The organism is Selenomonas sp. oral taxon 478 (assembly GCF_001189555.1).
GTDB lineage: Bacteria > Bacillota > Negativicutes > Selenomonadales > Selenomonadaceae > Centipeda > Centipeda felix.
On sequence record NZ_CP012071.1, the window covers coordinates 402,764 to 460,434 of the forward strand.

Genomic DNA, 57,671 nt, shown 5'->3' on the forward strand with positions numbered 1-57,671 from the left:
TCCCAATGACAAAACCGCCGCCGATGTTAATCATCATGATGACAATGGCGGCGATGGCATCGCCCTTGACAAACTTCGATGCACCGTCCATTGCGCCGAAGAAGTCCGACTCGCGCTGCACCTTCTCGCGGCGGCGCTTCGCCTCCGCATCTGTAATTGCCCCTTGATTGAGATCCGCGTCGATCGCCATCTGTTTGCCTGGCATCGCATCGAGGGTGAAGCGCGCCGACACCTCAGCAACGCGTTCCGAGCCCTTCGTGATAACGATGAAGTTCACAATGACGAGGATAACGAACACGATAAAGCCGACGACCGCATTGCCGCCGACAACAAAATTTCCGAATGCCGTAATGACCTCGCCGGCGTTCGCATTGAGCAGAATCAGACGCGTTGACGAGATATTCAGCGCCAGCCGAAAGAGCGTCGTAATGAGGAGGAGCGATGGAAAGACGGATAGATCCAGTGCCTCCACATTGTAGATCGCCGACATGACGACGAGCAATGCAATGGTGATATTGAGACAGATCAGGACATCCAATAAGACCGTCGGCAGTGGAATGATCATCATAATGACGATCGTCACGATGGCGACGGCGATCAGAACATCGCTGTATCGCTGTATGAAACTGCCGGACGAAAGAGGATTTACACTGCCGGTCTGCGGTGCTGCCATGCTCTTACTCACTCCCCTTGTTCCCGTTTCTCTTACGTGGATATATGATCCACCATATAACATTATATCAAATATTGAAATCTCGTCAAATAATAAATGTGTTCTTAGAGCACCGATTGTACAGGTGTATCAAAGTCTGTCCGAGTGGCATAGAAGTTCGTTCTGCTTCCACTGTTTTCCTTATGCTCCGCGTCGTGCATGCTTCAGGCGGTAGACGTATGCCAGCACTTCAGCGACCGCTTGGTAGAGCTCCTGCGGAATCGCATCACCGATCTGCACGGCCGCATAGATGGCACGCGCGAGCGGTTTGTTCTCGATGATCGGGACACGCGCCTCACGTGCGATCTCCTTGATGCGCTGCGCAACGAGATCCTGTCCCTTCGCAACGACCAGCGGCGCCGACATCCCCTGCTGATAGGAGAGTGCAATCGCATAGTGGGTCGGGTTTGTGACGATGACATCCGCCTTTGGCACTTCCTTCATCATACGCGCCATCGCCATCTGCCGCTGTTTCTGGCGAATCTTTCCCTTGATCTGCGGGTCGCCTTCAGACTGCTTCATCTCATCCTTGACTTCCTGTTTGGTCATCTTGAGATCCTGCGTCGTCTGCCACTTCTGGTAGCCATAGTCCATGAGCGCCATAATCATGATGACACCGATAACGATGAACGCCATCTGGAAGATGATCTCCGCCACAAGTGCAAGGCTCGTTGTCAGGTCGAAGAACATGAACTGCGGCATCGCGAGAATCTGTTCATGGATGAATCGGTAGAGAAAAAAACCAATGACGAGAATCTTGAAGAATGACTTCGCCAGCTCGACGAGCGAACGCTTGGAGAAGATGCGCCCGAAGCCGTTGATTGGATTCAACTTGTCCAGTTTGAACTCAATGGACTCGGTGTTGAACGTGAGCCCGACCTGAAAGAAATTGATCGCCAAGCCGATCAGCATGATCGCAAACATGACGGGAAAAGCGGTCTTGGCGAGCACAACAATCATGCCGATAAAGATGTGAATAATGTTCTCAGTGTCGACGCTCTGGTTCAGATTTGTGAACACATACGTGGTATAGGATGCAATCGAAAGATAGATCGAGTCCCACAGGAGCTTCAGTGTAAAGAACCCCACGAGCAGTACGAATGCCGTGTTCAGCTCCTGGCTGCGTCCGACCTGCCCCTTCTTTCGCGCGTCGGCGCGTTTCTTTGCCGTCGGCTCTTCCGTCTTTTCCCCGCCTGCGAAACGCTGGAGGTCAAAGACGAACGTCGCCCTATTGGAGGGCGCGTATCGCAAGTGATATATTTCCATACATTTCATTGAACAGCACATCCAGGAATAAGACATAGAACGGAATGATCATTGAGAGCACGGTGATGCCGATCATCAGCTGCATTGGAATGCCGACAACAAAGATGTTCATCTGCGGCATCGTACGCGAGAGGATACCAAGCCCCACATTCGTGAGAAGAATGGCGAAGGTGATCGGCATGGCGATCTTCATGCCCGTGAGAAAGATCGTGCCCGTGAAGTTTGCTATGAGCATCGCCAGCGACAGATTCCCCTCCATCCCTGCAATGGGAACGACGCGAAAGCTCTCAACGAGTGCCGCCAGAATCATGTGATGTCCGTTCGTCGCAAGGAGAACGATCACCGCCAAATTATAAAGAAAACTTCCGATAAGCGGTATCTGCTGACCGGAAGTCGGGTCGACAACATTGACGATGGCAAACCCCACCTGCATATCCATGACCTTACCCGCCATCGTGATGGCGGCAAAGGAGATATACGCCACGAAGCCGATCAGCCAACCGATAAAGAGTTCACCGAGGGCAGTCACGCCGAACATGATGACATTCTCCGGGACATAGGGCGTTCCCAGCCCATCCACCACCGGAAAGAGCAGGATCGTGATGGCGAGTGCCGTACCTATGCGAAAATAGATGGAGATGTTCATACTGCCAAAGAACGGCGAGATGAGGAAAATTCCGCTGACCCGCACAAGCATCAGCAGGAATACGGCAATATGTCCCTGAAGCAGCTCATACAGATCCATGTGCTGCCCTCCTCATCGCAGGTACATGGGGAGGTTGATAAAGACGTTCGATACGTACTCCACCATGATGCGCAGCATCCAAGGGCCGAAGATCAGAATGGCGACAAACACTGCAATAATCTTCGGAATGAACGCCAGCGTCTGCTCCTGAATCGACGTCGTCGCCTGGAACACCGCGACCAAGAGGCCGACGATCAGACCGAGCCCGAGCATCGGAGCGGAGACCAGGAGGACGATCATGAGAGCTTCCTGTGCGAGCTGAATGACCAAATCTCCGGACATATCAGCGCCTCCCCATCAGCGGAAACTCATGATGAGCGACTGAATCAAGAGATGCCACCCATCGACCATAACGAACAGCAGAATCTTAAACGGCAGGGAGATCATGACCGGCGGCAGCATCATCATACCCATGGACATGAGGGTACTCGCGACGATCATATCGATGACGATAAACGGAATATAGATCATAAAGCCGATCTGGAATGCTGTCTTAAGCTCACTGATGATGAACGCGGGGATGAGCGTAAACGTCGACACATCCTCCGGACCATCAGGACGCGGCGCATCCGACAAGTTGACAAAGAGTGCGAGATCAGACTCCCGCGTCTGACGCAGCATGAATTCACGCATTGGGTCTACGATGTTCTCCAGCGCCTGCTCCTGTGTAATCTGTCCCTCAAGATAGGGCTGTATGCCGTTCTCGTTTGCCTGCCCCCAGTAGGGTGCCATGATGTAGAACGTCAGAAACAGCGATAGTGCAATAACCACCTGATTCGGCGGCACATTCTGTGTCGAGAGTGCGTTGCGCAGGAAGCCGATGACCACAACGATGCGGACAAAGGACGTCGTCATGACAAAGATTGCGGGCGCAAGCGACATGACCGTGAGCACGGCAAGCACCTGCATGCTGGTCGCAACATCCTGCGGATTGTTGGACGTTCCGACCCCGACGTTGACCGTCGGGATCAGCGGGGCAGCAGACGCCTGCCCCACACCGAGGAGCAGGAACGCCGCAGCACCCAAGATCGGAAAAATGCGCCCCAATTCCCTTCCCCCATTCCTCTCCGTCCGCCTACTTTCGGAAAAGCGGCGGGATTTTCTGCACGAAATCCGAAAGAGATCCGAACTGCTCGCTGAATACGCCGCCCTCCATCGGAGCGGCACTGCGGATCTCCTCAAGTGTCTCGGGGTCGTCGATCTCCGTGATCAGACGAATGTTGGCATCCGTCACACCGAGCACGAAGACACGCCCGAAAAGCTCCACCACGCAGACCGACCGATTCGGACCAAGTGGCAGCTGTAAGTAGACCTGTCCGCCACGCGCCGCAAGCGTGCGCATGGAGCTCTTGCCAAAGGCGCGTGCAACGAGGTAGGCGAGGATGACCACGAATGCAAAGACAGCAAAAAGGCTGACCACATAGGCGACCGTCGACCACCATGATACGGCCGACGGGCGCGGGTCAGCCTCTTGATATCCGGCTAAATATCCACCGCCCGTCTCACCTGCGGCAGACACATCCCCTATACACAGAGCAAAGAGCACGCATCCGAGCAGCAAGGACAGAGTCAATATCCACGCACGCATCAGCCGACGGCTTTGCGGATTGCCTCCAGAACGCGGTCTGCCTGGAACGGCTTCACGATGAAGTCGCGTGCCCCCGCCTGGATGGCCTCAATAACCATGGCCTGCTGTCCCATCGCGCTGCACATAACAACCTTGGCGCCCGGATCGACCTTCTTGATCTCCTTGACTGCTGTGATGCCATCCATCTCCGGCATCGTAATATCCATTGTCACGAGATCCGGCTTGAGTTCCTGGTACTTCTCCAGTGCCTTCATGCCGTTCTCTGCCTCACCAACGATCTCATAACCGTTCTTCGACAGGATGTCCTTCACCATCATTCGCATAAAAGCTGCATCATCAACGACCAGAACGCGAGTTGCCATTTTCTCATCTCTCCTTAATCCGACAGAACATCCCCTATTCCCAAGGGCATTACCTGCACACAGCGGTGCTTCCTAAATCGCTCTCATTATAGCGAAATATGCCTTCGGTGACAAGGATTTTCTACACTTCTCTTTCCGGCAAATTGCATAACTATGCCGCAACTCCCCGGGAAATACGGATCAGCACAGCCGTCCATACTTCTTCAAGACATTCTTTCCGTCACTGGAGACGTGCCGCACGCTCAAGCGGGCTGACGATCTCCGTAATGCGGACGCCGAAGTTCTCGTCGATGACAACAACTTCCCCCTTTGCCAGATACTTTCCGTTGACCATGATGTCCACGGGTTCTCCGGCAAGTTTATCAAGCTCCACGATCGACCCTTTCGTCAGATCGAGGATCTCCTTGATGGACTTCTTTGTACGGCCGAGTTCGACATTGACCTGCAGAGGTACGTCGAGAATTAGGCCGATATTGGCATCATTGACCTGCACCGGTACCGTGCTGAGCGGCGTAAACTGCGCAGACTGTACGGGGACATTCGATGCGACATGTGGCTGCATAGGCTGTGCTCCATATCCATTACTTGCTGGCGCCGCAGCAGCTGCTGCCGGTGCCGAAGCGGGTGCTGCGGCAGGTGCCGCCGGCGGCGGTGCCGCAGCGGCTGCGATGGCTTCTTCCTCATCGTCAACATCGGGCTGCTGGTTCATCAGTGCATCGACCATCCCACGTGCAACATCGAGCGGCAGCAGCTGCATGATCTCGCTGTCGATGAGGCCATCCACCTCCATGCGAAACGATGCCTGCACGATGGGGTCCGCCTTGTCGAGCAGCTTTGAGACGACTTCCTCCGTCCCGAGATCGACGAGCGTCACAACGGGCGGAGTGATATCCACCTTCTTGTTGAACATCGAGGAGAGCGCGGTCGCAACGCTGCCCATCATCTGATTCATGGACTCGCTGACCGCACTCATGTGAATCTCGCTGAGTTCCTCGTCGGGGTTTGTCCCGTCGTTGCCCATCATCAGATCGGCAATGATCGCCGCGTCCTTTGCCTGGATACAGAGGACATTGTTCCCCTCGATGCCAATGCTGTAGCCAACCTCGACCACGAGGAACGGGACGGGGTACTTTTCCTTCAGCTGGCGCATGTTGGAGATGGAGACCGTCGGCGTTGTGATCGACACCTTGCGCCCAAGGAGGACGGAGAGTGTCGTCGCCGCGCCGCCCATGGAGATATTGCCGATCTCACCGAGGGCATCCCGCTCCATATCCGTTATCGTATCTCCGGTGGGAGACGCACCTGCAGCAGATGCGTCGTCCGAGGCTGCCGCGTCATCCGCAGGTGCATCATCGCCGCCTCCACCGCTCAGGAGGGCGTCTATCTCCTCCTGTGAGATCATATCGTCACTCATTCGCGTCGTCCTCCCCTTCTATAATCCCGGAAATCTGTACGGCCATGCGCTTTCCGGCCGTACCCGGACGCGCGAGGAACTTTGGATTCGACCCGACGTAGCAGACCAGCTCATCCTTTGTCATGGTATCGAGCTGGAGAACATCACCGAACCCAAGAGTCAGGAACTCGTTGATCGTCACGTGGATCTCACCGAGCTGTACGGTGAACGGCACGGAGGTGCGCTCAATCTTGCGCTGCAGTTCCGCGACCTGCTCCGGCGAGCTCTCACGGTCCATGGAGGACGCCACCCAGAACGATGTCGTCAGCTTTGGCATCACCGGCTCGAGCACCAGATATGGGATACAGATGTTCATCATGCCCTCAATCTCGCCCATCTTGATATGGATCGTGATGAGCACGACCATATCGCTCGGCGGAACAATCTGGGCAAACTGTGGGTTCGTCTCCATCGTCTCGAAGTTCGGACGGAACTCTACGACGTTGCTCCACGCTTCACGGAAATAGTTTGTCACCGTATCGATGAACCGGCGCATCACCGCCGCCTCAATATCCGTCAGTACACGGGGCTTCACGCCCGGCCTGCCCTCACCACCGAAGATGCGGTCGATGTAGGCAAGCGAAATGTCCGTACTGAGCTCGATGATGATGTTTCCTTTCAGCGGCGGCAGTGCAAGGATACCGATCACGGACGGATTCGCCATGGATTGAACGAATTCCTGATACGTCATCTGCTCGACGGACAGCACCTCGATGTCGATCATCGTGCGCAGGCTCGCCGACAGATAGGTATTCAGTAGACGCGAAAAGCTCTCATGCAGCATGAACAGCGTCCGCATCTGATCCTTGGAGAACTTGTCCGGCCGTTTGAAGTCGTAGACCTTGACCTTGCGTTCCTCTTCCTCCGCCTTGACTTCCTCGGCGGAAACCGAGCCATCCGAAAGTGCCGAAAGAAGCTTGTCTATTTCGGATTGAGACAGTACGTCCTCAGCCAAGACTCTTCCCCCTTCCCTTTGTGCAGCACTTCATCGAACTTACTGCAGCAGGAAGCTCGTGATGTAAACATCGTAGACAGATCCCTGTCCAAGGCGGTCATTCAGGGCATCTTTCAGCTGCTTCTTCAGCGCGTCCTGCTTGGTTGCGTCGAACTCCTCAAGCGGCGCAGCACGCAGGAACTGCATCGTCGTATCGAGAATTTTCGTCTCCGCGACGGGGTTGACCTTGCCGTCCTTCACCACATCGGACTTGCCGGGATTGAGCTCCATGACAATGCCCGCCTTGAGATACTTGCCGGCACGACCACCGCCAACATTGACCAGGATGCCTTCCTTCGGATCGCCGAGCTTGTAGAACACGCCCGGATCATGGCTCGCCTTGCTGCTGCCTCCATCCTCCGCATGAGATGGGGACTCCGCCTGTGAGAAGATGTAGTATGAGATCCCTCCGGCTGCTGCCACTGCAACGAGAACCGCCACAACCACCACGACGATCATCATCAACATCGGTGATTTCTGCTTCGGCTGTTCTGCTACCTGCTCTTCCTTTTCCTCCGCCATGAGTAAATTCCCTCCCTAAAAATGACTACGAAGCCGCAGCGGCTCCACACCGGGGCACTCCCTTGCCGCATAGAAGAACACTGTTCTTTCATTATAGCAAAGGAATAGAAATTCGCCAACTAATTTTGATAGAGCGCACGCCGATACTTTACCGTGCGGCGCACGATTTCCTCCATCGGCTCCTCGACGATCAGCTTTTTTCCGTTGGTGAGTGTGATGACCGTGTCCGGTGTCTCCTCGATGCTTTCGATGATCTCTGCATTGAGGACAAACTCGCCCTTCTTGTTCGTCTTGGAGTTGAACTTCGTCAGCATGATCATGACAGGCTTCCCCTCCATTCCCTTTTTTCAGTCTTCCCTACGTACAGAAAAAGCATTGAAAACTCTACCTGATATACTTTCGCCGTCGTCTTCACTTTTCCTTTTTTTTTACGACGTTTTTTTCATCACAGCTTAAATTTTTAACAAAAAAAATATATCGCCAAAAAAATCATCCGAGCTGCGCGAGAAATGCCAATGAGCGAAGCGGTCGGCCGACGAGTTCCTGCACATGGGCGAGCACCAGACTCTCCGCCGCCATCAGTGTGCCCCCGCGCACACGCAGCGGCGCGGGATGCTTCCAGTCAATCTGCCGTAGTTCCGTGAGCAGCGTGCGCAGCTCTGCGGAAAACGGCATGGCTCCCTCCCCCGCACAGTCCGCGCAGAGCGCGCCGCCCTCCGCTGCGTGAAAGAACGCATCGCCTGAGATTTTAGTGCCGCAGTGAAGGCAGTGATCATAGGTCTGCTGCAGCCCTGCCGCATCCAGCGTGCGCAGCACGGCAGCAAGCGCGGTAACACGCGGCTGCCGCGTCTCAAACGCCGTCATGATCTGCGCGAGTACATCGAAAAACGTCTCATCTTCTACGCCCTCGGGCATGAACGCACAGACGACCTCCGCTGTAAAGGTCGCATAGGCGAGCGCCGCGAGATCATCCGCGATCCGATGGTGAGAAGCGCGTACGGAGGCCGTCTTGACTGTCTCAAGCCGCGTCCCCTCCGCGAGCTGCAGATCCGCATGGACGAACAGCTGCATTGCCCCGGCCAGTGGGCTGCGCGGGCGGCGGCAGCCGAATGCCGCCGCGCGCACGAGCCCATGTTCCTTCGTATATAGCGTCACGACCTTGTCCGCCTCGCCCCAGCTGCGTGTACCGAGGACGATCCCCTCCGCTCCGTAGATTGCCATCTACGCGTGCCTCTCCGGTCCGTCGTCCATCGCAGCAGGCGTCTTGCGGACATTCTTCTGTGTGATGTCCTTTTTTCGCTCCGCCATCGGCATCACTGCCCCCGCCGTCAGCATATACTGGAGCGCCTCCTCCTTCGATATGTTGATCGTCACGGCATCCTCCTCACGCACGAGGAGCGTCGTCCCCGAGGTCATATTGAGGCTCCACGGGATAAAGACGCAGAGATAGCCGCCGCCCAGTGCCTCCTGAAAGCGCGGCGGCAGATCCGCCATAACGAAGCCGAGGGCGCGCCCGCCCATGTACGGCACATGAACGACATGCGTAAAATTACTGCTCGAGTCGAGCACCGCCTCGGAGAGCCGCTTGACACTCGTATAGATAAATTTGACGAACGGGATCGTCCCGATCATCGTCTCGCCGAGAGAGATCAGCTTCGCGAGCGCCCAATTCGTCGAGCCCCAACCGACGAGATAGATCACTGCCATGAGCGTGATGATCCCCATGCCCGGAAAGTAGAACGGCAAATACTGCCCAAGTACCCCCTCGGTGAATCGCAGCGTCCACTCGATGACGAACGCCGTGATGACAACAGGGACGAGCACGAGCAGCCCGTTGACAAAGCGGCGCGAGATACGCCGCATCGCGCGCCGATAGATATGCCCCAGCTGGCCTCTCATCGCTTCCGCCCCCCTTTCCTTCTCATGCGGCGCGGCGGTCAGTCCTCCTCGGCAAAGCCGAAGTCGCGCAGCGCTCCCGTCTTGCTGCGCCAGTCCTTGCGCACCTTGACCCAGAGATCGAGATAGGCCTTCGCACCAAGCAGCGTCTCGACATCCGCACGTGCCCGCTGCCCGATCGTCCGCAGCAGTGCGCCGCGCGCCCCGATGATAATCCCCTTCTGTGAGCTGCGCTCGACGTAGATCACGGCACGGATGTAGACATCCCCCTTAGGGCGCGTCGTCATCTCCTCGATGTCCACGGCGACGGCATGGGGCACCTCGTCCCGCGTCAGTTCAAGCACCTTTTCACGCACGAGTTCCGCAATAATCAGCCGCTCGGGCTGATCGGTCACCATGTCCTCGGGGTAGTACTGCGGCCCCTCGGGAAGTTTTGCCTTGATCTCATCGACCAGCCCTGTGAGATTCTCCTCCTCGCGCGCCGAGATCGGGACAATCGCTGCAAAATCATACGCCTTCGCATAGGAGGCGATCACGGGCAAGCTCTCCTCACGTGGGATGCGGTCGATCTTGTTTACGGCGAGAAGAACGGGCGCGTGTACCTGTGCAAGCTGTACGAGGATATAGCGCTCGCCTGCCCCCATCTTCTCCGTCACATCCACGACGAAGACGACGACATCCACGCCGCGCAGAGCTCCCTCCGTCGCCTTCGCCATATAGCTGCCAAGCGCATCCTGCGGCTTGTGGATGCCGGGCGTATCGAGGAAGATGATCTGTGCGTCCTTCTCCGTCAGGATGCAGAGGATGCGGCTGCGCGTCGTCTGCGGCTTATCGCTCATGATCGCGATCTTCTGCCCGATCAGTGCGTTGATCAGCGTGGACTTCCCGACATTCGGCCGTCCGACGACGGCGACAAATCCCGATTTATGTGTGCTCATCGTGCAATCCCCAGTACATCCATCACATGCCTCTGCTCCTCTTCCATTTCCACCCGATCTTCCTCCTCGATATGGTCATAGCCGAGAAGGTGCAGCATCCCGTGCACCGTGAGAAAGGACAGCTCCCGCAGAACGCTGTGCCCATACTCCTCCGCCTGTGTCGCCGCACGCTCAAGCGAGATCACGAGATCGCCGAGCACTACGCCGCACGGCGCGTCGATGATCGCGGGTTCCTCGCTCTCCGTGAGGGCAAAGGAGAGGACATCCGTCGGACGATCCACGCCGCGATAGTCACGGTTGAGTACGTGGATGTGCGCATCATCCGTCAGCGTCACACTGACCTCCGCGTCCATTACGCCGTACAGCTCTCCGACCGTCAGCACGGCACGACGCACAGCGTCCACATCTTCCTGCGGTACGTCAAGATTTTTCGGCTCTCGTCCGATCGTGATCTCCATCGTACTTCTCCCGTCTCTTTTCCCATGCACCATACGCCTCAACGATCCGCGTGACGACCTCGTGGCGGATGATGTCGACCGGCTCAAGGCGCACGACACTGACCCCCTTCACGCCCCGCAGGATCTGACACGCCTGCCGCAGCCCGGAGACCGTACCGCGCGGCAGATCAACCTGCTCGAGGTCACCCGTCACGACCATGCGCGAGCCGAAGCCGAGGCGCGTGAGAAACATCTTCATCTGCGCGCCCGTCGTATTCTGCGCCTCGTCGAGGATGACGAATGCGTCCTCAAGGGTGCGCCCGCGCATGTAGGCAAGCGGTGCGACCTCGATCAGCTGGCGGCTCATCATCTTCTGATAGCCCTCCGCCCCGAGGATGTCCTGCAGGGCATCGTAGAGCGGACGCAGGTAGGGGTTGATCTTCTCCGTCAGATCCCCCGGCAGAAAGCCGAGGTGCTCCCCCGCCTCCACCGCAGGGCGCGTGAGGATGATGCGGCTGACCTCGCGGTTGCGGAGCGCCGCCACTGCCATGACGACGGCGAGATAGGTTTTTCCCGTTCCCGCCGGTCCCACGCCGAGCGTCACAGCATTTCGGCGGATCGCCGCGAGATAGTCGCGCTGGCCAATGGTCTTCGCACGCACCTCTCGCCCCTTTGCCGTCACAAGCAGCACCTCGGAGTGGAGTCCGTGCAGCTCCTCCGTGCGTCCTGTCCGCACCATGCGTGCCCCGTAGTGCACCTCATGCGTCGTCAGGCGCATCCCCTGCCGATGGCAGAAAAGCAGTTCGCTGATAAGCGTCCGCACCGCGGCGACATCCGCTTCTGCACCCGTCACCGCAATGCTGTTGCCGCGGCTCACCATACGGCAGGAGAAGTCCTCCTGCATGATTTGAAGGAACGCGTCGCGATCGCCGAGAATCGCATACGCTTCCTGCTGATCCTTAAATTCGATGCTATCTATCGTCTCCGCCAAAGGCAGTCTCTCCTATATAAAATACTCGATGGTCGCGTCCGCCGTGCGTCTTGTCCGCAGGTCAAAGAGCAGCACCGCCTCACGCGATGCCACGGGACCGAGCGCGTACAGTTCCTTCGTCTCGCGGTTGAAGCAGGAAAAGGGCACGACGCGGTTGTACTCATGCGGATGTTCGCACGTCACCTCGATGCCCTCGCGCGCAAAGGCAGGCTCTGTCTCCTTCACATAGTACGGGTCAAAAAGACGGATGCGATCCCCCGTCACGCCCGTGAGAAGCGCATAGTGCTCGACCTCGTAAAAGAGGCGCACGACCGCGACGCCACCGCGCACGAGCGCATCGTTGACGTGGCCGTGCGCGTCGATGCGCACGCTGTGCCCCGCAATATACTGGCAGGTCAGGGGGAACTGTGTAGCACGCGAGAACCCTTCAAGCCAGTTCGCGAGGTACATCATCGCCATACGCGAGGTCCCCTCCTTGCATGCCGTGCCATCCATCCCGTAGCAATCGAGGGAGTAGAGCATGACGCTGCGGATGACCTCGGGCGGGATCTCAGCACGCGGAAAGAGATAGCTCATCGCGTCGAGTAGCGCTGTCGGGCCGCAGTCGTACTCCGACATTTGATAGCGCAGAGGAATCTTCATGTATACCCCCCTTTCCGCAGGAGATTCGGCGTCAGGATTGCGAGGATGACGAGCACAATCCCGCCCGCCTGCACGGGGGAAAAATGCGTGCCAAAGATCAGCCATGCAAAGAAAACGCTCGCAACCGGCTCGATTGTCGCCGTGATCGCCGTCTCCGCTGGGCTGAGCCAGCGCAGCCCCAAGGCGAACGCAAAGAAGGCGACCACCGTTCCAAGTCCGATGATCACAAAGAGATCAAACCATGTCTGCGCCGTAAAGAACGCGCCGACATCTGCGATCGCCTGCGTCGCGGGCAGCAGGGCAATCCCCCCGAAAAGCATGCAGACAGCAAGCAGGAAGAAGCGGTCAAAGCGCCGCAGAAGATGTACGGGATAGATCATCGCAAAGACAAACGTCGCCCCTGAGATGAGACTCCAAACGACGCAGTCCGAGGGGACAGAGAGCCGCGTGAGATCGCCGCCCGTCACGAGGAGGAACACCCCCGCCACGGCGGCGGCCACGGTCAGCATCTCTGCCATACGCGGCAGCCGCCGATGGCGCGCGGCGAGATAGAGGATCATCAGTGCGGGGCTCGTCGAGCAAATCACCGTCGTCGCCGCCGCATCCCCCGCCGCAATCCCCTTGAAATACGAGAACTGCACGATCATGATGCCCAGGATGCCGTGCACCGCCATGCGCAGGAGCAGACGCGGGCTGTGGCGCAGGGTACGTACGCCGCGCTGCAGTCCGCCGCTCCACCACGCGAGCAGGAAGAACAGCCCGCTCGAAAGGAAGAGTCGCACCTGCGTCAGCTCCACAGGGAGATGATGTGACTGGGCATAAAAATCCTGTGCCGCCGTCCCGCTCGCCGCCCACATCGTCCCGGCAAGCAGGACGAGAAGCACCGCCGAGACGTGCGACATCGCGCTCAGGCCTCCCCCTGCTCCCGCTTCACCACATCGGCAATCGCCGTACAGACTTCCTCCAACTGCTTCTGGTCACTGCCCTCCGCCATCACGCGGATGAGCGGCTCTGTGCCCGAGGGGCGCACGAGAACGCGACCCTCACTGCCGAGAATGCGTTTCCCTTCGGCAATTGCATCACAGATGGCAGGATTTTTCTCCCATCCCTCCTTGCTCTTAACGTGCACATTAACGAGGAGCTGCGGATAGGTTGTCATCATGGCGTTCAGTTCGGACGCCTTTTCCCCGCTGCGGTGCAGTGCTGAGAGCACCTGCAGTGCCGTGACGAGGCCGTCGCCCGTTGTCGCATGTTCCGCAAAGATGATATGCCCCGACTGCTCACCGCCGATCGCATAGCCGCTGCGGCGCATTGCCTCAAGCACGTAGCGGTCTCCGACCGCCGTCACCTCAACGCGTCCGCCGAGTGCCGCAATCGCCTTGTGGAAGCCGATGTTTGCCATCACTGTCGTCACCACTGTCTTGTGCGGCAGATGCCCCGTGCGCATCATCTCTGCTGCACAGGCGACAAGAATGTGGTCTCCATCGATCAGCGTGCCTGTCTCATCAATACAGAGGCAGCGGTCAGCGTCGCCGTCATGGGCAATGCCGATATCTGCACCGCATTCGAGTACCGTGCGGCACAGCGAGTCCAGATGCGTTGATCCGCATCCGTCATTGATGTTCACACCATTGGGGAGCGCGTGGATCACTTTGACGTCGGCACCGAGGCGGCGCAGGACCTTCGGCATTGCCTCATACGCCGCACCGTTCGCACAGTCGAGGACGATTTTCATCCCATCAAAACGCTCTGTGCACGTACTCACAACATAGTCGATGTACTGATTCAGCAGATCGTCACGGTACTCCACCACGCCGACATCCTTCCCCGTCGGACGTGCCTCATGGTCGCCGCTCTGAAGACCGCGGACGAGTGATTCCAGTTCATCTTCCACTGCATCGGGCAGTTTGTAACCATCCCCGCCAAAGAACTTGATTCCGTTATCGTGAAACGGGTTATGCGATGCCGAGATGACAATGCCTGCACTGGTCTTGTGTTCCCGCGCAAGGTAGGCAATCGCAGGAGTTGGCATAACCCCCGCAAGAAGAGCGACTCCTCCTGCCGAGCAGATGCCTGCCGTCAGTGCCGCCTCGAACATCTCACCCGAGACACGCGTATCGCGCCCGATCAGAATGCGCGGACGCGCCTTGGAATGTGCACCGAAATAAAGTGTCGCCGCGCGTCCGAGCTGATATGCCAGCTCCGGTGTAAGCTCTGTATTTGCGACGCCTCGCACACCATCCGTCCCAAAAAGTCTCACAATAACAGCCTCCTGTGTATCTTCAGCATCATCTGCTGTGCATCGGAATGTGCGGATCCCCACACAGTCACATTCCCTTTATCCTCACCATAATCTACTGTATTCGCTCCAAAAAAGCAAGTGCGGCTTTCATGCCGTCAAGTGCGGCACTCATGATGCCGCCCGCATAGCCTGCGCCCTCGCCGATTGGGTAGAGCCCCGCTGCGCTGATCGACTGCATCGTCACTGCGTCGCGTAGAATGCGGCAGGGCGCAGAGGAGCGTGCCTCCACGCCCGTCAGCGGCACATCCGCCGCACCAAAGCCCGGCACGCGCTGCTCCCAGTGGCGCAGGGCACGTGACAGGGATGCGCTGCACGCATCGGGCAGGATCGTACCCAAGGCAGCAGGGCGCACCCCCGGCATGTACGTCGGAGCAACCGCAAAATCCATCGTCCCCGTCCGCCCGCTCAGGAAATCGCCCACCGCCTGCACGGGCGCACGGTAGTCTCCGCCGCCCGCAGAGAAAGCGCGCCGCTCCAGCTCTCGCTGAAAAGCGATCCCGCCGAGCACCGCCCCGCCGAAATCGGCGGGGGTGACCTGCACCAGGAGGGCACTGTTCGCCGTCCCTGCGTCGCGACGGTAGTTGCTCATCCCATTCGTCACGAGATGCCCCTCCTCCGACGCCGCTGCGACCACCAGACCGCCGGGACACATGCAGAAGGAGTAGACCCCGCGGCCGCCCTCCTCATCCCGATAGGTCAACGCATAGTCCGCCGTCGGCAGGAACGGGCTCCCCGCCGCTGCGCCGTACTGCATCCGATCCACGAAGTTCTGTGGATGCTCGATGCGCACTCCGACGGCAAACGCCTTCGCCTCCATGCGCACACCCGCTCCATGGAGCATCGCATACGTGTCGCGTGCCGAGTGCCCGATACCGAGAAACACCGCGCGTGCGGGGATCTGCTCTGCCCCATTCACCGTGAGTGCTGTGATATGCCCCGCAGTCATCGTGATGTCCGTCACCTGTGCGCCAAAGCGTACCTCGCCGCCCATCGCGATGATCTTCTCGCGCAGGCGCTTCACCACCGTGCGCAGCACATCCGTCCCGATATGCGGCTTTTGCAGATACCGTATCTCCTCGGGCGCACCTGCCGCGACAAACGCCTCGATGATCTCGTTCATCCGTGGATCGCGATTGCGCGCCGTCAGCTTCCCGTCGGAGAACGTTCCCGCACCGCCCTCGCCGAACTGGACATTTGACGTGGGATCGAGCCGCCCCGTCCGCCAAAACTGCGCCACATCACGCGTACGCCGATCCACATCCTGCCCACGCTCGAGGACGAGCGGTGCCGCCCCCGCACGCGCAAGCAGCCACGCGGCAAAGATCCCCGCGGGGCCGAACCCCACGACGACGGGGCGCTCACGTCCCTCTTGCGGCGTATAGGGTGGAACACGGAGTGGACCGTGCTCCTCTGCTCGCCCGACCTGCGCGTCGCGACGCAGACGCGTGAGGATGCCGCGCGCGCCGTCTGCCGTCACATCGAGCGTATAGTTCCACCGAATCGGCGCCCCATTCCTGCGCCGTGCATCCAGCGCCTTATGAACGACAATCACCCCGTGCACTGCACAGGGTGATACACCGAGTCGCTCTGCGGCAAGCTCTGTGAGGATGCGTGTCTCATCATACGGCACAGAGAGATTCTTAATGCGTATCATTGCATCGGCCCAACCTTGATCTCCACCGTCACCGTCGGATTCGTCGCCGTCACGCCGGCGGGCAGACGCAGCTTTACCTGCTGCGTACCGCTCTCCTTCACATCCGCGAGGGAGAACTCCTCCGTTTCGATGCCCGTCACCTTATCGAGTGCCTCCTTCGTTCCCGTGATCTCGATGCGCGCCGGCTGCACCGTCACGCTCTCGAGCTTCAGCTGCGGCGGCAGATCACTGCGCGGCTTTGCCTGCACCTCCACCACCTTATGCTGGAGACCGCGCGTCAGCTTGACCGAGATCTCCATCGTGTCCGGATGCATCGTCAGCCCCTGCACTTCTTTTCCGTCCGTATTCAACGCGGCCAATGGAATCCCCATCGTCACGTCCTCCTTGCGCCCATTCATATTGAAATAGGCGGCGACGGAGGCGACCTGATCGACGAGGGAGCGCGGTCCCTCGATCGTCGCCTTTTCGACGGACTGGCGGACGCGATCCACCATGAAGCCCTCCGCCGGCGTGCCGTTGACCGTCAACAGCACCGAGAACACGCGCTGAATGATGCGGTCTAGCGTCACGTCGATCCGGTCAGGAGACACACTGATCAGCTCAAATCCGTACGGGATCGACGTCTCCACTGCGTAGAGCCGATCGCCCTCCGCAAAGTCGGACAAATTCACACGCGCATGGAAATCACTGTTATCCGCTGTCACAAAAGCTGAACGTGCCCCACGCACACGCAGCGTCACCGTATCGGCTGCGGCATGCATCTGATAGCCATCCGGCACATGCTCCATCACCACGGGGACGGTATAGGACGCCTCCATGGATGGATTCTGATCGTTCATCACATAGAGCCAGAGAATAACGGCCACAATCAGTGCCGCGATCCTGGCGAGCAAATTATGCTGCACAAGGCTGCGAAGTCTGCTCATGATTTCTCCCTCCAGCTCCGAATCGTATCCAGAATCGACGAACGCGAACTGTAGGCAAACGCAGGTGTCAGGATATGTGTCAGCTGTTCACCGTCCAGATGGCGGTGGAGATGCCCGTTCTCCGCGATCGAGATCGTCCCCGTCTCCTCACTCACCACGACGATAAGGGCATCGCACTGCTCCGAGAGTCCGATGGCCGCACGATGGCGCGTGCCGAGCTCCGTCGAGAGCGAGCGATTCTCTGTCAGCGGCAGGAGGCAGCCCGCCGCGATCAGCCGCTTGCCGCGAATGACCGCCGCACCGTCATGCAGCGGCGTATTCGGAATGAACACATTCATCAGAAAATCCGACGTGATGAGACCGTCGATCTGGATGCCCGTCGCACTGATATCATTCAGCCCCATGTCGCGCTCGATGACGAGCAGTGCGCCGATCTTATTCGCCGAGAGAATCTTTACCGCGCTGCGAATCTCGCGGATCGTGCTCTGCGCCTCCTCATCGTCGAGGAGCGTACCTGGGCGGAAAAACTTGCCCTGACCGAGATGCTCCAGCGCGCGGCGCAGCTCCGGCTGAAAGACAATCGGGAGCGCGACAAAGAGCAGCGTCACCGCCTTTTGCAGCAGCCACGAGATCACGTGCAGATTCAGATAATTCGCCACAACCGTTACACCGAGCAGGACGAGAATGCCCTTGCCGAGCGTAATGGCGCGCGTATCCTTCAGCATCACATAAACACGATAGAGAATGACCGCCACGATCAGGATGTCCAGTACATCCAGCGGCGTGATGGTCGAAAGGATGCCGCGAAACTGCGTCGGCATCGTAAAATCAAGTGGCATAGCAACCCCCCACGTTCCAAGCATCCCATTCCATTTGCATCCCATTTCTGTATATATTAACACTTCTAGCCGAATGGGAAAAATCCTTGTGACCTGAGGGGCCCTCAAAAAAAAATTTCGGGACGGTGCGTGTAGAATTGCCTCCACATACATCCGTCCCGAAACATATTCAAGGAAATGCTGATAAAATAAAATCCGTCAGATTGGTGCTGAATTTATCCGTGCTTCCTAAAATTAGCAGATCTTGCGGATCCACCCCTCCGGTGCCTCCACCGTACCGAGCTGAATGCCGCGCAGCGTATCGTAGAGCTTCTGTAGCACAGGGCCCATGTGCTCCATGCCGCTCGGGAACGCAATCACCTTGTCGCCGTGCGTCACCGAGCCGACGGGCGAGATCACTGCCGCCGTACCGCAGAGGCCGCACTCTGCAAAGTCATTCAGTTCCTCGAACGCCACGGGGCGATGCTCCACCTTCAGCCCGAGCACGTGCTCTGCGATGTAGACGAGCGAGCGGCGCGTCACAGACGGCAGGATCGACGGTGACTTCGGCGTCACCACTGTGCCGTCCTTCTTGATGAAGAGGAAGTTTGCTCCGCCCGTCTCCTCGACATGCGTGCGTGTCGCCGCATCGAGGAACATATTCTCGTCGAACCCTGCCGCATGTGCGGCCATATAGGCGTGCAGGCTCATCGCATAGTTCAGCCCCGCCTTGATATGGCCCGTGCCATGAGGAGCCGCACGGTCAAACGCACTCACGCAGAGGCGGATCGGCTTGATGCCGCCCTTGAAGTACGAGCCCACGGGCGTCGCGAAAAGGCGGAACTGATATTCATCGGCGGGCTTTACACCGATGACCTCGCCCGACGCGAAGATAAAGGGGCGCAGGTAGAGCGACGCGTCCGTACCGTAGGGCGGAACGTAGTCACGGTTCGCCTTGACCACCGCATCGACCGCCTCCAGGAAGCGCTCCTTCGGAAAGGACGGCATCTCCAGATACGCTGCCGAGTCATACATGCGCGCTGCATTGAGGTCAGGACGGAACGTCACAATATGCCCGTCCACCGTCTCATAGGCCTTTAGCCCCTCAAAGACCTCCTGGCAGTACTGCAGAATCCCCGCACACTCGCTGATTGCGACCGTTGCGTCGGAGGTCAGACCTCCCTCGTCCCATGTCCCATTCGCATAGTTCGACACATAACGCTGCGGCAGAGAACGATAGGCAAACTCCAAATTCTCCCAGTCCAAATCCGCCTTTGCCATAAAAAGTGCCCCCTTCTTTCAAAATGTACGTCCTATCATAGTACCATCATCCGTCCTTGTCAAATGGATTTACCGCGCCGCCGCATCCAGCTCCCTGCGTGCACGCGGCAGACGCTTTAGAATATCGCCCGCGATCAGACCGTTTCCGCGCTTCTCGTAGGCGCGATCTCCCGCATATCCGTGCAGCCACACGCCCACAATCGGCGTCATCCCGCTCTCCATCTGGCGCATCAGCCCGACAATCGCGCCCGCGAGCACATCACCTGCGCCCGCCGTCGCCATGCCCGCATTGCCGCAGGTCGTAAAGAACGCATCGCCATCGGGATAGACCACAATGGTGCACGCCCCCTTGACCACAAACACCGCCTGATGATCACGTGCCGCGTCCCGTGCCATGCGGAGCAGATCCTCTGACGCCTCCTCCGTCTTCACGCCGAGGAGCGCGGAAAACTCACCGAGATGCGGCGTCAGAATCGGCACCTGCGGCAGATCGCGCAGTGCATCGAGATGCCCCGTGAACGCTGCAATCGCATCCGCATCCATCACAAGCGGAGCCTTGACCTCCGCGGCAAAGAGCCGCACAAACTCACCCGTCTCCGCCGCACGCCCAATGCCGGGACCGATGAGCACGGCATCCGCACGCGCCGCGAGCGAGAGCGCCTTCTGCCGCGCATCCTCTCCACCGAAATAGCCCATGCCCTCATCGGGCAGCGGAACGACCATCACCTCGGTCAGCTTCGCAGCCAGAACAGGATAGATGCGCTCGGGCACGGCGAGCGTCACGAGCCCCGCGCCGACGCGCAGTGCCGCCTCTGCTGCGAGTGCCGCCGCCCCCGTCATGCCGAGCGAACCGGCGAGCACGAGAATACGTCCGCACGTCCCCTTGTGCGCGTCACGCGCACGCGGCGGCAGCAGCTTTGCCGCTGCATCCTGTGTGATGAGCGACTGCCGCATCCCCTCACCGGCAAGAAGGGCATGGGGGATGCCGATGTCATCGACGAGCAGCTCGCCCGCCGCATTCGCTCCCTGACCGAGGAAGTGCCCCACCTTCGGCAGGCCGAGGGCGAGCGTCCGATCGGCGCGGACGGCGATGGAGGCAATCCGCCCCGTATCCGCCTCCACTCCGCTCGGAATATCGATGGCAAGCGTCGGTTTGCCCGCTGCATTGATCTCCTCGATCAGGCGCAGTGCCGTCTTGCGGAGCTCTCCCTTGACGCCCGTGCCGAGGATACCATCCACCACCGCATCGGCAAAGCGCAGCGAAACGCGCAGACGATCCCAATCGCGGTCACCCGCGAGAGGACGAATCTCTATGCCCATCGCCCGCAGCGCGCTGTGCATCGCGTGAGCCGCAGGACTGAGACGCTCCTCTGCCCCAATGAAGAACATCTTCACGCGCGCGCCCATATTGATGAGATGTCGCGCCGCAGCAAAGGCGTCACCGCCGTTATTGCCGCCGCCCGCAAAGACAGCGAACACCTTGCCTGCCGCGCCGCCGATCAACTGCGCTGCCTCCTCGGCCGAGCGCCGCCCCGCATTCTCCATCAGGGCAACAGCAGGCAGCCCGTAGCTCTCCTCCACTGCGCCGTCGATCCGACGCATATCCTCTGCAAACGATACGTTCATCACTGACCCTCCAATATACAGTAAGCCGTCGCATATTCCTTCTCGTGACTGAGCGTAACCCAGACGCGCGTCACGCCCATCTCCGCCGCACGCGCCGCGAAGAATCCGTGAAGATGCACCTTGGGCGCACCGAGCGCATCGGGCAGAATCTCCACATCGTGGAGCGTACCACCGCGCAGCCCCGTGCCAAACGCCTTCAGCACCGCCTCCTTGCCCGCAAATCGCGCGGCGAGACTTGCAGCGCACCCTGCGCCGCGCTGCATGGCGTAGGCACGTTCAGCGGGCGTATAGACGCGCGTGAGGAAATGCTCCTTCTCTGCCGCACGCGCCACGCGTGCCACGCGGACAATATCACAGCCGACCCCCAGAATCATGACATCTCCTCTATCATAACAGAAAAGGGATTATTGCGCCACGCAATAATCCCTTCAAAATTCATGGATACATCCCTGCCGTGCCTGTCAGTGCCGCAGCGGCTCGGGCACGACGCCGGGCGACTGCGGTGCCGGGCGCATATCCGTCGACAGCTTGTACGCGTCGCCGGACGCTCCCGCGCTGCCCGCTGCAGGCGCAGCCGTTGTCGGTGCCGTCGTCCCCGTCTTTGGCTCATTGTCGCTGCCATCGGTCGATGCACCGGAGAAGCGCATACTGCGCGCGATGAACACCTCAACGCGGCGGTTCTGCGCACGCCCCTCCTCCGTATCGTTCGACGCAATCGGACGATACTCGCTGTAGCCGAGCGCACTGAACCGCGCCGGGTTCAGCGAGGGCTGCACTGCCATCACGCCGCGCATCAGGCTGACGGCACGCGCCGAGCTCAGCTCCCAGTTCGACGGATACTGTGCCGTTGCAATCGGCACATTGTCCGTGTGACCGGAGATCGTTACGCGCTCGGGAAGCGAGGCGAGCACCCCGGCAATGACGGGAACAATCTTTTCCGCGTCTCCTTGAAGGACAGCAGACCCGGAGGAGAAGAGCGCCTTCTCCTTCAAGCGAACCATTAATCCTTCTTCGGTTAGTTCCGTGCTCACCTGATCCTGCAGATTATTGTCCTTAATATATTGGTCCAGCTTCTTTTGTGCCTCTGAGAGATCCTGATTCTCCTTCATGTAGGCGGCGTCTGCCGTATTGGCACCGTTCGTCGTCGTTGGAGGACTGGGCGCTGTCGATGGCCCCATCCCACTGAAGAACGACGGACCGCCCATATTGAACGCCGCCGTGAACGCCTGCGCGAGTGCCTGCATCTTCGATGCATCCGTCTGCGACATCGCGAAGAGTGCAATGAAGAGCGCCAGGAGGAGTGTCATGAGGTCGGAATACGGCAGGAGCCAAGCCTCGCCCACTTCCTCTTCATGGGGCTTTGCATGCTTTTTACGTGCCATATCAGCCCTCTCCCTTCAGTGCCTCACGCTCCGTCTGCGGGATGAACACCATGAGCTTCGCCTCGATGGCCGTCGGCGAGTCGCCTGCCTGGAGTGAGAGAATCCCTTCGATGATCATGCGTTTCTGGCTGACTTCCTGCTCCGACATAATCTTCAGCTTATTCGCGAACGGCATCCAGAGAACGTATCCCGTAAAGATACCCAGAATCGTTGCAACGAACGCCGCTGCGATCGAATGTCCGAGCTTGTCGATATCATTCAGGTTGCCGAGTGCCGCGATCAGACCGACAACCGCGCCCAGAACGCCCAGCGTCGGTGCGTATGTACCGGCCTGCGTGAACATCGAGCGCCCCTCTGCATGACGCTCCTGCATGATCGCCAGCTCCGCATCGAGAACATCGCCGACGAAGTCCGGATCCATGCCGTCGATGACCATGCCGAGACCCGTGCGAAAGAACGGATCCTGGATCTCCTGCGCCTTGCTCTCGAGGGCGAGGATACCCTCACGGCGCGCAATCTGTGACAGCTCGATGAACTGCTGTACGAGCTGCCCCTTCTCTTGGAGCTGCGGGACTTGACATGTTTTCTTGATCAGTTTGGTAAAGTTCCCCAGCTGTTCCATCCGAAATCCGATGAACAAACACGAAAACGTACCGCCGATGATGATCAGGAACGCCGCAGGGTTGTTGAGTGCCGTCAGCGGTGCTCCCTTCAAAATCATACCAACAAAGATCGAGATCACGCCCATGACAAGCCCGATGACTGTTGATTTTTCCAAAACAAAGGCCCCCATTCCATTTCTCGCCGTCGCCGAACGCATACCCGTCTGATCCGTCAGACACACGTCAACATCTTCCTATATTATTCCATAACGTAAGGAAAAATCCTACCTCCTTTTTAAAAAATCTTAAAAAAAACAAAGAAAAATTTTTCAATAAATTTTTCTTATCCTATCATATATTGGTTGAAAGTATGATATAATGTAGCACGTATAAAGAAAGTTTATTGGAGGGTGATCTCATGGAACTGCGACAGCTCGAGTACTTCCAAATGGCGAGCCGTCTGAAAAACATCACGCGTGCCGCCGAACGCCTGCGCGTCTCCCAGCCGAACATCACCGTCGCGATCAAAAAACTCGAGAGCGAGCTCGGCATCCAGCTCTTTGACCGCAGCCAGAAGCAGCTCTCGCTGACCCCCGAGGGCGCAGTCTTTTTAGAGCGCGTCGAAGTGGCGCTGCGCAACATACAGGATGCCGTCCTCGAGATCAACGACTACAAGCAGCTGCTGAAGGGAACGATCAAAATCGGCATCCCGCCGATGATGGGCGCATATCTGTTTCCCGAGATCTTCTCCAGCTTTCAGCGGCGCTACCCGCATCTCGACGTCTACCTCCACGAGGAGGGTTCGGTCGCCATCCGCGAACAGCTGGAGCGCGACGAGCTGGACTTCGGCATCATCATCATCCCCGAGGCCGCACCCAATCTGCAGCTCCTGCCGATGGCACGCCGTCAGATCGTCTGCTGCGTGCCCGAGCACGGCGATCTTGCTGCACGCAAGGCGATCACCCTGCAGGACGTCGCGGACCACAACCTCATCATGCTGAAGGAGGGCTCCTTCCTGCGGCAGACCATGCTGCAAAAGATGGCTGCGGCAGGCATCACACCGAATATCGTGCTCGAGTCGAATCAGGTGGTCACCATTATGGGGCTCGTCGCGAGCGGTGTCGGCAACGCCTTCCTGCTCGACATGATTGCCAGCAGCGCGCACGGCATCCGCGCCCTTCCGCTCGCCAATCCCGTCTACGTCGACGTGGGACTTGCGTGGAAGCGCGACCGCTACATCTCAAACGCCGCGCAGTCCTTCATCGACTTCAGTAAGGACATTCTCCGCCACAGGGACGACGCATCACATACGGAGTAACATCATATTCAAAGAAAAGGGGCGTTGTACGAAGCTAAAAGCTTCGTACAACGCCCTCTTTGTGCCCCTTCCACCGCTTACGCGGTTCCCCTTGCTGACCTGTCCAAGAAGCAAGTCCACAGGACGAAGCTGATTGGGTAACAGGTCGTATGGGAAAACGTCCCAAGAACACGAGCGACAGCGATGTGTGATTGGCTGACGTTGACCGCTCCCCGTGATAACGGGAAAGGCTTGGGGAATACCGGCATAGCAGCTTCGAGGATATGCAGCAGCTCCTGTTAAAAGAGCAGATGTGCGATCACATAGCCGACGCAGCATCCCGAGGAGACACCGATCAGTCCCGGAATCATGAACGAGTGGTTCAGGATATACTTGCCGATGCGCGTCGTGCCCGAGCGGTCAAACCCAATGCACGCGAGATCGGATGGATAGGTCGGCAGAAAGAAATAGCCGTAACATGCCGAGATGAACGAAAGGATGAGGATCGGATCGACACCCACGTTGATCGCCATCGGTACGACAATCGCAATCGCCGCCCCCTGCGAGTTCACCAATTTCGACGTGAGGAACGCCAGCACAGCGTACGCCCACGGATAAGACTGCACCGCAGCGCCGAGGAACTGCTTGAGGAAGGCAATGTGATTCATGAAATAGGTATCTGCCATCCATGCGACGCCGTAAACCGAGACGAGAGCAACGACACCCGAACGGAAGACCTGCGAGTTGCCGACATCCTTTGCCTTGACCTTGCAGGAAACGAGGATGACTGCACCGACGAGCAGCATGACCATCTGAATGACGACAACCATCGAGATCGCCTTCGGCGCGGCATCCGGTTTCGGCGGGAATTTCGGCAGAAGCTCCGGGAAGTTGCCGAGCACAGCAATCGCAATGATGCCGATGAAGAAGATAATCATCGCACGGTAGTATTCCTTCGGCAGCTCCTTATCGAGGAGGCTCTCCGAGTCACCGTAGACATACTGCTTGTTCTCCGGATCACGGATGAACTCCTGGAAGCGCTCATCCTGGTCAAGATCCTTGCCGCGGCGATAGCTCCAAAGCGCCGCAAAGAACACACCAAGCCCCGTGGCAGGGATGGACACCGAGAGCACCTGGAACACGGTAAAGTCGTGTCCCGACACGGAGAGAAACGCCACCATCGAGACAACAGCGACCGAGACCGGCGATGCGCAGATCCCCATCTGCGATGCAACGGACGAAACCGCCATCGGACGCTCGGGGCGGATGCCCTGCTTGATGGCAATATCATAGATGATCGGAAACATCGTATAGACGACGTGCCCCGTGCCGCAGAGCACCGTCAAGAACCACGTCGTCAGCGGCGCAAGAATCGTGACGTGCTTTGGGTTATTGCGCAGGAACTTCTCTGCGTACTTCAGCATGACCGTCAGTCCGCCCGAGGTCTGCAGGAAGCCTGCGCAGGTGACCACCGCAAGGATGATCAGCATCACATCGATCGGCGGCTTCCCCGGCTGATAGCCGAAGATAAACGTGTAGATCACGAGGCCGAAGCCACTGATCACCGCCAGCCCAAGTCCGCCGTGCCGTACACCGACAATCAGACAGACGAGGAGGACTATAAAGCCCAGCAGCATTTCCATGAGAATAATTCCCCCATTCTACACAAAGCCCCTGCTCTGCACAGATAAAATAACAACGTGATTCATTATACATCTGTATCCTTCATTAGTAAAGCCTAAGAGACATAAATCAAGTCTATATCGCAAAATAAAAAATTTCCACGAAAACATTCCTGTCCTCGTGGAAACTTTATCATTATTCTTCTCCGTGAGTACAGAGAAGATTCTTTCAGAAATTCATAAAAATAGGTCTGCTGCTTCACGTTCCCGTCGGCATCAGGGGAAAGTTCACCTTGGGATATTTTTCCTTGACCGCTGCCCGTTTTTTTGAATAATCCAGTATCGTCAGTCCGACAATCTCATCGCTGTCCTCATCACGATTCACATAGACCCCGGGTGCCTCCTCATCGGCAAAAGCATTTTGTTGGCTTCCCAAGAATATGTGGAGCACATCATGGCGCTCATCGTATTTATTGACCTGCTTTTCTCCCATCGTAGACAACCTCCTCTGCAAGACAATTCATTTTCAATTTGTTGATCGGATTCCACGTAACGACTTCACGGGGCATCGTATCTTTCTCCACAATGACCGTCAGTCCTCGAAGCTTTATTCGCCCATCTTTCGGCACTAAAACAAAGTCGAGATACATAAGACGTTCGCGTCCGCCTTTTGTGCCCAAGAGGATGATAAACCGCGGTCGTTCAATTACAGACTTTGCCTGTCCCCCGTAGAGTTTTCGTTCAGCCCCATCCTCTTCACTGTGATCTCCGATAATATGGGCATCATAAGTCGATTTTTTGAGTACGACTTCGTATTTCAATGGGTCAACTGCCCGCCAAAGCACATCTTCAGCATCTGTGTCCATAACGTCACCGCCTCATTCTCCATGCTATTTTATTATACCAGCAAACACCGAACACAGCAACAAAAAAAGCCGCCCCGCAGGGCGACCCTTTCAAATGATGATTCGATTTAACGCTTCATATTGATCAGTGTCTCGAGCATCTCATCGGAGACGGTAATCATCTTCGAGTTCGACTGGAAGCCGCGCTGCGTGATGATCATGTCGGAGAACTGATCGGCAAGATCCACGTTCGACATCTCGAGTGCCGAAGTCGTCAGCTCCGTGCCGATATCCGACGCGCCGCTGATCGTACGCGTACCGGAGTTGTTCGATTCCTGATAGAGGTTCCCGCCCATCTTCGTGAGACCGGACGGGTTGTTGAACTGCGCCATCGCGATCTGGGCTTCCTTCTGACGGACGCCGTTCGTGTACGTGCCCGTAATCACGCCCGTACTGTCAATATCGACACTCGCGAGCGTACCTGCCGCATGTCCGTCGGAATCCGCCGCAATCGTCGAGGTGCCCGAGTACTGCGTGATGGCAGCGAGGTTCATCGCCACCTGCTGAGGTGCCGCACCGTTCTCATACGTGAGGCTCAGCGAGGCCGTACCGCTGACGTATGAGCCTGACGTATCAAACTTCAGATCCGTCTTGGTCAGCGCAACTGTCGTCGTTGTACCATCCGCCTCGGTGATGTTAAACGTATCGCCACCGCTGCCGAGTGAGAGCGTCCACTTGTTATTCGATGCCTTCGTAAAGACGACGGGAACGCTATGCTTCGCCCCAAGCGAGTCGTAGACCGTAATCGTCGTCGCCACCGAGGGATAGAAGGTATCGTTCCGCGCGTAGTCCTTCCCCACCAGACCGTCGATTGAACTGCCACTCTTCGTGTTCAGCACCACGCTGGACACGGTCTTTCCGCCGAACTGATAGACGGACTCACGCGTGATCGACTGGATCGTTCCATCTGTAGCGCTGCCCGTATGTGCATACGTAGCGGCCGCACTTGTAATGGCGGGAATTGGCGCCGCAAGCTTGACACTGTTGCCGTCCGCCGTGGTCACCGTAGCCCCTGTCTGCGGTGTGAGGCTCGTAATCTTGAGCTGTCCCGTATAGGTATCGCCGACCGCATAGGTGAAGCTGTTCGGGTTTGGAACTTTGACGGTAACGGCTGTTCCCGGCGTAATCGTATTGTTCGCGTCCAGCGTCAGAACAACATCGGAGGGCGGCGAGCTGACAACATTCGTAATCTTGCCGCTGATGTTGAACACATCCCCAAAGGCATAGGTTCCGCTTGTCAGGGAAGTTGCGCCCGTACGCGTGATGGTCGCCGTTGCCGAGCCATTGATCTCCTTCGGGCTGGAGGGATTGCCGCTGTCCATCGCAAGCACCGCATCCACATGTCCCGTTGTACTTGCGGTAACATTGGAGATTGTGGAACTATAGAGAGTACCCGTCGGAGCGCTGCCGACGGTCTGGGCAGGAGCACTGGAATCAAGGTAGATCTTTCTGCCGTTGTCCATGGTCAGAACGAGCTTTCCTACCTCGCCTGGTGCATAGGAATTGGTCGTCTGTGTCGTGCCGTCTGCATAGCGCACAAGCACGTTCGCCACCTCATAGCCCGGTGTCGTCGCGTTGAGGTTCTTCGTATAGGACGCTGTTGCGGTTGTCTGTGCCTCCATGGACTTTCCTGCGGGGATGCGGATATTCGTCGTGTTGTCGCCCGCGACTGAGACAACGCCGTTGTTTGCCATGTACCCCTGCACATAGAGTCCCGTGCTGGGAATCGTGAGGTTTCCCTCTGCGTCAAACGAGAACGCACCGTTGCGCGTATAAAACTTCTGCTGCCCTTTCGAAACGACGAAGAGACCGTCGCCGCGCGAGATGGCAATGTCCGTATTCTTGCCCGTCTGTTGGACGGAGCCGTTGGTATAGAGGAGGTCGGTCGACGCGACGGACATACCAAGACCAATCTGTTTCGGGTTCACGCCGCCGATTGTTCCGTTTGGAGCGGATGCACCCGAGAGGTTCTGTGAAATCATATCTGCAAATGTGACACGACTTGCCTTAAACCCGGTCGTATTGACATTTGCAATGTTGTTGCCGACAACATCCATGCGGGTCTGGTGGCCTTTGAGGCCGGAAACAGCCGAAAACATGGAACGGATCATAATGAATCTCTCCTTTGCCAGTCTGACAGTGCAAAGGAAGAGCCACCTCTGTGATATGCGTACACTCCTCCCTGAGGAAATGCACGGATGGGGATGCCCCCGCATCCCGCTGACCGCACCAGTCGCGCGCGGTCAAAAGCCTCCCGTAGGTCCGGCTTCGTCAGATGATGGCTGCACTGTCAATGTTCGTGAAAATACTGTCTGCCGCCGTCACGTCGTCAAGCGCCGTGATGACGGTGCGGTTTGTCACGGAGACGACCATTGCCGTACTGTCCTTCATGTAGATGAGCGCTTCGCGCGCCCCCTTTTCCCTCATGCGGTCAATCGTACTGCCCAGTTTCTCGAGCTCCGTGTTCGTGAGCGTCACACCGCGCCGCTGCAGCCGCTCCTCCGCATGCTGCGAAAAGCGAACGCGTTCTTTCGCCCCTTCCAGTACCTGTGCAAACGATGCGCCGCTGCTGCCCATCGCTCTTCGTCCATGGTCGGTCCCCCTGCTTCCCTGCCCGACCAGCGCCATCGAATCGTCTGCAATTCTCATTGTCTCACCTCCTTTTTTGCACAAAAATAAAATGTTCCACCTTGTATATCGGCAGAACATAAAAGAAACTTAAGTACAACTTATGAAATTGTTTGACGGAGTTTAAGGAAGCACTGATAAATTCGGTACAACCATCTTGACGCATCTTTTTTGCCCGCACTTCGGCGGAAAATCCTCCACAGAGCACCACTCTGCGTCCGGTTTTCCACCTCGTTCGGACGAAAAAATCTACGCCAATCTGGCAGACCTCATTTTATCAGTGATTCCTTAAGGAATCATACCTCCATCACGCCGTAGGCGACGCGGCTGTACCTGCCGCCCGCGAGGTCAGTGAATCCAAGGCGGGCGAACTCCCTGCTCCCCTGCCGCTCCTTCATGACGACGCGGCGGCGTGCGACGCGCCGCGCCTCGGCGATCACTTCCTCGGTGAGGGCACGCGCATCCGCGAGGACGCGCAGGGCGTTCATCCCCTCGCTCTCATGAACGGGGCGGCGGAACATCGGATCAAAGTAGACGGCGTCATAGCTCCCGTCCGCCTGTGCGCACAGGTAGTCCAGCGCATCTGCCGCATGGACGCTGATGCGCCGCATCGCCGCGTGCATCTCGTAATTATCCCCTGTCGCATGTGCGAGTCCGTCGCCGATCACCGCCGCGATGATGGGATTCGCCTCGAGCGCCGTCACACTGCCCGTCGCCCCGACGGCAAAGCTCTCGATGATGGCATCCGCCCCCGTGCCGAGCGTGCAGTCGAGGACGTACATCCCCTCCGTGAGGCCGAGTGCATGGACGAGATGGTCGCCCTGCCCGCTCCGCAGATTCTTGATGCGCAGATGTGCCATCCCAGGATGAAAGAAGAGCTCGCCCTCCGCCGTCACCGCCGTCAAAAGGCCGCGCCGTGCAACGAGCACGGCATCCACGCCGTACGCCGTACGCATCTCGTCGAGTGAGTCACTGCCGCGTGGGACGTTCGGGATGCCGAGCTCTGTTGCCGTCCGCGCCGCGAGTGCACGATTTGCTTCGGCAAATTTCTGCCCGCGCCGCACGGTCGTCACGACGGCACTGACCGTCCCGCGCGTCACAGCCCGAACCCCGTGCGCTTGAACATCTTCGCGAGATCATGCGTGCCGAACTTCAGGATCGTCGGGCGCCCATGCGGACAGGTAAAGGGAAACGGTGTCGCACGCAGCTCCTCCAAGAGGATCTCCATCTGGCGAATGCTCAGCTCCTCGCCCGCCTTGATCGCCGCACGGCACGCCATCGTCGCAATCCCCGCCTCGCGCAGATTTGCAGGGGTCGCTGCGTGCAGGTCGCCGAGGGATGCGAGAATCTCACGGATGATGCCCTCCGCCTCCTCCGTCGGGACGTCAGCGGGCGTCTCCGTCAGGCGATAGGTGCGCTCCCCCGCCGCCTCCAGATGAAAGCCGAGCCGGTCAAAGAGCTCCGCATTTTCTTCAATATATTGTGCCTCGTGTGCATCAAACGCGAGAATGGCATGCACGAGCATCTGCTGGGAGGGAATCCCATCCGTCTGCGCCGAAAAGCGGTCAAAGAGGATACGCTCATGCGCCGCATGCTGATCGATGATGTAGAGCGTCGCCGCGCTCTGGGCGATGATGTAGGTGAGGTCGACCTGCCCGATGGGGAGCATCCGCTCCTCCATGGAGATGTCACCCCCCTGTGCCGCCTGCGGGGCAGACGGTACATCCGCGAACGCCGCGCGCTCCTGTGTGCGTACCTCCTGCACGGCATCCTGTGCCGTACGCAGATCGACGCGCGTTCCTCTCCACTGCACTGCCTCGTGGACGGTCTGCGGGTGCGGCGGCGGGGCGGCATAGCCGCGTAGAGGCGCGGCAAAGGGCGCCGACGCAGGCGACACGCTCACATCGAGCGGCATCGCCTCATAGTGGAACTTCGGCTTTTCTACGGCGGCGGCGATCCCCGTCGTCTCTCCCGCCGCGCTGCGAATGGCATCAAGCACGGTCTTGTAGACCGCCTTAAAAATACGCCCCTCGTCCTCGAACTTCATCTCCGTTTTCTGCGGATGCACGTTCACATCAATCGTGCGCTGCGGTACGGTGATGACGAGGACGGCGAGCGGGAAGCCCATCTTCGGCACGAGGGAGCGGTACACATTGTCGATCGCCTTCGCAATCGCACGGTTCTGGATCGTCCGACCGTTGACGATGTAGGTCTGCCACGCGCGGCTGCTGCGAATCAGCGACGGCTTTGAGATATACCCCGTGATGCGGATGTCCGCCGCATCGTCGTAGAAGTCCAGCGGAATCAGTGCGCCCGCCGCGTCGCTGCCGTAGATGCTCCCAATCGCGCGTGCGAGGTCGCCGTCCCCCGCCGTCATGATGGTCATACGGTTATTGTTGATGAAGCGGAACGCAATGTCGGGGCGCGAGAGCGCGAGACGGATCACGTAGTCGCTGATCTTTCCCGCCTCGGTCGCATTCGTCTTGAGAAATTTCTTGCGCGCGGGCGTGTTGAAGAAAAGATCCTCGACGCGCACGCTCGTCCCGACCGCACAGCCCGCATCCTCGATCAAGGGCACACCGCCGCCGCTGATGTCGACGCGCGTGCCGAGATCATCCGCCGCCTGCCGCGTCAGGAGGGAAAAATGTGACACGGAAGCAATCGTCGGCAGAGCCTCGCCACGAAAGCCGAGGGTCGCAATCGTCTCGAGGTCGGCGGCGGCGGCAATCTTGCTCGTCGCATGGCGCAGAATCGCCGCGCGCGCATCCTCTCCGGTCATGCCGCGGCCGTTGTCCGTCACGCGCATAAAGCTCGTGCCGCCGCCCATGATCTCGACCTCGATCGCCGTCGCGCCTGCATCCATCGCGTTCTCGACCAGCTCCTTTACGACAGAGGCAGGCCGCTCGACCACCTCGCCCGCCGCGATCTTGTTGATGGTCGCATCGTCCAATACGTGGATTCGCGTCATCCCTCCCCCTCCTCCTTTCGCGCCTGTTCCTGCAGGCGATAGAGTGTATTCAGTGCCTCAATCGGCGTCATCGTCATCACATCGAGCGCTCGCAGCTCGTCGAGCGTTCCGCCCGCAAAGAGCGACGCCATCCCCGCATCGGACTTTTTCTGTGCCGATGTCTCCTGCGGTGCACTCTGCGGCGCAGCCGCCTCCAATGCGTGCAGGATCTCCTCCGCGCGCTCCGTCACGCGCTGCGGCAGACCCGCGAGGCGTGCGACGTGGATGCCGTAGGACTTATCCGCCGCCCCTGCGACGATGCGCCGCAGGAATACGACATTTTTCCCCTTTTCGCGCACGGCAATACAGTAGTTGCGAATGCGCTCGTTCTCCATCTCCGTCAGCTCATGATAATGCGTTGCAAAGAGCGTCTTGGCGTGGATGCGGCCGTCGATATGCTCCACCACCGCACGCGCGATGCTCATGCCGTCAAAGGTGCTCGTACCGCGCCCGATCTCGTCGAGAATCACGAGGCTGTCCTTCGTCGCCTCGCGCAGAATCTGTGCGACCTCGTTCATCTCCACCATAAAGGTGCTCTGCCCGCTCACGAGGTCATCGCTCGCGCCAATGCGCGTAAAGATGCGGTCGACGGGTGCGATCTCCGCCGTGCGCGCAGGGACGAAGCTGCCGACCTGCGCCATGAGCGTGAGGAGAGCGACCTGCCGCATATAGGTGGACTTGCCCGCCATGTTGGGTCCCGTGATGAGCATTGTCTCCGTTCCGCCGTGGCTGAGTTCCGTATCGTTTGGGACGAACACATCGCGCTGCAGGATGCGCTCCACCAGCGGATGCCGCCCATCACGGATGCGGATGCCGCCGTCCGCGCCCACGGTTGGGCGGACATAGCGATAGGATGCTGCCGCCGCCGCAAGGCTCTGCAGGACATCGACGCGTGCAATCGCACGGGCGACGCCTTGAATCGGCACGAGCTGCTCGCGTACGCGCTCGCGCAGCTCTGTGAAGAGATGATACTCAAGGGCGGTGATCTTCTCCTCCGCGCCGAGAATCTTCGCCTCGAAGTCCTTCAGCTCCTCCGTGATAAAGCGCTCCGTATTCGCGAGCGTCTGTTTGCGGATATAGCCCTCGGGCACCTGATCGCGCCCACTGTGGCGCACCTCGATGTAGTAGCCGAACACCTTGTTGTAGCCGATCTTGAGCGTCTTGATGCCCGTCCGCGTGCGTTCACGTTCCTCCATCTCCTGCAGGAGGGACTTGCTGTCATGGGAAAAACGGCGGAGTTCATCGAGATCGGCATGATAGCCCGCACGGATCATGCCGCCCTCGCGCACCGAGAGCCCCGGCTCATCCACGAGCGCACGCGTGAGCTCGTCACGCAGCGCATCAAAGGTCTCGATCTCCCCTGCTGCACACACAAGGAGGCGGCTCGCTGCCGCTGTGAGACACGCGCGCACGGCAGGCAGGGCGGCGAGGGAGATGCGCAGGGCGACGAGGTCGCGTGCGTTCGCCGTCTGCGTCTCAATGCGTGTCAGGAGCCGCTCGAAGTCATAGACCGTATGCAGGGCATCGCGCAGGTCAGCGCGCAGCGTACTCTTTTCCACCAGCTCTGCCACCGCATCCAGCCGCGCATCAATGCGGTGCGGCGTGAGCAACGGATGCTCGAGCCACGATTTCAGGAGGCGCGTTCCCATCGGTGTGCGTGTAAAGTCGAGCACGTCAAAGAGGGTGTTCTTTTTCCCGCCGTCGCGCAGACTGCGCGTGATCTCTAGGTTGCGCAGCGTATCGATGTCGAGCTGCATCGTCTCCGCCGCATCGAGGAAGGAGAGGCGGTTGATCTGCGAGAGATCCGCCATCACCGTCTCATGCAGATAGGCGAGGAGCGCCGCGAGCGCCGCCCGCGCCCCCGCATCGCGCGGAATTTCCTCCGCAGGGAAATGCTGTGCGGGAAGTTCCGCGTCCGCATCCCTGCCGACGACGGAGACCGCACAGTGCGGCAGACGATGCGTCAGAAACGCCCGCACCTCATCGGCGAGAGAAAAGTCCTCCGTCAGGAGCAGCTCTGCCGCCATGCGGCGATAGAGCTCATCCATGATCTGCTGTGCCGCGTGCTCGCCCGCATAGACGGCATAGAACGCCTCGCCCGTCGTGATGTCCGCGCCCGCGAGGACGAACTGCCCCGGCGCAGGCTCGTGCAGGAGGACGATGTAGATGTTGGACGCATCCCGCAGCACCTCATCGGAGAGTGCTGTGCCCGGCGTGACGACCTTCACCACCTCGCGGTGCGTCAGGCCCTTTGCCTTCGGGTCGCCGATCTGCTCGGCAATCGCCACCTTGAATCCCTTTGCGACGAGGCGTGCGATATAGCTGTCCGCCGCATGATAGGGAACGCCGCACATGGGATTCTTCTCGAGATCACCGCTGCGGCTCGTCAGCGTCAGCCCGAGCTCCTTCGCCGCCACCTTCGCGTCGTCGAAGAACATCTCGTAGAAATCACCCAGACGAAAGAAAAGAAGCTCGCCCGGATGCGCCTCTTTCGCGGCGAGATACTGCTGCATCATCGGCGTTACATTCTGCGCGTCCATCACAAACCTCCTAAAGATAACGATATAACGCTCCTCGCGAACACTTCGTTGCGCAAGTGATCGTGTGCTTATTCGCCTAAATACCTGCGGATTCCAAACGCGCTTCGCTTGAACGAATAAAATCCGCAGGGGGCGAAACGCACACTTTACTCACTTGCTCCACTAGGGTTCGCTATGGAGCGTTACACCGTATGAGCAAATCTACCGAACAACCTCGCCTACGCGCTCCGTCCCATGCGGAAAAGTGTTCGCGTGGAACTCGCCTCCTATACCGAAAGACTACCGTACAACCTCGCCCTTCAGCACCCACGTCTGCGGCTGCGTGATCTTCACCTGCACAAAATCGCCCACGCGCTCCGCCCCATGCGGAAAGAGCACAATCTTATTCGTGCGCGTGCGCCCGCTCCACACGGCGGGATCATTCTTACTCGCACCCTCAACCATCACCTCGACCTGCACATTGCGCAGCCCCTCATTGATGGCGCGGCTGATCTCGTTCTGCACTGCCATCAGGCGCTCCAGACGCGCGTGCTTCACGTCGTCCGGCACCTGCGCCGCCATCGCTGCGGCAGGCGTGCCCGACCGCTTCGAGTAGAGGAACGTATACGCCGCGTCATAGCGCATCTCGCGCAGGAAATCCAGCGTCTCTGCGAAGTCCTCCTCCGTCTCCCCGGGAAAGCCCACGATGAGATCCGTCGTCAGGCTCGCCCCCGGCAGAGCCTCCCGCACACGCCGTGCGCGCTCACGGTACTGCTCCACCGTATAGACGCGGTTCATCGCCTTCAGGATACGGTTGCTCCCGTACTGCACGGGCAGATGGATGTGCTCACAGATATGCGTGCCGTTTTTGATCGTGTCGATCAGCTTGTCGCTGATGTCCTTCGGATGCGACGTCATAAACCGCACGCGGCGAATCCCCTCCACCGCATCCACCATGTGCAGGAGATCGGCAAAATCCGCCTGCCCGTGATCTTTCCCATAGGAGTTGACATTCTGCCCGAGGAGCGTCACCTCGCGATAGCCGTCCGCCGCTGCACGGCGCACCTCCGCCACGACCTCCTCGGGCATGCGGCTGCGCTCACGTCCGCGCACGTAGGGGACGATGCAGTACGTACAGTAATTATTGCACCCATACATGATCGGCACCCACGCCGAGAGTGTCCCGCCGCGCGCGATGGGCAGATCCTCCTCCACCGCGTGCGCATCGAGCGCGACATCCACCACTGACGCGTGCTCCGCCGCGATCTCCGCGACAATGCGTCCCAGCTCCTGCACCTTGCCCGTACCGAGCACAAAGTCAATGTGCGGTGCACGGCGCATGAGGTTCTCCCCCTCCTTCTGCGCCATACAGCCCGTAATCCCGAAGATCAGTTGCGGATGACGCTCCTTGACCTTCTTGATCTCGCCGATCTTCCCGTAGACCTTGTCCTCTGCCGTCTCGCGCACACAGCACGTATTGATGAGGATGACATCGGCATCCGCCGTCTCCTCCGTCCGCACATAGCCCGCCGCCTGCAGCTGCCCCTCCATGCGCTCCGCATCGGCGACATTCATCTGACAGCCATAGACTAGGATTTTATACCGTCCCCGCATTCATTTCCCTTCCGCAGCATATAACATAATAACATAAAAAGTCTGGAAGGAATCCTTCCAGACCGCATTTCATATTGGAGGCGACACCCAGAATCGAACTGGGGATAAAGGTTTTGCAGACCTCGGCCTTACCACTTGGCTATGTCGCCGAAAGATGGAGCGGAAAACGAGGCTCGAACTCGCGACCCCCACCTTGGCAAGGTGGTGCTCTACCACTGAGCTACTTCCGCAGATGATCTTCCCGCGCCGCAGTGACGCGACACTTAGACAGTATAGCGATAAACCGTGCCGCTGTCAAGTCCAAAATTTGCAAGGCAGAAATCCATCCCCTCAGCACTCCGCCAGCTGCCGCTGTGCCTCACGCAGACGGCGCAGGCTCTCCTCCTTGCCGAGGATGGCGAGGATCTCCGTCGCGCCGCCCGGCGTGACCTTCTGCCCTGCCGCCGCGATGCGCAGCACCCACATGACTGTGCCTTTCTTCCAGCCCTCACGCTCGATACACTCCTCAAGGAGCGCATAGAGGAGATCGTTCTCCCAGTGATCCCCGTCGAGGGCGTCGAGGATGCCGATCAGCTCGGGCAGGAGCTCCGCTGCCGCCGCCGGTGTGACCTTGTTGCGCTTGTTCTCATAGAGCGATGCGTCAAAGGGCGGCAGTGTCACGAAGAACTCAATCTCCGCACGCACGTCGCTGAGCCGTGTGACGCGCGTACGCAGGAGACGCGCCATCGCATTCCACTGCGCCTCGACCGACGCGGGAAGCTCGCCCGCATAGGGGCGCGCCGCCTCAGCAAATGCCGCATCCGTCATCGCCTTGAAGTACTCGCCGCTCATCCAGCCGAGCTTATCGTAGTCGAACACGGCGGGAGACTTCGACAGCCCCTCCAGCGAGAACGCCTCGATCAGCTCGTCCATCGAGAAAATTTCCTGATTCGTCGTCTTCGGGCTCCAGCCGAGAAGCGCGACGTAGTTGACGATCGCGGCGGCAGGATAGCCCATCTTCACGAGATCATCAAAGCTCGTCGCCCCATGCCGCTTGGAGAGCTTGCTCGTCTTGCCCGTTGCGTCGTCCCGCCCCATGACGGGCGCGAGATGAACGAATACGGGCGGCTCCCAGCCGAACGCCTCGTAGAGGAGGACGTGCTTCGGCGTGGAGGTGATGAACTCCGCCCCGCGAATGATATGCGACACCTTCATCAGATGATCGTCGATGACATTGGCAAAGTTATATGTCGGCATCCCGTCGCGCTTGAGGAGCACCTGATCCTCGAGCTCCGTGTTCGGGATCGTTACGCTCCCGTGCAGCACGTCGTAGAACGTCGTCTCACCGACGAGCGGCATCTTCTGCCGAATGACGTACGCGTCGCCCCGGTCGAGATGCGCCTGCACCTCCTCGGGCGTGAGGTCGCGGCAGGTACGCGGGTAGCCGCCGTAGGACTTCCCATCCTCTGCCGGTTCTGCCTCCTCCGTCTGATGGCAGAAGCAGCGATAGGCATGCCCCTCCGCCACGAGCTGCTCGGCGTACTGCTTGTAGATCGCCATGCGCTCGCTCTGCACGTATGGACCGAAGTCTCCGCCGATCTCATCGGGTCCCTCGTCGGGAATGATGCCCGCCGCGTCGAGCGTGCGGCGGATGAAGTCCACCGCATCCGCGACGTAGCGGCTGCGGTCAGTATCCTCGATGCGCAGGATGAACGTGCCGTCATTCGCGCGCGCGAACAGATAGCCGTAGAGCGCGGTGCGCAGATTGCCGATGTGCATATAGCCCGTCGGGCTGGGTGCAAAACGCGTGCGAATTTCCGTCTGTGCCAAAATACTTTCCTCCAAAAAACAATCGTGCCGTCACAGGGCGGCACGAATCGACTGCGTTATTTCGCTCAGCCGCGCAGATAGCCGCAGAGCGCACGGAACATGATGAGCGAACTCATCGCGCCCGGATCCTCGATGCCGATGCTGCGCGTACCGATGAGTGCCGCACGTCCGCGCCGTGCGGCGATGGTCTTCGTATACTCCGCGCCCGCACGTCCCGCCTCGAGCGCATCCTCCAGACACTCGCGCAGGCTCTTGCCCTCCGCGTTCTCCGGCAGGAATGCGTCGCGAATCGGGATCAGTGTATCGAGCATCGTCTTATCCCCGCGCACGGCCTTTCCGCGCCGCTGGATCGCGTCGATGCCGGCAGAGAACAGCTTTTCAAAGCTCGCCACATCGAGCCGCGTCTTTGCGCCGACCGCCTCGCCCGCGCGTACAAAGGCAATCCCGTAGAGCGGTCCCGCCGCTCCGCCGACATTCTCAATGAACGCACGCCCGATCTCGTGAAGCACCTCTGCGAGAGGCGCGTCCACCGGCAGCTCTGCGAGGCGTTCCTCCGTCGCCGTAAAGCCGCGCGCCATGTTAAGACCGTGGTCGCCGTCTCCCGTCTTGGCGTCCACTGCCGTCAGATAGTCCTTCTGTGCCATGATGGCAGCAATCACTGCATCTACGGCATCACGTATGTTTGCCATTGTCTGCACCGTCTTTCCCTGTTGTCAATGTACTGAGCCTGCCAGTACATTCCATACATTACTCCCATATTCTCATTAGCATTATAGCACGGTATTCTCCATAGGAAAAGAGGAGAGACACATTTTAGGGAAGCACGGATAAATTCAGCACCGCCATCTTAGCACATCGTTTTCTCGGCAATGCTCGAAAAAATTATATCACTGAGTGCATCCATGCGTCCTGCAATATATTTATTATATTCCCAGATTTGTCAAGTCTTGCGACGTATTTTTTTTTATGCTATCATAAAGACCAAGAAGGTGCGCCTTAGGTGTGCGTATGTCTTATCAATGTCTAACCTACAGATTTTCTAGGGAATCCGATTTGATTTCGGTCAAAGTGAAACACTTCGGTGAACGCGGAAGCCGAACTTAGGGTACCCACCTGCTTTACGCAGGTATAGACATATAGGGCGTACGGCATTTCAGACCCCTCTCTTCCGGTCAGAGCGGAACTGCCATACGGCAGCTTTGTTCTGACCTTTTTGTCGTATATTTCCCCCGTGAGGAATGGCAGGAATTTTCCAAAATAACACGAATAAAAATATAGATAATACTATGTGTTTGACAAGGGAGATCGAAATGTCGGATCTGGATACAACGAACGAAGAGGCCGCCGCCGCATCTGCATCTGCAAAGCGGCGCGGCCGCCCCAAAAAGCGCGTGCAGGAGGGGACGGAAACGGCGGCGAAGAAGCGCGGTCGTCCGAAGAAAACCGAGCAGGCCGCACCGACACGTCGCGAACGGCCGAAGGAGCTGGTCTTCGCGCTCGATATCGGGACGCGCAGCGTGATCGGCATTGTCGCTGAACAGCGTGACGGACTGCTGCACATCCTAGCGACCGACCGCCTCGAGCACCGCACGCGTGCCATGCTTGACGGGCAGATTCACGATGTGCCGCAGGTCGCTGCCATCATCCGCGAGGTCAAGCACCGCCTCATGGAGCGTACAGGGCCGTTGACCAGTGCCGCCGTGGCAGCGGCAGGACGTGCCCTCTACACGATGACAGCGGATGCCGAGCAGGACTTCACGGGCACGATTACACCTGCACAGCAGCGCGACCTCGACTTTGCAGGCGTGCAGGAGGCACAGAAAAAACTGGCTCACTCCCACACGGTCGATGATCCAACGCGTTACTACTGCGTCGGCTACAGCACGATCCGCTATACGCTCGACGGCAACGAGCTCAAGACGCTCATCGGGCAGCGCGGGCGCAAGGCGACGGCGACCGTCATTGCAACCTTTCTGCCGCGGCAAGTCGTGGACTCCATGCAGTCGGCACTGCGCGAGACGCACCTCGAGATGCGCGCCCTCACGCTCGAGCCGATTGCGGGCATCAACGTCCTCATCCCACCGACGATGCGCCATCTGAATCTCGTGCTCGTCGATATCGGCGCGGGCACATCGGACGTCGCCATCACGCGCAACGGCTCAGTCATCGCCTACGGCATGGTTCCGATGGCAGGCGACGAGATCACCGAGTCCATCTCGCGTGAGTACCTCCTCGACTTCAACATCGCCGAGGACATCAAGCGCAAGGCGGCAGATGGGCAGGACGTCTCCTTTACCGACATCCTCGGCATGAAGCTCTCGCTCACCGCCGATCAGGTGCTCGCCGCCATAAAACCCGGGGTCGAACATCTCGCGAACGCGATCGGCAAGCAGATCCTCGAACTGAACGGCGAACCGCCGCAGGCGGTCATGCTGGTCGGCGGCGGTGCACGCACGCCGATGATGACGGAGCTCGTAGCAGAGGCTCTCGGCATCCCCGCCGGCCGCGTCGCCGTGCGTCATCCCGACACGGTGGACGGCGTCGCCGATCTGCCCGAGGAGCTGCGCGCCCCCGACGCAGTCACGCCGCTCGGCATCCTGAAGATCGCTTCGATCAACACACTACATTTCCTCGCGGTCTGGATCAACGACATCGAGTACAGTCTCTTCAACTTCCGCGAGCTCAACGTCTCCGACGCCCTCCTCGCGGCGGGCATCAGCCTGCGCAAGTACAACGGACGTCCCGGCATGGGGCTGATGCTGACCGTGAACAGCGAGCGGCGGAGCTTTCCGGGGACGATGGGAACGCTCGCCCAGATCACCATCGACGGCAAGAGCGCGAGCCTCGACTCCCCCATTCACGACGACTGCCGCATCAAGCTCGTCGCAGGGGAGAACGGAACCCAGCCGACCGTGCGTCTCAGCGACGTGATCGGCAGCACGAGTGGCTACAATGTCGTGCTCAACGGAGAGGAGACCTCCGTCCCCGCGAGCATTCTCATCAACGACGCTGTACCTGAGGGCGACCCGATTCTGCGAGACGGCGACACCGTCGTCTCGCGCCGCGACCGCACCCTCGGTGAGGTGCTGCGCGCAGCGCATCTCCCGCCGACGGGACGACGCATCTCCTACACACTGAACGGGGAGGCACGCCGCTTCTCCGCCCTCCCGAAAATCACGCTGAACGATGCGCCCGCCGCGCTCTCCACCATCCTGCGTGAGGGCGATGTCATCGACTACGAGGAGACTGCCATCCCGACGCTCGAGACCGTGCTCGATCTCTCCTCGCTGGCCTCGTATGCGACCATCACCTACGAAGGGAAGGAGCATAGCATTCCTGCGGCGGGGCAGGTACTCACCATCAACGGGCGTGAGGCATCGCCCGGCACCATCGTCGAGGACGGCGCTATCATCGCCTATCAGAAAGGACGGGGGACGGCGAACGTCAGCGAGGCGCTGCTCGCCGTTGGCTTTACCCCGCCGCCCGCGACCAGCCGCGTCACCTTCGCGATTCTCGTCAACGGGGTACGTGCGGACTTCACGAGCCCCATCCACACAGGGGACACGCTGGAGGTCGTACTCACGCCGATTGATGCACCGCCCACATCGTCTGCATCCGCCTCTGCGACGACGGGAAACCCCGCCGATGATCCCGCTGCTCCCGCAGCGAGCACGATCCTCTCGGGGATCGCAGCGCGTGCGGCACAGGCCGCGGATGGGTCGGCGCTCTTCGACGCATCGACCGAAACGACGGAGAGCGGCACTGTGCCGGCCGCCAATACTGGGGATCAAAGCGTTCCGCCATCCCCACAGAATACGACAACACCAAGCGCTCAAGAGGCACCGCACACAGGCACAGCGATCACCGTAGAGTCGCTGATGCGCTACGATTGATCGATGATGGATTGAACATATAGAAAAGTGGCTGTTGCACGAAGTCGCGAACTTCGTGCAACAGCCACTTCTTTGTGCCCCTTCCACCGCTTGCGCGGTCCCCCTTGCTGACCTGTCCAAGAAGCAAGTCCACAGGACGAAGCTGATTGGGTAACAGGTCGTATGGGAAAACGTCCCAAGAACACGAGCGACAGCGATGTGTGATTGGCTGACGTTGACCGCTCCCCGTGACCACGGGGAAGGCTTAGGATAACGGTATATTCGCTTTCCCTTTGACGGGGGAGTGGCGAGCGCAGGGAGCCAATGGGGGGATATGCAGAGCCCTTTTTTATTCCTCCCGCATGGACTTCCAGCGATCATGCAGCCAGAACCACTCGTCGGGATAGCGGCGAATCCACGCCTCGATGTGCGCACTCACCTCCTGCGTCACACGCAGGACGTCGGCGGCACGGTCGTCCGTTTTTTCCACATAGAGCGGTTTCTCGATGGTAAGCTCATGATGTCCGTCCGCGCGGCGGTGCATAAAGACGGGGAAAATTGGCACACTGCAGCGGCGCGCAATCGCCGCCGCCCCCGTAAAGGCATTCGTCTCCTGTCCGAAGAAATCGACGACGACGCCGTCGCGGCGCGACGGATCCTGATCGCTGAGCAGCCCGATGATCCAGCCCTGATCGATCATGCGGAACATCTCGCGCACGCTCGAACGATAGGTGACGTGCATCCCAACAAGCGTGCGGTACTCATTGATGAAGCGATCCATCCCCGCTGCACTCTGCCGTTTTGCCACGCCGACAATCGGCAGTCCTGCCAAGGCGAGCGCACCGCCCATGAGCTCCCAGTTGCCGCTGTGCGAGGTTGCAATGATTGCTCCCTCGCCCTGCGCCAGTGCCGCGCGCATCGTATCCAGCGCCCCCGTGATCGTCACGTAGTCCTCAATATGACGGCGCAGGACGGGAAAGCGCAGCACCTCCATCAGCATCGGTCCAAAGCGCAGCGTACTCTCCCGCGCGATGCGCTCTGCCTCTGCGGTCGATACGTGAAGGCAGCGCTCGATCTGCGTCTGCGCGAGCCGCTTGCGCCGCGCGGGGATAAACGGCCAAAGGAGGCGCGCCAGTCCCGCGCCGATCATCATGGCGGCGCGGTGCGACAGGAGGCAGACGAAATGACTGAGAAGTTTGACCGCCCAGTAAGACAGCATCTCAGCTCTTTCCGCGCAGTTCTTCGATGGTCTTTTCGAGGGCTTTGACCTTCTTCACCATCTCGGGCAGACGGCGCATCGCCGCCTGTACGCGCAGCCACTCAGCGTGGGACTGAACGGGGAAGCCCGCACAGAACACCCCCTCAGGCATATCGCCGATGATGCCGGAGCGCGCCGCATAGACGGAGTTCGCGCCGATGGAGATATGTCCGACCGTTCCGACCTGCCCGCCAAAGGTGACGTTATGTCCGACCTTGGTCGAGCCGGAGATCCCCGTCTGTGCAACGATGAGGCAGTTCTCTCCAATGCGGCAGTTATGTCCGATGTGAACGAGGTTGTCGATCTTCGTCCCCTTGCCGATCACCGTTGCCCCGAGAGTAGCACGGTCAACACCAACATGCGCGCCGATCTCCACGTCGTCCTCCACGACGACGCCGCCGACCTGCGGCACCTTGGTATGCACCCCCGCCTCGGTCGTAAAGCCGAATCCATCCGCGCCGATCACGGCACAGCTGTGGATCGTGCAGCGCGCACCGATGCGGCAGTGCTCGCGCACGACTGCATTCGAATAGAGCACCGTATGATCGCCGATCACACTGTACTGCCCCACATAGGCGTGCGGATAGATCGTCACTCCGTCGCCGAGCACCGCATGATCGTCCACATAGGCAAAGGGCAGCACCGTCACTCCCGTACCGATGCGCACATCTGCGCCGATATACGCCTCGTCACTGACCCCGACAGCGTGCTCGATGGCAGGGGTAAAGATCGTGAGGAGACGCGCAAACGCTGCCTTCGGATCATCGACGAAGATGTGCGGGCACGTAAAGCCCTCCGTTCCCGTTGGCAGAAGGAGTGCCGCCGCCGACACAGCGCGCGCCGCATCGATGTGGGGCGGAACGGCAAAGGCGAGATCCCCCGCCCCCGCCTCGTCCAGCGAAGCGAGCCGATGAACGACCGTGCTGCCGCCGCTGCCGACCGTTCCGCCGACAAGCTGTGCGATCTCATTGACTGTCTTTTCCATGCCCTACCCTCTTACTGGAGTTTGCCGATGACTTCATCCGTGACGTCCACGCCGCCCGAGAGGACGCTCGGGTACTTCTTCGAGCTATCTAGGACGACGTCCAGCTTCTTCTCCTTGACAATATCCTGCATTGCAGCGTTCAGCTTCTGTTCAAGCTGGATGCTGTACATCTGCTGCAGCCCCGCCATCTTGCGCTGGGTATCCATCTGGAGCTGCTGCGACTCCTCCGCCGTCATGTTCGGGTTCGCAGTGAACTTGCTCTGTGCGTCCTGCTGCGCCTCCATGAGCTTCGTGTTCGCCTCGTCGACCACACTCTTCAGCTGCGGAGCTTCCTCCTGGACGCGCGCACGGTCAACGGTGCCGACGTGCACCTGACCGCAGCCCGCCAGTACCGTACTGCCCACGAGGAGGAGCGCTGCCGCTGCTTTATTGAAATACTTCATCGATCCATATCCTTTCATTCCCGCGTTGTCTGTTCCGTCGTAATGCTCTGCATCTCACGCACCATATCTGCCGTCACATCCCGTGCCGCATCCGCTGTAACGGGCGGCATATAGCGACGCTGAACGAAGGGGCGTGCGGGAGCGAGATGCGCCGCATCCTCCGCCTGCGGGGCAGTGAGGATGAGGGAAAGGTGCTGCATCAGTGCGATCTTTGCCGCACGGCTGCGCACATCCCGCCAGATGGCTTCCTCGAGTGCATCTGCATCGCGGCGCACCTGCGCCAGGCGCGTGGCACGCCTCGCGGCGGCGGCATGTGCGTCCTGCGCCTTTGCAGCGCGTTCCATCGCAGCGGCGTTGCGTTCCTCCGCCTCCGCCTTCTGGCGATCCGCCTCCGCCTTCTGCGCGTCGATGGTCGCCTTTGCCTTTGCCGTCCACGTCGCCTGCTGCGGCTCAATACGCGCGGCAACGCGGGCGCGGATCTCCTCCTGCCATGTGCGGTAGAGCTCCGCCTGACGTGCGCCGCGCTCCTGCCGCAACGCCTCACGCTGCGCCTCAAGCCCTGCACGCTCCTGCGCCAGTTCATCCTCAGAGACGCGCGGCCCGTGCATCGCGCGCTGATTATCGATCTTCAGGTTGATGTTGGTGATCGCATTTTGATACTCGTCGTCGATCTGCTTCTTCCGCCGCTCGTAGTCGTCCTCTGTCTGTTTGCGGTAGACCTCGGTCAGGCGTTTGCGCTCACGCTCAAGCTCGACGCGTGCGCCGATCACGGTCTGCGCATTCTTCTGCCAGACGGAGTCCTGAAACGGTTCATCGTCCGCTGCCGGCGGCGTCAGAGAAAACACCTCCGGGACATCCCTCACCGCAAGAGCAAGGGTCGCCTCCTCGGCGCGCAGCTCCATTAGGCGCGCATAGGAGGGATGCGCAGCGAGCACCTCGGAGATGCGCATGACGGCAATATCCTCCGCCGCACGGGGCTGCTCCTGCGCGGGCAGGAAATAGCACACGGCGGCAATCACGAGGAGCACGATGCCCCCTGCCAGAATCTCTCTGCGCCGCGTCTTCCAGAGCTCCATGCATCTCCCTCCGTGACGAAATTGCCATATGAAACAGCGACTTCATACAAAGGAATCACTGATAAAATCCGTCACAGCATCCCGACGCTTCTTTTACGCCAGTCCGAGGGACTTCCTTTTATCAGTGATTCCTAAAATGTACCGGGCATCGTTCTGTCCGCTACATATAGCTGGTCGCGGCGATTTACTTGCTGCTGCCCAGTTCCTTGATGACGTCCTGCGTCACGTCCTGTCCGCCATAGACGACAGCACCCTTCTCGATGACGACGGAAAGCCCCTTCTTCTCGGCGACCTTCTTAACGGCATCCTGAATGCTGTTCTCGATCGGCTCCATCAGCTCCTCATTCTTCTGTTGGAGGCGCTGCATCGTCTGCTGATAGTAATCCGACTTCTCCTGATCGTTCATCGATGCAGACTTCGTCTCAAAATCCGCCTGTGCCTCCTGCGACGCCTTCTGCATCTCGGCGTTCGCTGCAGCGAGCTGCGGATGCTGGCTGCCGACCTGACGGTAGTCCACAACACCAACGGAGGACGACGCCGCCGAGGCGATGCCCGAGCCACTCTGCGTCAGTGCAAGCGCGACAACCGAGCCGACAAAGACAACCGCGATGAGGATGCTGATAATCTTAACCTGCTTCTGTTCGAGTTTGATCATGAATGAATTCTCCTTTTCTCCTAAAGATGTTCAATCCTTCGACCGAACGCCCCCATTATAGCAAAGAGCGTACAATAGTTCAATGAAGATTTGCTGATAAAATACGCATCCTGTTACTTGACAACGCGATAGCCAACCAGCGTGGGGTCGAGACGCACGTTCGAGAGAGCGGGATCCATCGCCACGAGCGTGATGCCGGTATCGAGGTTGACATCAACCAGGACATCGTTCTGGAAGCGCAGACGTGCGACATAGCCGTCACGAATCGGCCATCCGTAGGTCACCGTCTCCTGTCCCGGCATAACATCCCAGCCGATCTGCTCACCGACCCCGCCGAGCACGGCCTGCGCCTCCGCAAGGCTCATGCCGTAGCTGAGATCGCGGCACGCATCCTTCGTCACAGGGCTGCTGACCGAGCCCTCAGCAATGGCGTCAGAGGCACGCAGCTCCTTACGCGTCAGGCGGAGTCCGCTGAGCGGATCGTTCAGGCAGTTGTTTCCCGTAAAGGTGCAGTCCACCACCTTGTATGGGCCGTTCTGCCAGCGATAGGTATAGGTATAGATGCCGTTGACGATGCTCTGATGGATGAGCTTGCCCTCCTTGCCGTAGAGTGCAGCGACATCCGCGACGCTGGAGCCCGGCGCGATCGAATCGAAGTTATCCGCCGTGATGACCTCCTGATGGTCGCGCTCCCCCTGCAGTGCGCCGTTGATCGGTGCACGGTTTGCGGTCTGCTGGCTGCCGCAGCCCGCAGCGAGAACCGCAGATGCGGCGACGGCCGCCGCGGCAAGTCCGATTTTCTTCATGTTCAGCATAGTACTTTCCCTCTTTCTCCACCAAGCCGCCCCCCGGCGGCAAAATCACTATATCCTATCATACACCAATCGACGCCAACATTCAAGGCGTCCCCGACGAAGGCTCTCTGTCAAAAGCTGTGTTCGCGCATGTGCCACTACCATGCCGCGGCTTTCGTTCCAGTGGCGCACGGGGAAGAGTGGATTACGGTACGCGCCGATAGACACGCAGTTTCTCACGTCCCTCCGTCGGCATCGTGCCGAGCAGCTCCCATCGTCCGTCTGCCATCGTCTCATCGAACGTGGCAAAGGCATGACGCTCCACGACGAGGTACACCGTCCGGTCCTGCGGCAGCTCGTCGAGGGGGAGGAACGGCATGACATTCTTGCTGTTCCAGCTCATCGCCTTCGGCGCACGCGCGGCGATCTCCTCGCGCGTCGCGAGCGCGTACATCGGATGCCCCGTGTAGTAGGGAACCGTCGCCGTATAGTCGCCGCAGGAGACGAGGAGATCCTCCTCCTGCATCGTCTGCATGAGGAGTTCCGCCGCCGCCTTGCCGCTAAAATGCCCGTCGCGCGGCGCATAGTGCACAGCGCCGAGCACGACGGCGAGATAGAGTGCGCCGCCGAGGAGCACCCCCATACGCAGCACGCGCGTATTCTCGCGAAGGAGATGTGCCGTCAGGATCGCCGTCGGCAGGAAGGCGGGAAAACTGTAGGTTGGGTACTTTGTCGCCATGAGCTGAAAGAACACGGGCACGACGATCGCCCAGACGAGGAGAAACTGCGTCCCCGCATCGAGGACGGGACGCATGCGCCACGCCCGCAGAAGCGCGAGCGGCAGAGCAAAGCTCCACGGGAACATCCCGAGGAAGTAGATACCGAGATAGAAGTACCACACATTCCACTGCGCGTGCTCCGAGACCGTTGCACGCAGGACATTGTGAACCCCGAGGAAGGTGTTCACAAAGTCTGCTCCATGCGCCAAATACATATAGATGTACCACGGCGCACAAACCGCCGCGAGCACGAGCAGCCCCGTCGGCAGAGCAATGCGTCCGAGTGCGCGCAGATCGCGACGCACGGCGAGGTAGACGAGGATCACGAGCCCCGGCAGGAGAAAGCCGACAGGCCCCTTTGTCAACACGCCGAGCCCCGCACATGCATAGGCGAGATATAAATAGCCGCGCCGCCCGTCCCGATAGCCGAGGTAGAACGCGCCGAGCGTCCCGCCGAAGAACACGAAGAGTGTCAGATCGGTCAGGATGAGTTTGGCGAGGAATCCATAGAGGACGCACGAGCCGAGAATGACCACCGACCAGAACGCCGTCCGCGCATCATAGAGCCGCCGCGCGAGCGCGTAGGTGAGGAGCAAGCCTGCCGATGCAAAGAGCGCAGGGAAAAACCGCGCGGCAAAGTCCGTCACACCGAAGACGGAGAACGCGGCGATCAGTTCCCAGTAAAAGAAGATGGGTTTATCGTACCAGTAATTTCCGTAGATCTGCGGTGAGAGATAATTCCCCGCCGCGAGCATCTCCTTTGCCGTCTGCGCATAGTTCACCTCGACGGGTGCCGTCACGGGGAGTGCTGCATTTCCCCAGAAAAAAAGGGCGGTGAAAAAGAGCAGCACCGCCCCCAGCCGCATCCGATCATCCATCGTGCGCCTCCTTTTCCGCCGCCTGTGGCCTGTTGTCACACGCAATCAAGTAGAGCGGGCGATCCTTGACCTCCTGCAAAATACGTGCGATATACTCCCCGCACACGCCGAGCATCATCATCTGCATCCCGCCGAAGAACAGGCTGCATACGACGATGGTCGACCAGCCCGGCACAGTCTCCCCGCGCAGCGTCTCAAAGAGGACATGGAGGAAGAGCACCACGGCCAGCAGCGCGGACATCAGCCCCACATAGAGCCCCGCGCGCAGCGGCTGCACCGAGTAGGCGAGGATGCCGTCGAGGGCGAACGAAATCATGCGCCGCAGCGAGAACTTCGAGCTGCCCGCATAGCGCGCCTGCGCAACGAAGTCCACTGTCGTCCGCCGAAAGCCGAGCGAGCAGACGATGCCGCGAATGAATCGCGCGTGCTCGCGGTAGCGGCGCAGTGCGAGCACAGCCTTGCGGTCCATCAGGCGGAAATCCGATCCACCCTCCTGAATCTCCACATCCGTCAGCAGGTTCAGGAGACGGTAGTAGTAGGTAGAGGTCATGCGCTTAAAGACGGAGACTCCCTCCGTCGTCAGGCGCACAGTCTGCACGATGTCAAAGCCCTCCTCCCACTTTTTGAGGAGCTGCGGCAGGAGCTCGGGCGGATGCTGCATATCCCCGTCCATCGTGATGACCGCATCGCCGTCCGCATGATCGATGCCGCAGGTCAGAGCAAGCTGATGCCCATAGTTGCGTGCGAGAAAAATCGAGCCGATGCGGCCATCTCGCTCACCCAGCATGCGCAGGATCTCACGGCTGCGGTCGGAGGAACCGTCGTCGATGAAGAGCAGCTCATAGTCATAGGGCAGACGCCCCATCACCTCCTCCACCGCCGCCGCAAAATGCGCGATGTTCTCCTCCTCGTTGTAGACCGGAACGACGATTGAAATGCGTTTCACGATGTCTCCCACGTCCCCTTACGATAATTTCTAAAAATTCCCGATCAAACGCAGCCACCGATCGTCCCGATCGATGAGCCCTGCGATGCTGAGGAAGTCGTGCAGCTTGTAGCGCAGCTCCCACTCGCCCGTACCCTCATCGGTCCAATGCTCATAGCGGAGCAGCCAGCGCGGGTGAAAAGCGTAGCTGCCCGCCACCGAGAACCGGCCGTCCGTCACATCCCAGCGCAGTTCCCCCGTGAGGCGCGACAGCAGCGTGCGGGCATAGCCGACACGCCACGAAAAGCGCACATCCTCGGGAGCGGCATCCATCTCCGCATAGAGTTCATCGCGCGGACTGAGCATCCGCCCTGCGTGCAGCCGCGCACGGAGATCGCGGCGCTCCCCATGGGTGTCCTTGGCACTGCGCCCGACATCGAGCCAGCCCATGAGTCGCAGGCGGTAGCGCGTCGTATCGCTGCGGCTCATGACCGCCATCCGCTCGCCCGGCGTGATCGTCACATGCGACGTGAGATGCAGACTGCGTAGGGCAGGCATGGCGTCAAGCTGCGTGCCGAGACGTTCCTCAAGCGCCGCACGGTGACGCGCGACGAACGGGACGGGCACGCCGACGAGGCGATTCACCTCCGTCTCCATTGCCGTACGCTGTGAAAGCAATGCAGCATTGGGAACGGTATCCGAGTGCATCGAGAGATCGACCGTCCGCACAACCGGCAGTCGTGGATAGACCGTCAGCCGTACCGTCGCCGTCGGCGCCACATCGACATCGTAGTCCGCGCGGAACTCGGGCAGATGCTCCTCCATGTAGGCGGCAAGCTGACGCTTCAGTGCCCCCGATGCCCAGTCCGTTGCCGCGACGGGCAGGCCGACGAGTGCATCGGAAAACACCCGCTCCGCCCCCGCGAGGTCCGTGCGCACGAGTGCCTCAATCGCGGGCGGCATGCCCTCCACCTCGGACACAACGGCAACGCTCCGAATCGTATCCGCCCACGGAGCAAGGTGAATCTCCACCGTCGTCCGCACCGCCGGCGTCACCGTCACGCCCGTCACTGCGTAGCCGACGAGCAGACGGTCAAACACCGCTCCAATGATCTCCGCTTCCTCCCCGGCCGCGATGTCCGTCGTACGCCGTCCCTCCATGCGCTCCGCCGCAATCGCAGCGACCGTACGCTCCATGCGCGCGCGCACAATGGGCGGGATCGGCTGATCTCCTACGACAATAGCCGCAGTTTCCTCCACGCGGGAGGTCTCTGCGGCATAAACAGGAGAAACGATTGCGCATGTGGCAAGAATGCCAAGCAGCACGAGCGACAGACGCACAGCGCACAACAGGGGGATGCCCTGCCGCATCAGAATGTGCCGCCGACGCGGAAGTGGACGCGCCCGCCCTGTGACCCACGGCCGTAGTCCAGACGCAGCGGACCAATCGGCGTGTTGAGACCGAGCCCGACACCGACGCTGCCGTGCAGATTCTCCGGCGCAAAGCCGCTGTCCCACGCTCCGCCGTAGTCCGTGAAGAGCGCACCCGTCACCTTGGAGACGATTGGGAAGCGGTACTCAAGCGAGAGCAGCGCCATGCGGTTGCCACGGAACTGATCCTCGCGGTAGCCGCGGATCGTATCCTGTCCGCCGAGGCGGAACTGGTTGTACTCGGAGATCGACCCGTTGCCGAACCCGTACTGCCCGCGTGCCACGAGCACCTGTGCGTGTCCGACCTTGAAGTACTGGGCATCGCTGATCGTGTATTTCTGGAAATTGAAGTCTCCGCCAAAGCCTGCAAACTCCGCCGAGAGCGACGCGCGCGCACCCGTCGTCGGCTCGTACACATTGTCGCGCGTATCCGTCACGTGCTCGAGCGTAATGCTGCGCGTCGTGCCGAAATTCTTGCCGATCCACGGTGCGTTGAGGCTGCGGTCGCCTGCTAGTCCGTTCTCCGTGTGACGGACATACTTATCCTTGCGGTTCTTCAGCGTGATGAAATTCGTCGAGTACTCGCTCATCGGACGGCTCAGGGTGAGCTCGCCGCCCGAGTATTTGCGCATGAACGACTCCACATGGTCGCCGTTGGAGTTGTAGTCGTCGTATTCGTAGGTGCGGTTGTAGAGACGCACCGTCCCCGCCGTTTCCTTCTTATCGAGCCACGGGCGGCGATACATAAACGTATAGCCGCGCGCATCCGTATCGTCACCGCTCATCTCATAACTGAGACTGATGGTGTCGCCCATCCCGCGGAAATTCGTGTCGCTGATGCTCACCATGCCGACCATGCCGTCGGAGCTCGAGTAGCCCGCGCCGATGCCGAACGAGCCCGTGCGCTTCTCCTTGACATCGATCTCCATAATGACTGCATTCGGCTCCACGCCCGGATTCATCTTGACATTGACATCCTCAAAGAAGCCGAGGTTGTAGACGCGCTGCATACTGCGGCGCGCCTGATTGGCGTTGAACGGTTCGCCGGGCTTCTGGCGCATCTCGCGGAGGATGACGCGCTCCTTGGTCTTCTTGTTGCCCTTGACCTTATAGCCCTCCAGCGTCCCCTCGCTGATGCGGATCGTGAGCGTCCCATCCTGCGCGATGTTGAGATCTGTGATCTTGGCGAGGATGTAGCCGTCCGCGCGGTACTTCTCCTGAATCGCCTGCACATTCTCCTGCAGGGTACGCCCATTGAGCAGCTGCCCCTTCTGCACGGTCACGAGATCCATGAGATCCTTTGTCTTTTCGACCGTGTTGCCCTCGATGTGCACTTCCTTCAGCACCGGATTTTCCAGCACGTGATAGGTCAGTACAACGCCCTCGGGCACCTCTTCAAAGACGGGGTAGAGATCGTAAAAATACCCCGTCGCGTAGATCGCGTCGCGATCCTTGACGAGCACATCCTCCGCCAGAGCATCTCCGACGTGCATGGCAATCGCCTCACGCGCCGCCTTCTCCGTCGCCTCAGAGGCTCCCACAACGTTGATCTCGACGACCGTCTTGCCCACCTCTGTCGCAAGCCCCTGCGCCACAGCATCCTCACTGGGGCGCGTGCTCGCCCACGCAGACGCACGTGCGTCTGCCGATGCCGGCGGCGTCTTGTCCGTCAGGGCAGGCCCCTGCTGCACTGGAGCTTCTTCCGGCGCGGCGCTCGGCGTATTGCTCAGGACGGGGGCCTTCGTCCCCGCCATCTCCGCAGCGGTCGCCGCACTCTCATGATCCATCGCATCTGCGGCATGACCCTGCGGCAGAGCGGATGCGGATACACCGATACCAAGTGTGACGGCAAGGGCAAGTCTGCGGTACTTTTTGCTGTTCAAAGGCGAAACCTCCTAGACCATATGCAAGCGATATACGCTTCATTCACCGTACATCATGGATGCACGAACTACTCTCTCAAAATTTTGCCGCCGATCTGCATCAAATGCTGCATATCCGCGCTCGGCAGGCGCGACGCAGGCACATGCGCATGCGCAGCGGGCGGTGCTGTACTCTCGTGGACGGCGGGTACTGCGGCAGGCGTTTCGTGCGCCACCACAGCAGGAGTCTCCGCCCCTTCCGTCACATGCGGCGGAAGGGGCGCAGCGGCAACCGTGGCCTGTGGAGTGGGCGCAGGAGCTTCCTCCACGGGGGACTGTACTGCCGGTATTTCTGCCCGCTCCTCGATTTCTGCGACAGGCACGGCAGTAGGTTCTTGCACCTGTATGCGCCACAGCCCCCACAGCGCGAGGGCAACGAGAGCAAGTGCCGGCAGGAGGACACGCGTCCGACGGCGCAGGCGCGCACGGCGCGTCGATGTCGTACACGCCAGCTCAGCGCGGGCAAGCATGAGCTTTAGATCGCCCGACACATCGTCTGCCCCCGCGAGAGCATCCTCTGCCCCCGCAAGCCAGTCGCGTGCCGCCCGTATGGACCGCTTGCGCTCCTCGCGTTCGCTCTCCATCGTGCTCTCCCCCCCCCAACGATTATACTACACAGAAGCGATAGGATTCAATAAGTATAAAATAAATTGCGAATCACCAATGCTGCATGAAGCGCGAGAGCATCCCACGAATCCGACGAATGCCGTTCTTCTGCAGGCGATAGACGTGCGCCGGCGTCACACCGAGCGCATCCGCCATCGCGCCCGCACCTGCGCCGCCGATGGTCACGCCCTCGAGCACGAGGCGTTCGCGCGCGGGGAGACGCTCCATCGCGTCGCCCACGACGCCGACGAGCGCGTGGTGTTCGGCAAGCTCCGCCACGGACGGCTGCTCATCCATCAGGAGTTCCTTCGCCGTCTCATGGCTCTCCGTCTCCGCCTCAAGGCAGGGCAGATCGACATTCCCTTCACGCCGCAAAAAGTCACGGACGCGCCCGCGCACGCGATGCACGGCATAGAGACTGAACGCCGCCCCATAGTCCGGGTCATAGCGTTCCACCGCCTCGATCAGCCCGATCGTCCCCTCCTGCACCGCATCCATCGCCGCCGGCAGGGCACGATACGGATATACCTCGCGAAAGACCAGCGGCTGATAGGCCTCGATGATGCGGCGGCGTGCCGCCATGTCGCCGTTCTCCTTATACGCACGCCAGAGCGCACGCTCCTCCTCCGGCGCGAGTTTTTGCACGGCGGAGAGTTTTTTCATATAGGCGGAAAACATGGGCACACCTCCTTTACTAAAAAATACACAAAATAATCGATAGAACGCGCAGCAGGCGCCCCTTCCACCGCTTCGCGGTCCCCCTCCCCCGTACCGACGGGGGAGGCATGGGATAACGACGCACCAGCTTCCTCCCCCTACTGACGGGAAAGATAGGGACATGGTCAGAACCGAATCCGCGCCTCCATGCCGATGATCTGCTCCGAGCCCTCACGGTCATACGAGATGCCGAACGCATCGCTCAGATCGTACTGGATGCCATAGCGGCTCTTGTTCGCCGCCGCACCGAGCCCCTGTACATAGCGCACGAACACGCGGTCGCCGATGTACTTGCCGATTTCGAGATTGTACTCATTCCGCCGCTCTGCGTCGGGGACATCCTCCTTCGATTCAAACAGGCTGCCGCTGCCGCTCGACAGACGAAACACATCGAGATGCAGCATATTCTTCATCGAGTTTTCCACCTCGGAGAGCACGCTCATCTGCAGCCCGATCGCGAGCGCATCCGCCGCACTGAATTTCCCCTCCCCGTTCTGAGACGCACCGCGCAGAGTCAGCATGCGGAGGATCTCCTCCTCCGACATCTCGGGCGACGACCCGAGGCGAAAATCCATGTGGTCGAGCGGGCCGTGCGCGCTCAGATAGATGCGCATATTGATCAGACGCGTCTCGGCATAGAAGTCAATCGTGGGCAGGAAAGACTCCATCTGGTTGAACGTCGCCGTCCCCTCGTGGATCTTGAACACCGTCCGCAGGTAGCTGACCGTGTCGCCGCGTCGCACGCCGATCATGCCCGTCGTCTTTGGGTGACGCGTTGTTCCGCCGAAGTGAATCTGCCCCGACGGATGCATGTCGTAGAGATTCGGGCTGAAGAAATGCACATGCCGCCCGACAGATACCCCCACATCAAGAATGATGTGCGGAAGTTCACTGTCCGTATCGGGAATCGTTGGGATCGAGATGAGCGCGCGGTCGATATCGACCGTGCCCGATACCTTCGGCAGCGTCTCGCCCCAGTAGGTATCCTCCGTCAGCTTCAGCGCGCCCGTCAGGGGGCCGTCGTAGAACGACGTCTTGACTGAGAGCGCGTTCATCACGAGCATGAACTCATAGTTCGCAGGTCTTAGCCCACTCAGCCCCGTATGCCCCGTCAGGAGATAGCTGCCCGTGCCCATGCGCCCCGTGCACTCGCGTATGGCGATCGAATCGCCGAGCGCATCGACCTGCACCTCGATCTCCGTAATCGGTGTCTCAATCGCCTTGAGCTTCACCGCGCCGTCCCTGATACGCAGTGAGCCGTTGATGCGCGGTGCGGCAAGCGAGCCGCGGATGGTCAGCTCACCCTCGGTACGGCCGAGTGCCCACTCGATCTCCCGTGAGAACACGGGGAGCAGGGAGAGATCGGCGTGGTCGAGGGACAGCGTGAGATCGATCTGTTCAGCGGCACTGAGCATCTCATCCGCATCCGCCGTGAGCGCGTGCAGAGGGAGCGTCCCATGCACACTTACCGTATAGTCCACGCCGCCAATGTACTTATGCACCGTCAGCTGATTGACGCGGACAACGCTCCCGCGCACCTGAATCTCGCCTGCCAGCGCATCGAACGTCCCGCCGCGCACGCCCCCGTTTTTTGCCGAGAGCGACACATCGGCGACGGGACTTTGCGCCGTCCCGCCGACGTGCGCCGTGACAGACGCCGTGCCCGACACGGGTTCATCAATACCCGCCAGCCCCGTAAAGATCCCGAGGGCAATATCGTTCGCCGTGGCATCAACATCCATCATGCCGTTAAAATCCACCGTCCCCAATGCGGAGAACGAGCCGTCCCCCTGCTTTCCCGTGAGACGGTCAATCGTCAACACATGGTTGGAGAGGGAGACATCCAGCGACGCATCGGTGACAGGATAGCCTGCGACCGTACCTGCGGCGATCTCCCCCGTTACGCCGAGGGACGGATTATCCCGCGTCCCGCCGACCCAGATATGGCTCGTGATTGACCCGCCGACGCGATCCTCCTTCTGATTGCCCAGCGCGAGGAGTGCCCCGACATCGAAATTCTCCACATCCATGGTGCCGCGCAGCACATCCGAGTGCGTGTCGTAGTGCAGGCGCGCCGACACCTTCCCTTTCTCCCCTTGATGGAAGCCCGTGCGATCGAGCGTGACGATGCCGTTCTCGTAGTAGACGAGACTGTGTACCTTCGTCAGCGTCACGCCGTTCATCGTCACCTCATCCGCCTTCAGATCGCCGCGGAAGATGGGATACGAAATCGTCCCGCCGACCTGTCCGTGGAACACACCGTGCCCTGCGACAGGATAGGGGAATTTATGCGCAAACCGTTTGAAGTTCAGATCGCGCACCTCAGCGTCGAGATTGAGCACTCCCTGCGTAGTGATTGTGCCGTTCAGCACCATGTCCACCATCGGGGAGTAGATGTGAAAGACCTGCAGGCGAATGACGCCGTCATCGAGGAAGTAGTCGCCGTCCATGCCCGAGAGCAATGCACCCGCGTAGCTGCCGTGATAGAAATGCACGTAGCCGACGGCGTGGGGATTGTCGAGCGTCCCCGTGAATTTGATGATGTTGTCGATGTTGCCCGTGATCGGCTGGTCGGGCGCGACGAGCGCCGCGACATCCTCCATGCGCGCCCCCATCGTGTCGATCTGCACATTGATGCGTTGTTCTCCGGTAAAACCGATCGTGCCATTGACGAGCCAGACCTCGCGCCCATTCCGCTCCATCGAAAAATCATGGATGCCGATGCCCGAGAGCGAGCCCTCCGCGCGGAAGATCAGGCTGTCAAAGGGCTGATACATCAGCTGTCCGCGCGT

53 protein-coding genes, 2 tRNA genes and 1 other RNA gene (2 of these 56 running past the window's edge) are annotated in these 57,671 nt (G+C 59.7%); 3 read left to right on the forward strand and 53 right to left on the reverse strand.

Annotated features, from left to right (window positions below; translation table 11 throughout):
- From flhA to motA, 27 genes are all read right to left on the reverse strand, one after another.
- A protein-coding gene (gene flhA, locus ADJ74_RS01965; RefSeq protein ID WP_050341504.1) for a flagellar biosynthesis protein FlhA crosses the window boundary here: on the reverse strand, positions 1-673 show its beginning. It extends 1,412 nt beyond the left edge of the window; 673 of the gene's 2,085 nt are visible here — the first part of the coding sequence; its start codon is at positions 671-673; its stop codon lies beyond the left edge, outside the window.
- Positions 674-853: 180 nt separating this feature from the next.
- Positions 854-1,978, reverse strand: coding sequence for a flagellar biosynthesis protein FlhB (gene flhB / locus ADJ74_RS01970; protein WP_050341506.1), 1,125 nt, complete (start codon positions 1,976-1,978; stop codon positions 854-856).
- On the reverse strand, positions 1,941-2,723 hold the full coding sequence (fliR, locus tag ADJ74_RS01975; RefSeq protein WP_050341508.1) for a flagellar biosynthetic protein FliR: 783 nt from the start codon (positions 2,721-2,723) through the stop codon (positions 1,941-1,943). The genes flhB and fliR overlap by 38 nt, the downstream gene beginning before the upstream one ends.
- Before the next feature lie 12 nt (positions 2,724-2,735).
- Positions 2,736-3,005: a flagellar biosynthesis protein FliQ gene (gene fliQ, locus ADJ74_RS01980; protein ID WP_006307428.1), complete on the reverse strand. Its 270-nt coding sequence runs from the start codon at positions 3,003-3,005 to the stop codon at positions 2,736-2,738.
- A gap of 15 nt (positions 3,006-3,020) precedes the next feature.
- On the reverse strand, positions 3,021-3,770 hold the full coding sequence (gene fliP / locus ADJ74_RS01985; protein ID WP_009753942.1) for a flagellar type III secretion system pore protein FliP: 750 nt from the start codon (positions 3,768-3,770) through the stop codon (positions 3,021-3,023).
- Positions 3,771-3,798: 28 nt separating this feature from the next.
- Positions 3,799-4,311: a flagellar biosynthetic protein FliO gene (locus tag ADJ74_RS01990; RefSeq protein WP_009753941.1), complete on the reverse strand. Its 513-nt coding sequence runs from the start codon at positions 4,309-4,311 to the stop codon at positions 3,799-3,801.
- Positions 4,311-4,673: a response regulator gene (locus ADJ74_RS01995; RefSeq protein ID WP_009753940.1), complete on the reverse strand. Its 363-nt coding sequence runs from the start codon at positions 4,671-4,673 to the stop codon at positions 4,311-4,313. Before ADJ74_RS01995 ends, ADJ74_RS01990 begins: the two co-directional genes overlap by 1 nt.
- A 220-nt stretch (positions 4,674-4,893) precedes the next feature.
- The gene (gene fliY, locus ADJ74_RS02000) at positions 4,894-6,087 is read right to left on the reverse strand and encodes a flagellar motor switch phosphatase FliY (protein ID WP_050341513.1); all 1,194 of its coding nucleotides are present in this window, start codon (positions 6,085-6,087) and stop codon (positions 4,894-4,896) included.
- Entirely contained in the window at positions 6,080-7,081 is a 1,002-nt protein-coding gene (gene fliM, locus ADJ74_RS02005; protein WP_050341515.1) for a flagellar motor switch protein FliM, read from the reverse strand. The genes fliY and fliM overlap by 8 nt, the downstream gene beginning before the upstream one ends.
- Positions 7,082-7,120: 39 nt before the next feature.
- Positions 7,121-7,642 carry a flagellar basal body-associated protein FliL gene (gene fliL / locus ADJ74_RS02010; protein ID WP_009753937.1) on the reverse strand — a complete coding sequence of 174 codons (522 nt, stop codon included), beginning with the start codon at positions 7,640-7,642 and terminating at the stop codon, positions 7,121-7,123.
- Between the two features lie 119 nt (positions 7,643-7,761).
- Complete coding sequence (locus ADJ74_RS02015) at positions 7,762-7,962, reverse strand: flagellar FlbD family protein (protein ID WP_039981373.1); 201 nt, start codon at positions 7,960-7,962, stop codon at positions 7,762-7,764.
- 169 nt (positions 7,963-8,131) lie between these two features.
- Entirely contained in the window at positions 8,132-8,863 is a 732-nt protein-coding gene (gene recO / locus ADJ74_RS02020; protein ID WP_050341518.1) for a DNA repair protein RecO, read from the reverse strand.
- Positions 8,864-9,541: a DUF502 domain-containing protein gene (locus tag ADJ74_RS02025; protein ID WP_050341520.1), complete on the reverse strand. Its 678-nt coding sequence runs from the start codon at positions 9,539-9,541 to the stop codon at positions 8,864-8,866.
- Between the two features lie 38 nt (positions 9,542-9,579).
- On the reverse strand, positions 9,580-10,476 hold the full coding sequence (gene era, locus ADJ74_RS02030; protein WP_050341521.1) for a GTPase Era: 897 nt from the start codon (positions 10,474-10,476) through the stop codon (positions 9,580-9,582).
- Positions 10,473-10,934 carry an rRNA maturation RNase YbeY gene (ybeY, locus tag ADJ74_RS02035; RefSeq protein WP_050341523.1) on the reverse strand — a complete coding sequence of 154 codons (462 nt, stop codon included), beginning with the start codon at positions 10,932-10,934 and terminating at the stop codon, positions 10,473-10,475. The genes era and ybeY overlap by 4 nt, the downstream gene beginning before the upstream one ends.
- On the reverse strand, positions 10,897-11,904 hold the full coding sequence (locus ADJ74_RS02040; RefSeq protein ID WP_050341527.1) for a PhoH family protein: 1,008 nt from the start codon (positions 11,902-11,904) through the stop codon (positions 10,897-10,899). Before ADJ74_RS02040 ends, ybeY begins: the two co-directional genes overlap by 38 nt.
- Before the next feature lie 12 nt (positions 11,905-11,916).
- Entirely contained in the window at positions 11,917-12,546 is a 630-nt protein-coding gene (locus ADJ74_RS02045) for a hypothetical protein (RefSeq protein ID WP_050341529.1), read from the reverse strand.
- A complete protein-coding gene (locus tag ADJ74_RS02050; protein ID WP_009753929.1) occupies positions 12,543-13,448 on the reverse strand; it encodes a DMT family transporter in 906 nt (301 codons plus the stop codon). The genes ADJ74_RS02045 and ADJ74_RS02050 overlap by 4 nt, the downstream gene beginning before the upstream one ends.
- A 5-nt stretch (positions 13,449-13,453) precedes the next feature.
- Positions 13,454-14,809, reverse strand: coding sequence for a phosphoglucosamine mutase (glmM, locus tag ADJ74_RS02055; RefSeq protein WP_050344165.1), 1,356 nt, complete (start codon positions 14,807-14,809; stop codon positions 13,454-13,456).
- A gap of 91 nt (positions 14,810-14,900) precedes the next feature.
- The gene (locus ADJ74_RS02060; protein ID WP_050341531.1) at positions 14,901-16,502 is read right to left on the reverse strand and encodes an NAD(P)/FAD-dependent oxidoreductase; all 1,602 of its coding nucleotides are present in this window, start codon (positions 16,500-16,502) and stop codon (positions 14,901-14,903) included.
- Positions 16,499-17,428, reverse strand: a complete 930-nt coding sequence (locus tag ADJ74_RS02065; RefSeq protein ID WP_172664497.1) for a YbbR-like domain-containing protein — start codon at positions 17,426-17,428, stop codon at positions 16,499-16,501. The genes ADJ74_RS02060 and ADJ74_RS02065 overlap by 4 nt, the downstream gene beginning before the upstream one ends.
- On the reverse strand, positions 17,425-18,267 hold the full coding sequence (cdaA, locus tag ADJ74_RS02070; protein ID WP_050341535.1) for a diadenylate cyclase CdaA: 843 nt from the start codon (positions 18,265-18,267) through the stop codon (positions 17,425-17,427). Before cdaA ends, ADJ74_RS02065 begins: the two co-directional genes overlap by 4 nt.
- A 234-nt stretch (positions 18,268-18,501) precedes the next feature.
- Positions 18,502-19,527, reverse strand: coding sequence for a branched-chain amino acid aminotransferase (locus ADJ74_RS02075; RefSeq protein ID WP_050341537.1), 1,026 nt, complete (start codon positions 19,525-19,527; stop codon positions 18,502-18,504).
- A gap of 69 nt (positions 19,528-19,596) precedes the next feature.
- On the reverse strand, positions 19,597-21,153 hold the full coding sequence (locus ADJ74_RS02080; RefSeq protein WP_050341539.1) for a bifunctional ADP-dependent NAD(P)H-hydrate dehydratase/NAD(P)H-hydrate epimerase: 1,557 nt from the start codon (positions 21,151-21,153) through the stop codon (positions 19,597-19,599).
- A complete protein-coding gene (gene acpS, locus ADJ74_RS02085; protein ID WP_050341542.1) occupies positions 21,153-21,527 on the reverse strand; it encodes a holo-ACP synthase in 375 nt (124 codons plus the stop codon). The genes ADJ74_RS02080 and acpS overlap by 1 nt, the downstream gene beginning before the upstream one ends.
- 87 nt (positions 21,528-21,614) lie before the next feature.
- A complete protein-coding gene (locus ADJ74_RS02090) occupies positions 21,615-22,535 on the reverse strand; it encodes a flagellar motor protein MotB (protein WP_050341544.1) in 921 nt (306 codons plus the stop codon).
- Between the two features lies 1 nt (position 22,536).
- Positions 22,537-23,328 carry a flagellar motor stator protein MotA gene (gene motA / locus ADJ74_RS02095; protein ID WP_009753920.1) on the reverse strand — a complete coding sequence of 264 codons (792 nt, stop codon included), beginning with the start codon at positions 23,326-23,328 and terminating at the stop codon, positions 22,537-22,539.
- A gap of 227 nt (positions 23,329-23,555) precedes the next feature.
- Here motA and ADJ74_RS02100 point away from each other — a divergent pair, with 227 nt between their 5' ends.
- On the forward strand, positions 23,556-24,455 hold the full coding sequence (locus ADJ74_RS02100; protein WP_009753919.1) for a LysR family transcriptional regulator: 900 nt from the start codon (positions 23,556-23,558) through the stop codon (positions 24,453-24,455).
- A 278-nt stretch (positions 24,456-24,733) separates the two neighbouring features.
- Here ADJ74_RS02100 and ADJ74_RS02105 read toward each other — a convergent pair whose 3' ends face one another.
- The 13 genes from ADJ74_RS02105 to dhaL all read right to left on the reverse strand — a co-directional run bounded on the left by ADJ74_RS02105 (position 24,734) and on the right by dhaL (position 39,227).
- Positions 24,734-26,077, reverse strand: coding sequence for an anaerobic C4-dicarboxylate transporter (locus ADJ74_RS02105; protein WP_050341546.1), 1,344 nt, complete (start codon positions 26,075-26,077; stop codon positions 24,734-24,736).
- A gap of 238 nt (positions 26,078-26,315) precedes the next feature.
- Entirely contained in the window at positions 26,316-26,549 is a 234-nt protein-coding gene (locus ADJ74_RS02110) for a DUF2283 domain-containing protein (RefSeq protein WP_050341547.1), read from the reverse strand.
- The gene (locus tag ADJ74_RS02115; protein WP_050341550.1) at positions 26,527-26,922 is read right to left on the reverse strand and encodes a hypothetical protein; all 396 of its coding nucleotides are present in this window, start codon (positions 26,920-26,922) and stop codon (positions 26,527-26,529) included. Before ADJ74_RS02115 ends, ADJ74_RS02110 begins: the two co-directional genes overlap by 23 nt.
- A gap of 107 nt (positions 26,923-27,029) precedes the next feature.
- A complete protein-coding gene (locus ADJ74_RS02120; protein WP_050341552.1) occupies positions 27,030-29,072 on the reverse strand; it encodes a flagellar hook-basal body complex protein in 2,043 nt (680 codons plus the stop codon).
- 160 nt (positions 29,073-29,232) lie between these two features.
- Positions 29,233-29,610: a TIGR02530 family flagellar biosynthesis protein gene (locus tag ADJ74_RS02125; protein WP_050341553.1), complete on the reverse strand. Its 378-nt coding sequence runs from the start codon at positions 29,608-29,610 to the stop codon at positions 29,233-29,235.
- 275 nt (positions 29,611-29,885) lie between these two features.
- Complete coding sequence (locus tag ADJ74_RS02130; protein WP_050341555.1) at positions 29,886-30,689, reverse strand: class I SAM-dependent methyltransferase; 804 nt, start codon at positions 30,687-30,689, stop codon at positions 29,886-29,888.
- On the reverse strand, positions 30,686-32,557 hold the full coding sequence (gene mutL / locus ADJ74_RS02135) for a DNA mismatch repair endonuclease MutL (protein ID WP_050341557.1): 1,872 nt from the start codon (positions 32,555-32,557) through the stop codon (positions 30,686-30,688). The genes ADJ74_RS02130 and mutL overlap by 4 nt, the downstream gene beginning before the upstream one ends.
- Positions 32,554-35,136 (reverse strand): DNA mismatch repair protein MutS, encoded by a 2,583-nt coding sequence (gene mutS / locus ADJ74_RS02140; RefSeq protein ID WP_050341559.1) that lies wholly within the window; start codon positions 35,134-35,136, stop codon positions 32,554-32,556. The genes mutL and mutS overlap by 4 nt, the downstream gene beginning before the upstream one ends.
- Before the next feature lie 279 nt (positions 35,137-35,415).
- Positions 35,416-36,729, reverse strand: coding sequence for a tRNA (N6-isopentenyl adenosine(37)-C2)-methylthiotransferase MiaB (gene miaB, locus ADJ74_RS02145; RefSeq protein ID WP_050341561.1), 1,314 nt, complete (start codon positions 36,727-36,729; stop codon positions 35,416-35,418).
- Positions 36,730-36,804: 75 nt separating this feature from the next.
- Positions 36,805-36,878: transfer RNA gene (locus ADJ74_RS02150), tRNA-Cys, on the reverse strand.
- 6 nt (positions 36,879-36,884) lie between these two features.
- Positions 36,885-36,959, reverse strand: a tRNA-Gly gene (locus ADJ74_RS02155).
- 100 nt (positions 36,960-37,059) lie between these two features.
- Positions 37,060-38,538: a glutamate--tRNA ligase gene (gene gltX, locus ADJ74_RS02160; protein ID WP_009753911.1), complete on the reverse strand. Its 1,479-nt coding sequence runs from the start codon at positions 38,536-38,538 to the stop codon at positions 37,060-37,062.
- A 65-nt stretch (positions 38,539-38,603) separates the two neighbouring features.
- A complete protein-coding gene (gene dhaL / locus ADJ74_RS02165) occupies positions 38,604-39,227 on the reverse strand; it encodes a dihydroxyacetone kinase subunit DhaL (protein ID WP_050341563.1) in 624 nt (207 codons plus the stop codon).
- 300 nt (positions 39,228-39,527) lie between these two features.
- Between dhaL and ssrS the strand changes: the two genes are divergently transcribed.
- Together ssrS and ADJ74_RS02170 are read left to right on the forward strand one after the other, a co-directional pair.
- Positions 39,528-39,702: non-coding RNA, 6S RNA (gene ssrS, locus ADJ74_RS10775), on the forward strand.
- 146 nt (positions 39,703-39,848) lie between these two features.
- Positions 39,849-42,431, forward strand: a complete 2,583-nt coding sequence (locus tag ADJ74_RS02170) for a cell division FtsA domain-containing protein (protein ID WP_050341565.1) — start codon at positions 39,849-39,851, stop codon at positions 42,429-42,431.
- 328 nt (positions 42,432-42,759) lie between these two features.
- Here the strand turns inward: ADJ74_RS02170 and ADJ74_RS02175 are convergent, their stop codons facing one another.
- The 13 genes from ADJ74_RS02175 to ADJ74_RS02235 all read right to left on the reverse strand — a co-directional run.
- A complete protein-coding gene (locus ADJ74_RS02175; RefSeq protein ID WP_050341567.1) occupies positions 42,760-43,629 on the reverse strand; it encodes a lysophospholipid acyltransferase family protein in 870 nt (289 codons plus the stop codon).
- Between the two features lies 1 nt (position 43,630).
- Positions 43,631-44,653, reverse strand: a complete 1,023-nt coding sequence (lpxD, locus tag ADJ74_RS02180; protein WP_050341570.1) for a UDP-3-O-(3-hydroxymyristoyl)glucosamine N-acyltransferase — start codon at positions 44,651-44,653, stop codon at positions 43,631-43,633.
- Positions 44,654-44,664: 11 nt separating this feature from the next.
- Complete coding sequence (locus ADJ74_RS02185) at positions 44,665-45,096, reverse strand: OmpH family outer membrane protein (RefSeq protein WP_050341571.1); 432 nt, start codon at positions 45,094-45,096, stop codon at positions 44,665-44,667.
- A gap of 14 nt (positions 45,097-45,110) precedes the next feature.
- The gene (locus ADJ74_RS02190; protein ID WP_050341574.1) at positions 45,111-46,172 is read right to left on the reverse strand and encodes a hypothetical protein; all 1,062 of its coding nucleotides are present in this window, start codon (positions 46,170-46,172) and stop codon (positions 45,111-45,113) included.
- A 184-nt stretch (positions 46,173-46,356) separates the two neighbouring features.
- Complete coding sequence (locus ADJ74_RS02195) at positions 46,357-46,827, reverse strand: OmpH family outer membrane protein (protein ID WP_009753904.1); 471 nt, start codon at positions 46,825-46,827, stop codon at positions 46,357-46,359.
- Positions 46,828-46,940: 113 nt separating this feature from the next.
- Positions 46,941-47,642: a hypothetical protein gene (locus ADJ74_RS02200; RefSeq protein WP_050341576.1), complete on the reverse strand. Its 702-nt coding sequence runs from the start codon at positions 47,640-47,642 to the stop codon at positions 46,941-46,943.
- 184 nt (positions 47,643-47,826) lie between these two features.
- Positions 47,827-49,278 (reverse strand): glycosyltransferase family 39 protein, encoded by a 1,452-nt coding sequence (locus ADJ74_RS02205; RefSeq protein WP_050341578.1) that lies wholly within the window; start codon positions 49,276-49,278, stop codon positions 47,827-47,829.
- Positions 49,271-50,224, reverse strand: a complete 954-nt coding sequence (locus tag ADJ74_RS02210; RefSeq protein WP_050344169.1) for a glycosyltransferase family 2 protein — start codon at positions 50,222-50,224, stop codon at positions 49,271-49,273. The genes ADJ74_RS02205 and ADJ74_RS02210 overlap by 8 nt, the downstream gene beginning before the upstream one ends.
- Before the next feature lie 30 nt (positions 50,225-50,254).
- Positions 50,255-51,574: a hypothetical protein gene (locus ADJ74_RS02215; RefSeq protein WP_050341580.1), complete on the reverse strand. Its 1,320-nt coding sequence runs from the start codon at positions 51,572-51,574 to the stop codon at positions 50,255-50,257.
- Positions 51,574-53,517, reverse strand: a complete 1,944-nt coding sequence (locus ADJ74_RS02220; protein WP_050341582.1) for an outer membrane protein assembly factor — start codon at positions 53,515-53,517, stop codon at positions 51,574-51,576. Before ADJ74_RS02220 ends, ADJ74_RS02215 begins: the two co-directional genes overlap by 1 nt.
- 68 nt (positions 53,518-53,585) lie before the next feature.
- Positions 53,586-54,140 carry a hypothetical protein gene (locus tag ADJ74_RS02225; RefSeq protein ID WP_050341584.1) on the reverse strand — a complete coding sequence of 185 codons (555 nt, stop codon included), beginning with the start codon at positions 54,138-54,140 and terminating at the stop codon, positions 53,586-53,588.
- Positions 54,141-54,213: 73 nt separating this feature from the next.
- Entirely contained in the window at positions 54,214-54,840 is a 627-nt protein-coding gene (locus tag ADJ74_RS02230; protein WP_050341586.1) for a sigma-70 family RNA polymerase sigma factor, read from the reverse strand.
- 164 nt (positions 54,841-55,004) lie between these two features.
- Positions 55,005-57,671, reverse strand: the 3' portion of a protein-coding gene (locus ADJ74_RS02235) for a translocation/assembly module TamB domain-containing protein (protein ID WP_050341588.1). It continues 1,668 nt past the right edge of the window; 2,667 of the gene's 4,335 nt are visible here — the last part of the coding sequence; the start codon falls outside the window, past its right edge — the gene reads right to left on this strand; its stop codon occupies positions 55,005-55,007.

What these genes read in the sequence shown, in the direction of transcription:
- ADJ74_RS02100 (WP_009753919.1), top strand. Translation starts at nt 23,556, where the DNA reads ATGGAACTGCGACAGCTCGAGTACTTCCAAATGGCGAGCCGTCTGAAA.
- mutL (WP_050341557.1), bottom strand. Translation starts at nt 32,557, where the DNA reads ATGACGCGAATCCACGTATTGGACGATGCGACCATCAACAAGATCGCG.
- recO (WP_050341518.1), bottom strand. Translation starts at nt 8,863, where the DNA reads ATGGCAATCTACGGAGCGGAGGGGATCGTCCTCGGTACACGCAGCTGG.
- ADJ74_RS02205 (WP_050341578.1), bottom strand. Translation starts at nt 49,278, where the DNA reads ATGGATGATCGGATGCGGCTGGGGGCGGTGCTGCTCTTTTTCACCGCC.
- ADJ74_RS02045 (WP_050341529.1), bottom strand. Translation starts at nt 12,546, where the DNA reads ATGAAGATTCCTCTGCGCTATCAAATGTCGGAGTACGACTGCGGCCCG.
- era (WP_050341521.1), bottom strand. Translation starts at nt 10,476, where the DNA reads ATGAGCACACATAAATCGGGATTTGTCGCCGTCGTCGGACGGCCGAAT.
- ADJ74_RS02200 (WP_050341576.1), bottom strand. Translation starts at nt 47,642, where the DNA reads ATGCTGAACATGAAGAAAATCGGACTTGCCGCGGCGGCCGTCGCCGCA.
- mutS (WP_050341559.1), bottom strand. Translation starts at nt 35,136, where the DNA reads ATGGACGCGCAGAATGTAACGCCGATGATGCAGCAGTATCTCGCCGCG.
- ADJ74_RS02225 (WP_050341584.1), bottom strand. Translation starts at nt 54,140, where the DNA reads ATGGAGAGCGAACGCGAGGAGCGCAAGCGGTCCATACGGGCGGCACGC.
- ADJ74_RS02105 (WP_050341546.1), bottom strand. Translation starts at nt 26,077, where the DNA reads ATGGAAATGCTGCTGGGCTTTATAGTCCTCCTCGTCTGTCTGATTGTC.
- fliL (WP_009753937.1), bottom strand. Translation starts at nt 7,642, where the DNA reads ATGGCGGAGGAAAAGGAAGAGCAGGTAGCAGAACAGCCGAAGCAGAAA.
- cdaA (WP_050341535.1), bottom strand. Translation starts at nt 18,267, where the DNA reads ATGCCACTTGATTTTACGATGCCGACGCAGTTTCGCGGCATCCTTTCG.
- lpxD (WP_050341570.1), bottom strand. Translation starts at nt 44,653, where the DNA reads ATGGAAAAGACAGTCAATGAGATCGCACAGCTTGTCGGCGGAACGGTC.
- ADJ74_RS02185 (WP_050341571.1), bottom strand. Translation starts at nt 45,096, where the DNA reads ATGAAGTATTTCAATAAAGCAGCGGCAGCGCTCCTCCTCGTGGGCAGT.
- miaB (WP_050341561.1), bottom strand. Translation starts at nt 36,729, where the DNA reads ATGCGGGGACGGTATAAAATCCTAGTCTATGGCTGTCAGATGAATGTC.
- ADJ74_RS02050 (WP_009753929.1), bottom strand. Translation starts at nt 13,448, where the DNA reads ATGTCGCACGTCTCGGCGGTGCTTCTCGTCCTGCTTGCCGGGACGATG.
- acpS (WP_050341542.1), bottom strand. Translation starts at nt 21,527, where the DNA reads ATGATTCTGGGGGTCGGCTGTGATATTGTCCGCGTGGCACGCGTGGCG.
- motA (WP_009753920.1), bottom strand. Translation starts at nt 23,328, where the DNA reads ATGGGGGCCTTTGTTTTGGAAAAATCAACAGTCATCGGGCTTGTCATG.
- ADJ74_RS02075 (WP_050341537.1), bottom strand. Translation starts at nt 19,527, where the DNA reads ATGGCAAAGGCGGATTTGGACTGGGAGAATTTGGAGTTTGCCTATCGT.
- ADJ74_RS02125 (WP_050341553.1), bottom strand. Translation starts at nt 29,610, where the DNA reads ATGAGAATTGCAGACGATTCGATGGCGCTGGTCGGGCAGGGAAGCAGG.
- fliQ (WP_006307428.1), bottom strand. Translation starts at nt 3,005, where the DNA reads ATGTCCGGAGATTTGGTCATTCAGCTCGCACAGGAAGCTCTCATGATC.
- ADJ74_RS02175 (WP_050341567.1), bottom strand. Translation starts at nt 43,629, where the DNA reads ATGCTGTCTTACTGGGCGGTCAAACTTCTCAGTCATTTCGTCTGCCTC.
- ADJ74_RS02080 (WP_050341539.1), bottom strand. Translation starts at nt 21,153, where the DNA reads ATGAACGTATCGTTTGCAGAGGATATGCGTCGGATCGACGGCGCAGTG.
- dhaL (WP_050341563.1), bottom strand. Translation starts at nt 39,227, where the DNA reads ATGGCAAACATACGTGATGCCGTAGATGCAGTGATTGCTGCCATCATG.
- ADJ74_RS02230 (WP_050341586.1), bottom strand. Translation starts at nt 54,840, where the DNA reads ATGTTTTCCGCCTATATGAAAAAACTCTCCGCCGTGCAAAAACTCGCG.
- ADJ74_RS01990 (WP_009753941.1), bottom strand. Translation starts at nt 4,311, where the DNA reads ATGCGTGCGTGGATATTGACTCTGTCCTTGCTGCTCGGATGCGTGCTC.
- ybeY (WP_050341523.1), bottom strand. Translation starts at nt 10,934, where the DNA reads ATGGAGATCACGATCGGACGAGAGCCGAAAAATCTTGACGTACCGCAG.
- ADJ74_RS02115 (WP_050341550.1), bottom strand. Translation starts at nt 26,922, where the DNA reads ATGGACACAGATGCTGAAGATGTGCTTTGGCGGGCAGTTGACCCATTG.
- fliR (WP_050341508.1), bottom strand. Translation starts at nt 2,723, where the DNA reads ATGGATCTGTATGAGCTGCTTCAGGGACATATTGCCGTATTCCTGCTG.
- ADJ74_RS01995 (WP_009753940.1), bottom strand. Translation starts at nt 4,673, where the DNA reads ATGGCAACTCGCGTTCTGGTCGTTGATGATGCAGCTTTTATGCGAATG.
- ADJ74_RS02170 (WP_050341565.1), top strand. Translation starts at nt 39,849, where the DNA reads ATGTCGGATCTGGATACAACGAACGAAGAGGCCGCCGCCGCATCTGCA.
- ADJ74_RS02090 (WP_050341544.1), bottom strand. Translation starts at nt 22,535, where the DNA reads ATGGCACGTAAAAAGCATGCAAAGCCCCATGAAGAGGAAGTGGGCGAG.
- ADJ74_RS02190 (WP_050341574.1), bottom strand. Translation starts at nt 46,172, where the DNA reads ATGGAGCTCTGGAAGACGCGGCGCAGAGAGATTCTGGCAGGGGGCATC.
- ADJ74_RS02195 (WP_009753904.1), bottom strand. Translation starts at nt 46,827, where the DNA reads ATGATCAAACTCGAACAGAAGCAGGTTAAGATTATCAGCATCCTCATC.
- fliY (WP_050341513.1), bottom strand. Translation starts at nt 6,087, where the DNA reads ATGAGTGACGATATGATCTCACAGGAGGAGATAGACGCCCTCCTGAGC.
- ADJ74_RS02215 (WP_050341580.1), bottom strand. Translation starts at nt 51,574, where the DNA reads ATGCGGCAGGGCATCCCCCTGTTGTGCGCTGTGCGTCTGTCGCTCGTG.
- ADJ74_RS02110 (WP_050341547.1), bottom strand. Translation starts at nt 26,549, where the DNA reads ATGGGAGAAAAGCAGGTCAATAAATACGATGAGCGCCATGATGTGCTC.
- ADJ74_RS02025 (WP_050341520.1), bottom strand. Translation starts at nt 9,541, where the DNA reads ATGAGAGGCCAGCTGGGGCATATCTATCGGCGCGCGATGCGGCGTATC.
- ADJ74_RS02120 (WP_050341552.1), bottom strand. Translation starts at nt 29,072, where the DNA reads ATGATCCGTTCCATGTTTTCGGCTGTTTCCGGCCTCAAAGGCCACCAG.
- flhB (WP_050341506.1), bottom strand. Translation starts at nt 1,978, where the DNA reads ATGGAAATATATCACTTGCGATACGCGCCCTCCAATAGGGCGACGTTC.
- ADJ74_RS02015 (WP_039981373.1), bottom strand. Translation starts at nt 7,962, where the DNA reads ATGATCATGCTGACGAAGTTCAACTCCAAGACGAACAAGAAGGGCGAG.
- ADJ74_RS02060 (WP_050341531.1), bottom strand. Translation starts at nt 16,502, where the DNA reads ATGATACGCATTAAGAATCTCTCTGTGCCGTATGATGAGACACGCATC.
- ADJ74_RS02065 (WP_172664497.1), bottom strand. Translation starts at nt 17,428, where the DNA reads ATGAGCAGACTTCGCAGCCTTGTGCAGCATAATTTGCTCGCCAGGATC.